This is a genomic window from Lentzea terrae (assembly GCF_003265345.1).
Classification (GTDB): Bacteria; Actinomycetota; Actinomycetes; order Mycobacteriales; family Pseudonocardiaceae; genus Lentzea; species Lentzea terrae.
Genome location: NZ_QFWW01000009.1, coordinates 1,133 through 58,803, shown reverse-complemented (window position 1 = coordinate 58,803; position 57,671 = coordinate 1,133). Strand labels below are relative to the sequence as shown.

At 68.5% G+C, this 57,671-nt stretch carries 49 protein-coding genes (1 of these 49 cut by a window edge); 22 read left to right on the top strand and 27 right to left on the bottom strand.

Going from position 1 to position 57,671, the window contains the following annotated elements:
- Positions 1 to 307, top strand: partial view of a family 78 glycoside hydrolase catalytic domain gene (locus DI276_RS17010; RefSeq protein ID WP_232836717.1) — the 3' portion only. Its footprint begins 2,807 nt before the window's first position; only the last 307 of its 3,114 coding nucleotides appear in the window; its start codon lies beyond the left edge, outside the window; the stop codon is at positions 305 to 307.
- Here DI276_RS17010 and DI276_RS17005 read toward each other — a convergent pair.
- The 3 genes from DI276_RS17005 to DI276_RS16995 all read right to left on the bottom strand — a co-directional run bounded on the left by DI276_RS17005 (position 291) and on the right by DI276_RS16995 (position 5,408).
- Positions 291 to 1,517 carry an SGNH/GDSL hydrolase family protein gene (locus tag DI276_RS17005; RefSeq protein ID WP_112264370.1) on the bottom strand — a complete coding sequence of 409 codons (1,227 nt, stop codon included), beginning with the start codon at positions 1,515 to 1,517 and terminating at the stop codon, positions 291 to 293. The two genes, DI276_RS17010 and DI276_RS17005, sit on opposite strands and share 17 nt — an antisense overlap.
- Positions 1,518 to 1,571: 54 nt before the next feature.
- Positions 1,572 to 4,229, bottom strand: a complete 2,658-nt coding sequence (locus DI276_RS17000; protein WP_112264368.1) for a carbohydrate-binding protein — start codon at positions 4,227 to 4,229, stop codon at positions 1,572 to 1,574.
- A gap of 165 nt (positions 4,230 to 4,394) precedes the next feature.
- Positions 4,395 to 5,408: a LacI family DNA-binding transcriptional regulator gene (locus DI276_RS16995; protein WP_112264366.1), complete on the bottom strand. Its 1,014-nt coding sequence runs from the start codon at positions 5,406 to 5,408 to the stop codon at positions 4,395 to 4,397.
- Between the two features lie 160 nt (positions 5,409 to 5,568).
- Here DI276_RS16995 and DI276_RS16990 point away from each other — a divergent pair, with 160 nt between their 5' ends.
- Genes DI276_RS16990 through DI276_RS16975 form a run of 4 tightly spaced genes read left to right on the top strand, consistent with a single transcriptional unit; the run spans position 5,569 to position 10,132 of the window.
- Positions 5,569 to 6,783, top strand: coding sequence for a sugar ABC transporter substrate-binding protein (locus DI276_RS16990; RefSeq protein ID WP_112264364.1), 1,215 nt, complete (start codon positions 5,569 to 5,571; stop codon positions 6,781 to 6,783).
- Entirely contained in the window at positions 6,784 to 7,662 is an 879-nt protein-coding gene (locus DI276_RS16985) for a carbohydrate ABC transporter permease (protein WP_112264362.1), read from the top strand.
- A complete protein-coding gene (locus tag DI276_RS16980; protein WP_112264360.1) occupies positions 7,659 to 8,453 on the top strand; it encodes a carbohydrate ABC transporter permease in 795 nt (264 codons plus the stop codon). The genes DI276_RS16985 and DI276_RS16980 overlap by 4 nt, the downstream gene beginning before the upstream one ends.
- Positions 8,454 to 8,464: 11 nt before the next feature.
- On the top strand, positions 8,465 to 10,132 hold the full coding sequence (locus DI276_RS16975; protein ID WP_112264358.1) for an amylo-alpha-1,6-glucosidase: 1,668 nt from the start codon (positions 8,465 to 8,467) through the stop codon (positions 10,130 to 10,132).
- Here the strand turns inward: DI276_RS16975 and DI276_RS16970 are convergent.
- Genes DI276_RS16970 through DI276_RS16935 form a run of 8 tightly spaced genes read right to left on the bottom strand, consistent with a single transcriptional unit; the run spans position 10,092 to position 19,476 of the window.
- Entirely contained in the window at positions 10,092 to 11,408 is a 1,317-nt protein-coding gene (locus DI276_RS16970; RefSeq protein WP_112264356.1) for a rhamnulokinase, read from the bottom strand. The genes DI276_RS16975 and DI276_RS16970 overlap by 41 nt on opposite strands.
- On the bottom strand, positions 11,405 to 13,429 hold the full coding sequence (locus tag DI276_RS16965; RefSeq protein ID WP_112264354.1) for a bifunctional aldolase/short-chain dehydrogenase: 2,025 nt from the start codon (positions 13,427 to 13,429) through the stop codon (positions 11,405 to 11,407). Before DI276_RS16965 ends, DI276_RS16970 begins: the two co-directional genes overlap by 4 nt.
- Position 13,430: 1 nt before the next feature.
- Positions 13,431 to 14,585 carry an L-rhamnose isomerase gene (rhaI, locus tag DI276_RS16960; protein ID WP_112264352.1) on the bottom strand — a complete coding sequence of 385 codons (1,155 nt, stop codon included), beginning with the start codon at positions 14,583 to 14,585 and terminating at the stop codon, positions 13,431 to 13,433.
- Between the two features lie 16 nt (positions 14,586 to 14,601).
- A complete protein-coding gene (locus DI276_RS16955; RefSeq protein WP_112264350.1) occupies positions 14,602 to 14,913 on the bottom strand; it encodes an L-rhamnose mutarotase in 312 nt (103 codons plus the stop codon).
- A 1-nt stretch (position 14,914) separates the two neighbouring features.
- Positions 14,915 to 15,979, bottom strand: a complete 1,065-nt coding sequence (gene rhaS / locus DI276_RS16950; protein WP_232836716.1) for a rhamnose ABC transporter substrate-binding protein — start codon at positions 15,977 to 15,979, stop codon at positions 14,915 to 14,917.
- A complete protein-coding gene (locus tag DI276_RS16945) occupies positions 15,976 to 16,935 on the bottom strand; it encodes an ABC transporter permease (RefSeq protein ID WP_112264348.1) in 960 nt (319 codons plus the stop codon). Before DI276_RS16945 ends, rhaS begins: the two co-directional genes overlap by 4 nt.
- Positions 16,928 to 17,977 carry an ABC transporter permease gene (locus DI276_RS16940; protein WP_112264346.1) on the bottom strand — a complete coding sequence of 350 codons (1,050 nt, stop codon included), beginning with the start codon at positions 17,975 to 17,977 and terminating at the stop codon, positions 16,928 to 16,930. Before DI276_RS16940 ends, DI276_RS16945 begins: the two co-directional genes overlap by 8 nt.
- A complete protein-coding gene (locus DI276_RS16935; RefSeq protein WP_112264343.1) occupies positions 17,974 to 19,476 on the bottom strand; it encodes a sugar ABC transporter ATP-binding protein in 1,503 nt (500 codons plus the stop codon). The genes DI276_RS16940 and DI276_RS16935 overlap by 4 nt, the downstream gene beginning before the upstream one ends.
- A 125-nt stretch (positions 19,477 to 19,601) precedes the next feature.
- Between DI276_RS16935 and DI276_RS16930 the strand changes: the two genes are divergently transcribed.
- A complete protein-coding gene (locus DI276_RS16930) occupies positions 19,602 to 20,609 on the top strand; it encodes a LacI family DNA-binding transcriptional regulator (protein ID WP_232836715.1) in 1,008 nt (335 codons plus the stop codon).
- A 1-nt stretch (position 20,610) separates the two neighbouring features.
- On the opposite strand, the gene DI276_RS16925 is transcribed toward DI276_RS16930, so the two are convergent.
- Both DI276_RS16925 and DI276_RS16920 read right to left on the bottom strand, forming a co-directional pair.
- Positions 20,611 to 21,024, bottom strand: a complete 414-nt coding sequence (locus DI276_RS16925; RefSeq protein WP_157984761.1) for a hypothetical protein — start codon at positions 21,022 to 21,024, stop codon at positions 20,611 to 20,613.
- A gap of 93 nt (positions 21,025 to 21,117) precedes the next feature.
- The gene (locus DI276_RS16920; RefSeq protein ID WP_332874682.1) at positions 21,118 to 21,489 is read right to left on the bottom strand and encodes a winged helix-turn-helix transcriptional regulator; all 372 of its coding nucleotides are present in this window, start codon (positions 21,487 to 21,489) and stop codon (positions 21,118 to 21,120) included.
- Between the two features lie 66 nt (positions 21,490 to 21,555).
- Between DI276_RS16920 and DI276_RS16915 the strand changes: the two genes are divergently transcribed.
- Together DI276_RS16915 and DI276_RS16910 are read left to right on the top strand one after the other, a co-directional pair.
- Positions 21,556 to 22,143, top strand: a complete 588-nt coding sequence (locus DI276_RS16915; RefSeq protein ID WP_112264339.1) for an NADPH-dependent F420 reductase — start codon at positions 21,556 to 21,558, stop codon at positions 22,141 to 22,143.
- A gap of 36 nt (positions 22,144 to 22,179) precedes the next feature.
- The gene (locus tag DI276_RS16910) at positions 22,180 to 23,256 is read left to right on the top strand and encodes a serine/threonine-protein kinase (RefSeq protein ID WP_112264337.1); all 1,077 of its coding nucleotides are present in this window, start codon (positions 22,180 to 22,182) and stop codon (positions 23,254 to 23,256) included.
- A 4-nt stretch (positions 23,257 to 23,260) separates the two neighbouring features.
- Here the strand turns inward: DI276_RS16910 and DI276_RS16905 are convergent, their stop codons facing one another.
- On the bottom strand, positions 23,261 to 23,491 hold the full coding sequence (locus DI276_RS16905; RefSeq protein WP_112264335.1) for a hypothetical protein: 231 nt from the start codon (positions 23,489 to 23,491) through the stop codon (positions 23,261 to 23,263).
- A 236-nt stretch (positions 23,492 to 23,727) separates the two neighbouring features.
- Here DI276_RS16905 and DI276_RS16900 point away from each other — a divergent pair, with 236 nt between their 5' ends.
- Entirely contained in the window at positions 23,728 to 23,934 is a 207-nt protein-coding gene (locus tag DI276_RS16900; RefSeq protein ID WP_112264333.1) for a hypothetical protein, read from the top strand.
- A complete protein-coding gene (locus DI276_RS16895) occupies positions 23,931 to 24,134 on the top strand; it encodes a cold-shock protein (RefSeq protein WP_112264331.1) in 204 nt (67 codons plus the stop codon). Before DI276_RS16900 ends, DI276_RS16895 begins: the two co-directional genes overlap by 4 nt.
- A 3-nt stretch (positions 24,135 to 24,137) precedes the next feature.
- Here DI276_RS16895 and DI276_RS16890 read toward each other — a convergent pair whose 3' ends face one another.
- From DI276_RS16890 to DI276_RS16865, 6 genes are read right to left on the bottom strand one after another with little or no spacing between them, the layout of a single operon-like run.
- Positions 24,138 to 25,700 (bottom strand): CocE/NonD family hydrolase, encoded by a 1,563-nt coding sequence (locus DI276_RS16890; RefSeq protein ID WP_112264402.1) that lies wholly within the window; start codon positions 25,698 to 25,700, stop codon positions 24,138 to 24,140.
- A gap of 20 nt (positions 25,701 to 25,720) precedes the next feature.
- On the bottom strand, positions 25,721 to 26,299 hold the full coding sequence (locus tag DI276_RS16885; RefSeq protein ID WP_112264329.1) for a TetR/AcrR family transcriptional regulator: 579 nt from the start codon (positions 26,297 to 26,299) through the stop codon (positions 25,721 to 25,723).
- 44 nt (positions 26,300 to 26,343) lie between these two features.
- Positions 26,344 to 26,943 carry a VOC family protein gene (locus DI276_RS16880; protein ID WP_112264327.1) on the bottom strand — a complete coding sequence of 200 codons (600 nt, stop codon included), beginning with the start codon at positions 26,941 to 26,943 and terminating at the stop codon, positions 26,344 to 26,346.
- Positions 26,940 to 28,370, bottom strand: coding sequence for a hypothetical protein (locus DI276_RS16875; RefSeq protein ID WP_112264325.1), 1,431 nt, complete (start codon positions 28,368 to 28,370; stop codon positions 26,940 to 26,942). The genes DI276_RS16880 and DI276_RS16875 overlap by 4 nt, the downstream gene beginning before the upstream one ends.
- Before the next feature lie 47 nt (positions 28,371 to 28,417).
- On the bottom strand, positions 28,418 to 29,419 hold the full coding sequence (locus DI276_RS16870; RefSeq protein WP_112264323.1) for a TerC/Alx family metal homeostasis membrane protein: 1,002 nt from the start codon (positions 29,417 to 29,419) through the stop codon (positions 28,418 to 28,420).
- Positions 29,420 to 29,460: 41 nt separating this feature from the next.
- Positions 29,461 to 30,360, bottom strand: coding sequence for a cellulose binding domain-containing protein (locus tag DI276_RS16865; RefSeq protein WP_112264321.1), 900 nt, complete (start codon positions 30,358 to 30,360; stop codon positions 29,461 to 29,463).
- A gap of 427 nt (positions 30,361 to 30,787) precedes the next feature.
- On the opposite strand from DI276_RS16865, the gene DI276_RS52130 reads away from it, so the two are divergent.
- The 5 genes from DI276_RS52130 to DI276_RS16840 are packed head-to-tail and all read left to right on the top strand — an operon-like array spanning position 30,788 to position 37,093.
- On the top strand, positions 30,788 to 32,920 hold the full coding sequence (locus DI276_RS52130; protein WP_232836714.1) for a pectinesterase family protein: 2,133 nt from the start codon (positions 30,788 to 30,790) through the stop codon (positions 32,918 to 32,920).
- Positions 32,917 to 33,792 carry a carbohydrate ABC transporter permease gene (locus tag DI276_RS16855; RefSeq protein WP_232836713.1) on the top strand — a complete coding sequence of 292 codons (876 nt, stop codon included), beginning with the start codon at positions 32,917 to 32,919 and terminating at the stop codon, positions 33,790 to 33,792. Before DI276_RS52130 ends, DI276_RS16855 begins: the two co-directional genes overlap by 4 nt.
- Positions 33,789 to 34,673 carry a carbohydrate ABC transporter permease gene (locus DI276_RS16850; RefSeq protein ID WP_112264319.1) on the top strand — a complete coding sequence of 295 codons (885 nt, stop codon included), beginning with the start codon at positions 33,789 to 33,791 and terminating at the stop codon, positions 34,671 to 34,673. The genes DI276_RS16855 and DI276_RS16850 overlap by 4 nt, the downstream gene beginning before the upstream one ends.
- A 9-nt stretch (positions 34,674 to 34,682) precedes the next feature.
- Positions 34,683 to 35,951 (top strand): ABC transporter substrate-binding protein, encoded by a 1,269-nt coding sequence (locus DI276_RS16845; RefSeq protein ID WP_112264317.1) that lies wholly within the window; start codon positions 34,683 to 34,685, stop codon positions 35,949 to 35,951.
- A complete protein-coding gene (locus DI276_RS16840; protein ID WP_112264315.1) occupies positions 35,948 to 37,093 on the top strand; it encodes an enolase C-terminal domain-like protein in 1,146 nt (381 codons plus the stop codon). The genes DI276_RS16845 and DI276_RS16840 overlap by 4 nt, the downstream gene beginning before the upstream one ends.
- 36 nt (positions 37,094 to 37,129) lie before the next feature.
- Here DI276_RS16840 and DI276_RS16835 read toward each other — a convergent pair whose 3' ends face one another.
- Complete coding sequence (locus DI276_RS16835; RefSeq protein WP_112264313.1) at positions 37,130 to 37,894, bottom strand: pectate lyase; 765 nt, start codon at positions 37,892 to 37,894, stop codon at positions 37,130 to 37,132.
- Between the two features lie 191 nt (positions 37,895 to 38,085).
- Between DI276_RS16835 and DI276_RS16830 the strand changes: the two genes are divergently transcribed.
- The 7 genes from DI276_RS16830 (at position 38,086) to mmuM (ending at position 48,748) form a co-directional block, all read left to right on the top strand.
- A complete protein-coding gene (locus DI276_RS16830; RefSeq protein WP_232836712.1) occupies positions 38,086 to 38,997 on the top strand; it encodes a pectate lyase family protein in 912 nt (303 codons plus the stop codon).
- A 254-nt stretch (positions 38,998 to 39,251) separates the two neighbouring features.
- Positions 39,252 to 42,128, top strand: coding sequence for a glycoside hydrolase family 48 protein (locus DI276_RS16825; protein WP_112264309.1), 2,877 nt, complete (start codon positions 39,252 to 39,254; stop codon positions 42,126 to 42,128).
- A 10-nt stretch (positions 42,129 to 42,138) separates the two neighbouring features.
- Positions 42,139 to 43,389 (top strand): lytic polysaccharide monooxygenase, encoded by a 1,251-nt coding sequence (locus DI276_RS16820; protein WP_198680700.1) that lies wholly within the window; start codon positions 42,139 to 42,141, stop codon positions 43,387 to 43,389.
- A gap of 73 nt (positions 43,390 to 43,462) precedes the next feature.
- Complete coding sequence (locus DI276_RS16815; RefSeq protein WP_112264307.1) at positions 43,463 to 45,205, top strand: glycoside hydrolase family 6 protein; 1,743 nt, start codon at positions 43,463 to 43,465, stop codon at positions 45,203 to 45,205.
- Between the two features lie 13 nt (positions 45,206 to 45,218).
- On the top strand, positions 45,219 to 46,547 hold the full coding sequence (locus DI276_RS16810; RefSeq protein ID WP_198680699.1) for an endo-1,4-beta-xylanase: 1,329 nt from the start codon (positions 45,219 to 45,221) through the stop codon (positions 46,545 to 46,547).
- A 249-nt stretch (positions 46,548 to 46,796) separates the two neighbouring features.
- Entirely contained in the window at positions 46,797 to 47,831 is a 1,035-nt protein-coding gene (locus tag DI276_RS16805) for a LacI family DNA-binding transcriptional regulator (protein ID WP_112264305.1), read from the top strand.
- Between the two features lie 35 nt (positions 47,832 to 47,866).
- The gene (mmuM, locus tag DI276_RS16800) at positions 47,867 to 48,748 is read left to right on the top strand and encodes a homocysteine S-methyltransferase (RefSeq protein WP_408610557.1); all 882 of its coding nucleotides are present in this window, start codon (positions 47,867 to 47,869) and stop codon (positions 48,746 to 48,748) included.
- 33 nt (positions 48,749 to 48,781) lie between these two features.
- Here the strand turns inward: mmuM and DI276_RS16795 are convergent, their stop codons facing one another.
- The 6 genes from DI276_RS16795 to DI276_RS16770 form a co-directional block, all read right to left on the bottom strand.
- Positions 48,782 to 49,675 carry a cellulose binding domain-containing protein gene (locus DI276_RS16795; RefSeq protein ID WP_112264303.1) on the bottom strand — a complete coding sequence of 298 codons (894 nt, stop codon included), beginning with the start codon at positions 49,673 to 49,675 and terminating at the stop codon, positions 48,782 to 48,784.
- Positions 49,676 to 49,736: 61 nt separating this feature from the next.
- A complete protein-coding gene (locus tag DI276_RS16790) occupies positions 49,737 to 52,838 on the bottom strand; it encodes a family 43 glycosylhydrolase (RefSeq protein WP_112264302.1) in 3,102 nt (1,033 codons plus the stop codon).
- A gap of 32 nt (positions 52,839 to 52,870) precedes the next feature.
- The gene (gene mmsB / locus DI276_RS16785; protein ID WP_112264300.1) at positions 52,871 to 54,088 is read right to left on the bottom strand and encodes a multiple monosaccharide ABC transporter permease; all 1,218 of its coding nucleotides are present in this window, start codon (positions 54,086 to 54,088) and stop codon (positions 52,871 to 52,873) included.
- Positions 54,085 to 55,590 carry a multiple monosaccharide ABC transporter ATP-binding protein gene (mmsA, locus tag DI276_RS16780; RefSeq protein ID WP_112264391.1) on the bottom strand — a complete coding sequence of 502 codons (1,506 nt, stop codon included), beginning with the start codon at positions 55,588 to 55,590 and terminating at the stop codon, positions 54,085 to 54,087. Before mmsA ends, mmsB begins: the two co-directional genes overlap by 4 nt.
- Before the next feature lie 26 nt (positions 55,591 to 55,616).
- Positions 55,617 to 56,702 carry a multiple monosaccharide ABC transporter substrate-binding protein gene (gene chvE / locus DI276_RS16775; RefSeq protein ID WP_112264298.1) on the bottom strand — a complete coding sequence of 362 codons (1,086 nt, stop codon included), beginning with the start codon at positions 56,700 to 56,702 and terminating at the stop codon, positions 55,617 to 55,619.
- Positions 56,703 to 56,974: 272 nt separating this feature from the next.
- The coding region (locus tag DI276_RS16770) for a LacI family DNA-binding transcriptional regulator (RefSeq protein ID WP_232836711.1) at positions 56,975 to 57,671 on the bottom strand (697 nt) is incomplete at its 5' end.

The following is a 57,671-nucleotide window of genomic DNA, read 5'->3' as shown; positions in this document are numbered from 1 at the left end:
TTCGCGCAACCACTACTTCAAAGGCACTGTCGCGCAGTGGTTGTACGAGCACGTCGCCGGACTGGTGCCGGGCGACGCGGGCTACCGGAAGTTCACCGTGCGGCCCAACGCCACCGCCGGGCTGTCGTGGGCGCGCCTCGAGTTCGATAGCGTGCGCGGACGCATCGGCGTGGCGTGGGCACGGGTCGACGGCGTGCTGCGGCTGACCGTCGACGTGCCGGTGGGCTCCACCGCTGAGGTGCACGTGCCCGGCTCGGGAGTGAAAACCGTGCCGCACGGGAGGTGGACGTTCAACGGAAGAGCTTGAGGGGAACGGCCTCGGCGAGCATGCGGTAGCCGGTCGGGTTGAGGTGCAGGTGGTCGCCGACGTCCGCGGCGGGCAGGAGCTGGCGCGGGTTGGCCGGGTCGCGGACGGCGGCGTCGAAGTCGACGACCGCGTCGAACCTGCGGCTGGTGCGGATCCAGCGGTTCACGGTCTGCCGGGACTCCTCGCGGAAGCCCTCGTCGTAGAAGCTGGCGCCGAACGGGGTGATCGTCGCGCCGTACACCTTGATGTCGTGTGCGTGGGCTCGCTCGAGGATTTGCTGGTAGGCGGCGATCAGGTCGTCTGCCAGCTGTTTCTGGGCGGCTTCGGTCGTCGCCGCCGTGCCGATGTCGTTGACGCCCTCGAACAGCAGCAGCCATTGGACGCCGCTCTGTGCCAGGAGGTCTCGGTCCAGGCGGGCCAGCACGCTGGGGCCGAGGCCGTCGTTGAGCACGCGGTTGCCGCCGGCGGCCTGGTTGAGCACCGCGACGTCGCCGCGCGTCCGGTCGAAGAACTGGTCAGGCCAGCGGTTGTTGCCGTTGGTGGTGGAACCCCGGCCGTCCGTCAGCGAGTCACCGATCAGCACCAGCGCCGGCGCGGTCGAGAGCACCTCTACGCCGCTGAGGAGGTACCAGTGGTCGGTGGGCGTGGCACCGGGCAGGTCGGCCGACTCGACGTGGTTGCCCACCAGCAGGTGTGAGGTGGTGCGGGAGCCGGGGTGCGAGGTGATCTCGTTGGACGCCTGCCCGGTCGCCAGGTAGGTCGTCACGGTGAGGTTCGTGCCCGGTGCCAGGGTGAAGTCCAGCGGGTCGGACACGACCAGCGCGCCCTTCGGAACGTCCACTGAGGACCGTCCGCTGAACGTGACGCGGCGGACAGTGCCCGGTTGGATGGCGCTGACACCCGCGTGGCCGTCCTTCGGCAGCGCGATGGTCACCGCGGTGATCGGCAGCACCGTGCCGCCGAACGCGTTGGAGAAGCGCAACCGCATCCGCCGCCCACCCGTCGTGACCCGGACGGTCTGGCGCAACGTGGCGTTGGCCAGCACCAGACCGTCCTGGGTGAACGGCGGAGGCGGCATGTTGTGCGGTTCGGTCAGCTGCGGCATCGACGTCCAGGTGTTGACCCAGCGCCGGCTCCTCGGGGCCGCTTGCGCGACGGCCGGGGTGAGCACTCCGGTGGCTGCCAGACCGAGAAATGACCGTCTCCGCATGAGATCAACGTAAAAGTGTGCGCAAAAGGCCGTCAATCACTAGGGGTTTCGAATTCATTTTCGAAAGTTTTCGGGACCCACGAGCGGTGCGACCGTCACGTAGTCGATCTCGGGAGCGAACTTCGAGCGCTGACCGTACTCGTTGTACGTCTTCCCGTCCCAGTTCGGGAGTTCCTTCGAGGTGAACTTGATCGTGTTCGCCCCGGGGTTCAGCCAGACGGGCACCGCCAGGTCGCGGAACTGGTTGGCGTGGAACGTGTTCGGGAAGTCGACGCGGTTCGCCGGCCCGCCGTTGACCGAGATGTCCGCGTGCCGGGCGACCGGATCCGGGTTGTAGTGGGTGGGAATGGACTCCTGCGGGTTGGCGTACCGGACCACGAGCACGTGCTGCCCCGGCCGGGTGGCGTTGACCTGCACCGTGAGCGCGTTGGCCGGGCCGTCGCCGACGTTGGTCGCCACACCACCGGAAGCGAACGAGAACTCGGTGCTGATCCGCGCGGCGCCGGTCACCGTGCCGCTCTCCGCCTCGACCTTCGCCGGTGTCGGTTGCAACGCGGGGGACGTGCGCACGCGGTCGAGTCGAAGACCGCCCACGGTGCCGGTGACCTTGAGCTGGTTGATGCCGGCCGACAGGAACAGCGGCACGGACTGGGTTCCGTTTTGCGCGCCGACCAGAAGCCCGTCGACGTTGCGCCCGTTCAGCTGCACCGACGCGAGGCCGCCGCCGGTGTGGTCGAAGGACACGGTCGAGTAGCCGTCGCGGTCGGAGTGGACCCAGAACGTCGCCGACTGTCCCGAGCCGATCCTGGCGACGCCGGGGCCTGATGAGCTCTGGACGTTGTACTGAATCCGGGCCTTGGCGAGGGCGGCGTACTCGGCCTCGTAGACCGACCGTCCGTCGGTGTTCGCGTCCACGGCGGTGAGGTCGATCTTGTCGATGATCGCGTCACCACGGGTCGTGCCGAGCTGCGGGTCGGACGCGGCGAGCGTGATCGTGTGCTTGCCGGCGCTCAGTTGTACGCGAGTGTCGGTGTGGTCCCACACCACCCACTGGTACGACACGGGCAGACGCAGCTCCTGCGGCCGTTCGCCGTCGATGCGCATGAAGACGTTGGTTGGGCCCTGCTGCACGACGCTGGCGTACTTGTTGTGCGTGCTGGAGAAGACGCTCAGGTCGTACACGCCGGTGCGCGGCACGTCGACGTCGAACGACAGCACGACGTTCGAACCTGTGCGCAGGCCACCGACGTTGTAGTTGCCGGAGGTGGCGAACTTGCTGACGTTCTGCGGGCTGCCTTCCGGGCCGTTGAGGCTCCAGCCGGTGCCGGTGTGGCGCGCGTTCTCGGCCTCGTAGGTCTGGCTCCACGGCACGGACACCGCGGTGGTGTTGCCGCTCGCGCCGGGGCTGAGGATCACCTGGTAGGCGGACATCTCCTTCAGCCCGGTGAAGGGCAGGGTCACGCTGCCGTCGGACGCGACCGCGAGCCTGGTGTCGAGCAACGGGCGCGGTTCGGGGGAGTCGCCGACCTGGCCGGTCCACGGGATCTCGCGGACGCTGGCGTGCACCGTGCTGCCGAACAGTTTCCGGTCCACGTTGGTGAACTTGACGTCCGCTGTTCCGTTCGCGCCACCGAAGATGGTCCGTGCCTGGCGCTTGTCCTTGTCGAGCGTGGCGATGCCCTGCAACGTGTACTGCTGACCCGGCGAGGGCGGCGTCACGCGCACCGTGTCGCCGGTCATCTGGCCGTAGGCGTTGAACAGCCACCACTGGCCGTTGCCCTTGTTGGCCTCGACCGTCGAGTCGTTGAGGTTGCCGTCGATGTTCCAGTACGCCAGGTCGGCGTCTACTTTGGACTCCTCGATCGCGGACATCCACTGGATCATCTGGCCGGGCACCGAGAGGTGGTAGCGGTAGGCGTACTCGTCGATGTTGATCGGCAGCGGGGCGATGCCGAGCTCGCGTTCCCAGCCGCGGTACTTCGCGACGCTCTTGCGCACGACGTCCGGTGACGACAGCTCGTGCCAGGTCGTCACCTCCGGCAGGCAGTTGTTCGCCTTGCAGTACTGCAGAAAGCCCTTGACCTGGTCGTAGAGCAGGGACGTGTTCGGCCCGGCGATGCGGGCCTTCGGGTCCAGGCCCTTGATCAGGTCGTGGATCTGCTTGTACTCCTCGAAGAAGTACTTCGGGTCGGTCAGCCAGCTGATGTTGTTGTAGCTGTACTGGCCCGTGCCGTACCAGTTGCCTTCCGGCTCGTTGAACGGCACGTACACGACGTTGTCGCGGTGGCCGGAGCCGAGCACCTGACGCACCTGCGACTCGACCTTGGCGCGGAAGTCGTCCCGGCCGGCCTGACCCTGCGCGCGCTGGTAGGGAAAGCCCCGGTAGATGTCCGTCATGTAGATGTAGACGTCGCCGCCGCCGTTGGCCACCCACGGCCCCGCGACCTCGAGCGCGTCGGCGCCGGGGTGCTGGGGACCGTCCTGGGCCTTGGTGGCGAGCGTCTTCGGGTAGAACCCGGCGAGCGCCGCGTTGCTCGGCACACCGGGGCCGTAGACGCCGTACAGGGAGCCGGCGGCGCCGCCGTGGAACGCCCCGGTGCTCGTGGCGAGATCGACGGTGAGCGTGCTGGTGGCAGCGGCGCTCGTGGTTGCGGGGAGGAGTGCGGCCGAGAGCATCGCGGCGAACGCGAGCGCAGTTCGTCGTTGAACCATGGAGACTCCGAACGAGACAGGGGACACGGAGGTCGAACCGGTTCGATCAGATCGAGAACGTACGCGCACACCTTCAGGAAACGCAAGGAACAACCTTGTCGAACCGGTTCGAGCTCGCGTTGGAGCGCGATGAAGGGTCCCTTCATCGCGTTCAGCGTGCCGGGGTCAGGGGCGGCGGCGCGCTCCGGTGCTGGAGCGCAGCGTGATCGACGGTGCGAACATGCGGTGGCGGGGCGTCGCGGACGGGTCGTTGATCTGCTCCAGCAGCAGGTCGACGGCCAGTTGCGCCATGTCGCCGGCGGGCACGTCGGCGGCCGTCAGCGGCGGGTGGAAGTCCTCGGCCAGCCGGTCCGCGATCACGCCGGTGAGGGAGAAGTCTCGCGGCACGTCGAGCCCGGCCCGGTGCAGACCCCGCTGCACGCCGGGCAGCGCCGCCTCGTTGATCGTCACCGCCGCCGTCACGTCCGGCCAGCGGGTCCTGATCTCGTCGACGCACGCCATGCCGGCGGCCGCCTCGTCCGCGCAGCACACCGTGCGGGCCGTGATGCCGCACTCCTCGGCGGTCTCGGCGAACGCCGTCGTGGCGCGCAGGGCCGGGCCGTAGCCCGCGGCGACCAGCTCGTCGGACCGGTTGATCAGCACGACGTCGGAGTGGCCGAGGTCGGCGAGGTGGCGGACGCAGCGGGTGATCAGCCCGGCGTAGTCGACGTCGATCCACCACGAGGCGGCCGGGTCGGCGACGTGGCCGATCGTCACGAACGGCAGTCCGGCGCTGGTCAGCCGGTCGACCCTGGGGTCCTGCAGGAGGATCTCCATCAGGATCACGCCGTCGACGCGGCGACCGGTGACGATCCGCTCGAACGACCGGTCGTGGTCGCCGCCGCTGGGGGACAGCAGCACGTCGTGGTCGTGGGTCGCGGCGGCCTCCACGACGCTCGCGACGAACGCCAGCTGGACGTCGGTGAGCCGGGTGCTCGCGGGCGGTATCACCAGCCCGAACGTGCGGGTGCGTCCTTCGGCGAGCGCGCGGGCGCTGGCGTTGGGCCGGTAGCCGAGCTCGTCGATGACGTCGTTGATCCGCTGGGCGGTCGCCGCGGACACCGGGCGCTTCCCGCTCAGCGCGTACGACACCGTGCTCCGCGACACCCCGGCCCGCTTGGCGATCTCTCCGATGTTCATCGCTGCCCCACGTGTGTTGAGAACCGGTTCGACTGCGCGCCATCGTAGAACTTTCCCTCTTGCAAGACAGCAGGGCGGCGGATTACGTTGACGCCCACTTCCACAAGTCGAACCGGTTCGACCTCTTGCCGTCAGCGCAGCCGCCAGGAAGGACCCCTCCGTGTTCCCCGCAACTCTTCCCACCAGACTGCTGGCCGCATTCGGCCTGGTCGTCTCCGTGGCCGCCTGCTCGTCCACGCCGGCCACCACGACCCCGGACACCTTCTCCGTCTGGGACCCGTACCCGCAGTTCACCGCCGAGTCCGAGTGGGCGAAGACGATCGACAAGTGTGGATCGGAGGCGGGCGTCAAGATCCAGCGCCAGGCCTACGACACCACGGACCTGACCAGCAAGGTCCTGCTCGCCGCGCAACAGGGCACCGCACCGCACGTGCTGGTGCTGGACAACCCGGTGGTGTCCACGCTCGCCGAGGGAGGGGTGCTCAAGGCGAACTCCGAAGCAGGCCTCGACGCCTCGCAGGTCTCGCCGAACCTGGCCGCCGCAGGAACCCTGAACGGCCAGACCTACGGCGTGCCGATCGGCGCGAACACCCTGGCCCTCTACTACAACAAGGCCGTGCTGTCCGCCGCGGGCGTCGACCCGGCGTCGGTGAAGGACTGGGACTCGCTGAACGCCGCGCTGGCCAAGGTGAAGGCCGCCGGCAAGAAGGGGATCACCTTCTCCGCCATCGGCACCGAGGAGGGCACCTTCCAGTTCCTGCCGTGGTTCTGGGGCGCGAACGGGTCGCTGACCGACCTGCCGTCGGGGAAGTCCGCGCTCGAGCTGTGGAAGTCGTGGCTGGACAACGGCTACGCGCCGAACTCGATCGTGAACAACACCCAGACCACCAGCTGGCAGGAGTTCGCCACGGGTGAGTACGCGTTCGCCGAGAACGGCACCTGGCAGCTCGGGAACGCGAAGAAGGCGGGCTTCGAGTACGGCGTGATCCCGATTCCCGGTCGCACCGGCGGAACCGCGCCCGCGCCGACGGGTGGTGAGTTCGTCACCGTCCCGGTGCAGAACAACAAGGACACCGAGACGAAGGCCGGCCGCATCGCCACGTGTCTCACCGCACCGGACAAGGTGCTGGCCGCCGACACCGCGCTGACCTACATCTCAGCCGTGCCTTCCGTGCAGCAGCAACAGGTTTCGGCCCAGCCGGAGCTGGCTGTGTGGGTGGAGGCGGTGAAGAGCGCCAAGGGACGTACCGGCGACAACCTCGGCACGAAGTACCCCAAGATCTCGCAGCCGCTGTGGGGTGCCGTGCAGGCCGCGCTCACCGGTGCCAAGACGCCGGAAGCGGCACTGCGGGACGCCCAGGCGGCGGTGAAGTAGGTGCGTTCGAGGCTGGCCGCGTGGGCGTTCCTGCTCCCGCTCGTGGCATATCTCGCGGTGTGCTACGCCTATCCGCTGTTCACCAACGTCGATCTGAGCATCCGCGGGTACACCGTGCGCTCGTTCGTGCACGGCGGTGCGCCGTTGGTCGGGTTCGCCAACTACGCCACTGTGTTCGGCGACCCGACCTTCCGCACGGCGTTGGTGAACACGGTCCTGTTCACCCTGGTTTCGTTGTTCTTCCAGTACACGATCGGCCTCGCCGCGGCGCTGTTCTTCGCGCGCGGGTTCCGGTTGTCGGCGACGCTGCGCGCGTTGTTCCTCGTGCCGTGGCTTTTGCCGTTGATCGTCTCGGCCTCGACGTGGGCGTGGCTGCTCAACAGCGAGTCGGGTCTCGTCAACGCGGTGCTGGAGGGCGTGGGCCTGACTCAGGTCAACTGGCTGACCTCGCCGCAGTGGTCGCTCGTGGCGGTGACGATCGCGAACATCTGGATCGGCATCCCGTTCAACCTCGTCGTGCTCTACAGCGGGCTGCAGAACATCCCTCGCGAGGTGTACGAGGCGTCCGCTTTGGACGGTGCGAACGGCTGGCAGACGTTCTGGCGCGTCACGTTCCCGTTGCTGCGGCCGGTGTCGGCGATCACGCTGTTGCTCGGGCTGGTCTACACGCTGAAGGTGTTCGACGTCATCTGGATCATGACGAAGGGCGGGCCGAGCGGCTCGTCCACCACCCTCGCCACCTGGTCGTACGAGCTGGGGTTCGGCAACATGCTGCCGCGCTTCGGGCCCAGTGCGGCCGTCGGCAACGTGCTGATCTTGATCGCCGTGGTGGCCGGATTGCTGTACATCCGGATGCAGCGCAGGCAGGAGCTCTCATGAGGACCGCGGTCGGCGTGCTGCTGACGGCACTGATGCTGTTCCCGGTCTACTGGATGATCAATGTGTCGCTCACGCCGATGAGCGACATGCGCAAGGCGCCCAGCCTGTTCCCGGTCAACCCCACGACCGAGGGCTACGAGCGGGTGCTGCGCGAGCAGCTGCCGTACCTCGGCACCAGCCTGCTCGTCGCGCTCGGGACGGTGGTGCTGACCCTCGTGCTCGCGGCACCGGCCGCGTACTCGCTCGCGAAGCTCCGCCCGGCCGGTCGGCAGACGCTCAGCTTCCTGTTGCTGGTCGCGCAGATGATTCCCGGAATCATCATGGCGCTGGGCTTCTACGGCATCTACGTCAAGCTCGGCATCACGAACACCTGGTGGGGACTGGTGCTCGCGGACTCGACCATCGCGGTGCCGTTCGCCGTGCTGGTCCTCACCTCGTTCATGGCGTCCGTGCCCGACGAGGTGCTGCAGGCGGCGAAGATCGACGGTGCCGGGCCGTGGCGGTCGTTCGTCTCGATCGTGCTGCCCGCGAGCCGCAACGGCGTGGTGACCGCCGCGCTGTTCTCGTTCCTGTGGGCGTGGTCGGACTTCCTGTTCGCCGCCACGCTCGACTCGGGCGGCCGGCTGCAACCGGTCACCCTCGGCATCTACCGCTACATCGGCAACAACAACCAGGAGTGGAACTCGATCATGGCGACCGCCGTGGTCGCGTCCGTGCCCGCGACGGTGCTCATCGTGGTGGCTCAGCGGTTCGTCGCCGCGGGTGTCACGTCCGGTGCCGTCAAGGACTGAGAGGAAACCCTGTGGCCACCGAGTTCTCCGTGCGGGAGATCCCGTTCAGCCGTGCCGGCGCGTGGTTCGGCCTCTCGCCGGTGGTGGGACTGGCCAGGTACGCGCAGGACGTGCACGTGGTGTCGCACCGCAACGGCATGCACGCCGTGCTGTCCCTGGTGCCCTCGCGGCCCACCGAGATCATTGCCGAACCCGCGGTGCTCACGTGGCGCAGCGGCGAGGCGGAGATCCGGGCCGTCTACTCGGCTCCGGACACGCTCCGGATCACCGGGCGCGGCCTGGGAATGCGGGTCGCCGCCGCCGAACGGACGCTGACTCCGTTCACCGGCACGTACTTCTTCCCCGACCCGTCCGGCGGCGCGGTCTTCACCTCGTACGAGACCGGGCACCGGTTCCGCGTCGCAGTCCTTTCCGGACAGTCGGAGCTCGTCGGCGCGGAGGAGCTCGGGACCGCGGACCGGGCGGTCGTCCTGGGCGAGGAGCCGTGGGAGCTGGTGATCGAGGAGCTCACGACAGCGCGGGTGCCGTTCCGGGACGACACGAGCTTCGACCGCGCGGTGGCTGCGGCACGTGCGGAGTTCGGGCGGTTCGCCGACGCCGTGGCACCGTCGCACGCACCTGCCGCCGAGCTGGCCTGTTACGTGATCTGGTCGGCCACCGTCGCCCCGGCGGGGTTCGTCACGCGTCCGGCGGTGCTGATGTCCAAGCACTGGATGGACAAGGTGTGGAGCTGGGACCACTGCTTCAACGCGCTGGCCCTCGCGCCCGGCGCGCCGGAGCTGGCCTGGCACCAGTTCCAGCTGGTGTTCGACCACCAGGACGCGCAGGGTGCGTTGCCGGACTCGATCACGCATTCCGAGGTGCTGCGCAACTTCGTCAAGCCGCCGGTGCACGGCTGGACCGTCAGCCGGTTGCGGTCACGGCTGCCCGGTGGATTGCCCGATCCGGAGCTCACCTACCGGCGGCTTTCGGCGTGGACGTCGTTCTGGCTCGACCACCGGCGCGCGCCGGGCCGGCGGCTCCCGTTCTACGAGCACGGCAACGACAGCGGCTGGGACAACTCCACGGTGTTCGCCCGCGAACGGCTGGTGGAGTCGGCCGACCTCGCCGCGTTCCTGGTGCTGCAGATGAAGGAACTGGCCGTGCTCGCTGCCGAGGTGGGGGACGCGACGCCGTGGGCGGAACGGGCTGACGAAATGCTGTCCGCGCTGCTGGAGGAACTGTGGGACGGCAGCAGGTTCGTCAGCCGTGGCGTGGTGTCGGGCGAATTGCGTGCCACGGCGAGCCTGCTCGACCTCATGCCCGTCGTGCTCGGCGAGCACCTGCCGCGGGAGATCTTCGACCGGCTGTGTGCCGGGGTCGCCGAGCACCTGACGTCGGTCGGTCCGGCCACCGAACTGCCCAGCTCGCCGCACTACGAGGCGGACGGCTACTGGCGGGGCCCGGTGTGGGCCCCGGCCACCGTGCTGATCGAGGACGGCCTGCGCCGGGGTGGCGCGGTGGAGCTGGCCGACGAGGTGAGCGCGCGGTTCCGGGCGACGTGCGAGAAGTCCGGGTTCGCCGAGAACTTCGACGCGCTCACCGGGCAGGGCCTGCGCGACCGCGCCTACACCTGGACGGCCAGCGCCTACCTCCTGCTCAGCGGGGGAGATAGCGCCGCAACGGCTGCGACTCCCTGACCAGCGTCCTGAGGTCGGCCAGCGTGCCGTGCACCGCGCCCACGGCACGCGCCTGCACCAGGACGTTCCCCAGCGCGGTCGCCTCGGCGGGCCCTGCGACCACGGGGAGACCGCACGCGTCGGCGGTGAGCTGGCACAGCAACTCGTTGTGCGAGCCGCCGCCGACGATGTGCACGACCTCGACCTCCTTGCCGGACAACCGCTGGGCGTCCGCGATGGCGTCGCGGTGCGCGATTGCCAGACTGTCCAGGACGGACCGGACGATCTCGGGCCTGGTCATGGTCTTCCCGCACCGCTCCTGGATCCGCGCGGGCATGTCGCCGGGCGGGAGGAACACCGGGTCGTTGGGGTCGAACACCGATCCTGTCGCGTGCGCGGCTTCCTGCAACAACGGCTCCAGGTCGGTGTCCCAGCACCGCAGGCACTCCTGCAACAGCCACAGGCCCATCACGTTGCGGAGGTAGCGGATCGTGCCGTCCACGCCGCCCTCGTTGGTGAAGTTCGCGGCCTGGCTTTCCGGGGTGAGCACGGGTTTGGTGAGCTCGACGCCCACCAACGACCACGTGCCGCAGGAGATGTAGGCGAACCGGTCGTTCTCGGCCGGCACCGCGACGACTGCGGACGCGGTGTCGTGCGAGCCGACCGCGGTGACCGGGACGCCCTCGTACGTGCCGGCCGGATCGCCCGGGTGGCGCAGGTCGGGCAGCAGGCCTGCGGGCAGATCCTTCGTCAGTTCGGCCGACCACTGTCCACTTCGGACGTCGATCAGCCCGGTCGTGGTGGCGTTGGTGTACTCGGCGCCGCGCTCGCCGGTCAGCCAGTACGAGAGCAGGTCCGGGATGAGGAGGAGCTGCTGCGCGTGGGGCAGCAGCGGTTCCGCCATCAGCTGGAACATCGTGTTGAACGGCTGGAACTGCAGTCCGTTGACCTCGTACAGGCCGTCCGGCGGGGTGATGCCCTCGGTGCGGGAGTCGCGGTAGTGCACCGGGTTGCCCAGCAGCGCACCACGTGCGTCGAGCAGGCCGTAGTCGACCGCCCAGCTGTCGATGCCGATGCTGTCGAGGCCGACGGCGTCCAGTTCCGCCGCGAGTCGCAGCCCGGTGAGCACTTCCTGGTACAGCGCCAGAACGTTCCAGTGCAGCCGGCCGAGCAGGTGCACCGGCCCGTTGGGGAACCGGTGCACCTCCTCGGTGTGCAGCTTGCCGTCGCCGACGCGGCCCAGCAGCACGCGGCCGCTGGAGGCGCCGAGGTCGACGGCCGTGACGGTTGCCGTCATCGCAGGAACGCCGCTGCGACACCGGCGTCGACCGGCACGTGCAGGCCCGTGGTCAGCGCCAGGTCGCCCGCCGTCAGCACGAACACCGCCGCCGCCACGTGCTCGGGCAGCACCTCGCGCTTGAGCAGGGTGCGCTGGGCGTAGAACTCGCCGAGCTTCTCCTCCGGCACGCCGTAGACGGCCGCGCGCTGGGCACCCCAGCCGCCCGCGAAGATGCCGGAGCCGCGGACCACGCCGTCCGGGTTGATGCCGTTCACGCGGATGCCGTCCGCGCCGAGCTCCGCCGCCAGCAACCGGACCTGGTGCGCCTGATCCGCCTTGGCCGCACCGTAGGCGACGTTGTTGGGGCCCGCGAAGACCGCGTTCTTGCTGGAGATGTAGACGATGTCGCCGCCCATCCGCTGGGCGCGCATGACCTTGGCGGCGGCCTGCGAGACCAGGAACGAGCCCTTGGCCATCACGCCGTGCTGCAGGTCCCAGTCCGCCTCGGTGGTGTCCGCGAGCGGCTTGGAGATCGACAGGCCGGCGTTGTTGACCACCAGGTCCACGCCGCCGAACGCGAGCGACGCCGCCCGGAACGCTGCGGCGATGCCCGCCGTGTCGGTCACGTCGACGGTGACGGGGATTGCGACGTCGGTGTTGCCAATGCCCTCAGCGACCTCACGCGCAGCGTCGCCGTTGCGGTCGGCAACGACCACGCACGCGCCCTCGGCGGCCAGTCGTCGCGCGATGGCCTTGCCGATGCCGGAGCCGCCACCGGTGACCAGCGCGACGCGGGTGGCGAGGGGCTTGGGCTTCGGCATTCGTTGCAGCTTGGCCTCTTCGAGCGCCCAGTACTCGATGCGGAACTTCTCGCGTTCCTCGATCGGGGCGTACCGGGAGACCGACTCGGCGCCGCGCATCACGTTGATGGCGTTGACGTAGAACTCGCCGGCCACTCGCGCGGTCTGCTTGTTCTTGCCGAAGCTGAACATGCCGACGCCCGGCACGAGCACGATGGCCGGGTTCGCTCCGCGCATCGGCGGGCTGTCCGGCTCGGCGTGCCGCTCGTAGTAGCCCTTGTAGTCGTCGCGGTAGGCGTCGTGCAGGTGTTCCAGCCGCTCGACGACGTCTGCGAGCGGTGCGGTCGGCGGCAGGTCGACGACCAGCGGCCGGACCTTGGTGCGCAGGAAGTGGTCGGGGCACGACGTGCCGAGGGCGGCGAGTTCGGGATGCCGTTCGCGGGACAGGAAGTCGAGCACCACGTCGGCGTCGGTGAAGTGGCCGACCTGCGGGGAGTCCGTGGACGCCAGGCCGCGGATCACCGGCGCGAGCTCGGCTGCGCGCACGCGGCGTTCGTCCTCGGGCAGTGGTTCGTGGACCACCGGGCCGAACGGTTCTGCCCGGCCGTGCTCGTCGAGGTAGCGCTGGGCGGTGTTGATGATGTCGAGCGAGTTGGCCTCGCACTCCTCGCTCGTCGCGCCCCACGCGGTGATGCCGTGCCCGCCCAGGATCACGCCGATGGCCTGCGGGTTGGCCTGCTTGACCGCCGCGATGTCCAGCCCGAGCTGGAAACCGGGCCGCCGCCACGGCACCCACACGACCCGATCGCCGAAGCACGCCTTCACCAGTGCCTCGCCGTCGGCGGCCGTGGCGAACGCGATGCCCGCGTCCGGGTGCAGGTGGTCGACGTGCGCCGCTTCGACGAGACCGTGCATGGCCGTGTCGATCGACGGCGCCGCGCCGCCCTTGCCGTGCAGGCAGAAGTCGAACGCGGCGACCATCTCGTCTTCGCGTTCGACACCGGGGTAGACCGACGTCAGCGCGCGCAACCGGTCCAGCCGCAGCACCGCGAGCCCGGCCTCGGTCAGCGTGCCGAGGTCACCGCCGGATCCCTTGACCCACATCAGTTCCACCGGGTGACCGGTGACCGGGTCGAGCTGTTCACCCTTGGCCGACGTGTTGCCGCCCGCGTAGTTGGTGTTGTGCGGGTCGGCTCCCAGCCGGTTGGAACGGTGGAGGAGGGCTTCCACCTCAGTCATCTCAGGCACCCCATCCGGCGGCCTCGCCGCCGACTCGTTCACGGACGATCTGCTCGGCGTACCCGGACCGCTGGTACGCGGCCATCGGGTCGGGATCGAGGCCCATCTCCTCGCGCAGCTCTTTGAGCAATGGGCGGACATCGGTGTTGTAGGCGTCCATCAAGGCGCCGTTCGCGGCGAGCACGTCACCGGCCTGTTGTGCTTGAGCTAGTGCCTCGTGGTCGACCAGAAGCGCCTTGGCCGTGGCCTCCTGGACGTTGAGCACCGAGCGGATGATCGCCGGGATCTTCGGCTCGATGTTGTGGCACTGGTCGAGCATGAACGCGATGCCCGCGGCCGGCTTCAGCGCGTCGGCCAGCACGATCTCGTGCATGATCCGGAACAGCTGGAACGGGTCGGCCGAGCCCACCATCAGGTCGTCGTCGGCGTAGAACCGCGAGTTGAAGTCGAACGCGCCGAGCTTGTCGACGCGCAACAGGAACGACACGATGAACTCGATGTTCGTGCTCGGCGCGTGGTGACCGGTGTCGATCACGACCTGCGCCTTGTCGCCCAGCTGCAGGCAGTGCGCGTACGCCGTGCCCCAGTCCGGCACGTCGGTCGCGTAGAAGGCCGGCTCGAAGAGCTTGTACTCCAGCAGCATCCGCTGGTCGGCGCCGAGCCGGTCGTAGGTCTCCCGCAACGCCTCGGCGAGCCGGTCCTGCCGGGCGCGGAGGTTGTCCTGGCCGGGGTAGTTGATGCCGTCGGCGAACCACAGCTTCAGGTCCCGCGACCCCGTCTGGTCCATGATGTCGACGCACTCGAGCAGGTGCCCGATCGCCTTGCGGCGCACGGCGGCGTCCGGGTGGCAGACGCTGCCCAGCTTGTAGTCGTCGTCCTGGAAGACGTTGGAGTTGATGGCGCCCAACGCAACGCCGCGGTCACGCGCGTAGGACGCGAGCTTGCCGTAGTCGTCGACCTTGTCCCACGGGATGTGCAGCGCGACCGTCGGTGCGACACCGGTGAGCCGGTGCACGACCGCCGCGTCGTCGATCTTCTCGTACGGCGTGCGCGGAACTCCCTGCTGCGCGAACACCTTGAACCGGGTGCCGGAGTTCGCGTACGCCCATGACGGCGTCTCGATCCGCTGCTCCCGCAACGCGTCCTTCACGCTCATCTTTTCTCCATTGTGCTCAGTCGAGGTGGAAGACCTCGTCGAGCGGCCGCATCCGTTCGTCGGCGTTTCCGTCGCCTTCGAAGAACTCCGCCATCTCGGCTTGCCAGCGGGCATTGACTTCGGTGCGTGCCATCTCGGCCAGTGCCGCGTCGAAGTCGTCGCACTCGAGGTAGCCGATCAGCAGGCCGTCCCCGGCGAGGTAGAGGCTGTAGTTGCGCCAGCCCGCGTCGCTGAGGGCGGCCCGCATCTCGGGCCACACCTCGCGGTGCCGCGCCCGGTACTCGTCGAGCCGGTCGCGGCGAACCCGCAAGGTGAAGCAGACCCGCATGTCAGAAGTCGAACTTGTCGATGTTGTCCTTGGTGAAGACCTGCGGCGGGCCGAGCACGACCTCGCCCTTGGCGCCGATCGTGTACTCGCCGAGCTCGCCGGCCTTGTACTTCTCGCCTTCCGCACCGGTGATCTGCCCGGACGCGAGCGCGGCCGCGGTGTAGGTGGCGAGGTAGCCGAGCTTGGTCGGGTCCCACAGCGCGAACGACTTCACCGTGCCGTCCTGGACGAACTTGCGCATCTGGTTCGGCGTGCCGAGGCCGGTCAGCTGGACCTTGCCCTTGTACTCCGACGAGCTGAGGTAACGAGCCGCGGCGGCGACACCGACGGTGGTCGGCGAGATGATGCCCTTGAGGTTCGGGTGCGCCTGCAGCAGACCCTGCGTCTTCTGGAACGACGTCTGGTCGTCGTCGTTGCCGTACGCGGTCTCCACCAGCTTCAGGCCCGAGTACTCGGGCTTCGCGAGCTCGGTCTTCATGACCTCGATCCACGCGTTCTGGTTGGTGGCGTTCGGGGTCGCGGACAGGATCGCGATCTCACCGCTGCCGCCGACCGCCTCGGAGATCAGCTTCACCTGGCCGGCCGCGATCTCGTTCGAGGTGGCCTGGTTGATGAAGACGTCGCGGGCGTCCGGTGCGGCGTCGGAGTCGAAGGTGACGACCTTCAGGCCCTGGCCACGCGCCGACTTGAGCGCCGGTGCGACGGCGTTGGCGTCGTTCGCGGAGATCACCAGCGCGTTCTGCTTCTGCTGCGCGGCGGTGTTGATGTAGGTGACCTGCGAGCTCGCGGCGGCGTCGGACGGGCCGGTGGCCTTGACCTCGGCCTTGATCGCGGTACCGGCCTGCTCGGCACCCTTCTGCGCCACCGTGAAGTACGGGTTGTTGACCTGCTTGGGCAGGAAGGTGATCTTGAGTCCTTCCTTCATCGGCGCGTTCGGGTCGGCCTTGGCGGCGTTGGTGGTGCCGCCGGACTGCTGGCTCGAACTGTCCTTCGTGGTGCCACCGCACGCGGTGAGCGCGACAGCCCCGGACACCACCAGGGCGAGCACTAGACGTGTGTTCTTCACGGTGTGGCCTTTCGCAGAGTTCCAACGCGACGGGTGATGGAAGGGGCGAGAACGCTCACCAGCAGCAGAAGGCCGGTGACGATGGTGAGGACCTCCGTGGAGGTGTCTTGCAGGATCAACAGGTTGCGCAGACCGCCGAGCAGCAGCACGCCCGCGAGCACGCCGAAGAGCGATCCCTTGCCGCCGAAGATGGACACGCCGCCGAGCAGCACGGCGGCGACGACGGCCAGTTCGAGCCCGAGACCGTTGTCGGCGCGGGCGCTGGAGAAGCGGAACGTGTAGACGATGCCGGCGATCGCGGCGACCGCTCCGGCGAGTACGAACAGGATCAGCTTGACGCGCTTGACCCGGATGCCGGAGAAGCGCGCGCCCTCCTCGTTGGCGCCGATCGCGTACACGGACCGGCCGAACGAGCTGGCGTGCAGCGCGACGCCGAACAGGACGGCGAGGATCGCGGCGAGCACGATCGGGTACGGGATGTTGGTTCCGGGCACCGGAGTCGTGCCGAACGCCGTGTAGCTCGCCGGGAAGTCGGCGACCGCCGTGTCGCCCAGCACCACCAGCGCGAGGCCGCGGTAGAGGGCGAGCGTGCCGATGGTGACCGCGAGGCTCGGCAGTCCGAGCTTCGTGACCAGGAATCCGTTGAACGCTCCGCAGATCGCGCCGACCACGATGACGGTCGGCAGGATCAGTTCGAGCGACCAGCCCGCGTTCCACAGCCAGCCGATCAACGCGCTGGACAACCCGAGCACCGAGGCCACGGACAGGTCGATCTCGCCCGCGACGATCACCAGCGTCAGCGGCAGGGCGATCAGCGCGATCTCGCCGATGTCCAGGCCGAGGTAGAAGAGGTTGCCGCCGGACAGGAACGACCCGTCCGTGCTGACCTGGCCGGTGAGGGCCACGACGATCAGCAGGAACACCAGTGCGGTCTCCCACCGCAGGAGGTTACGCATGGCTGGTTCCTTCCGAGGTGCGCAAGGCCTTGGCCAGTCGGAGTGCGAGCAGCCGGTCGACCGTGATGGCGCTGAGCAGCAACGCGCCCGCGATGGCCTGCTGCCAGAACGCGGGAATCTGCAGCACCACCAGGCAACTCGTGATCGTGCCGAGCAACAGCGCGCCGAGCGCGGCACCGGCCACGGTCCCGGACCCGCCGAAGATCGCCACGCCGCCGACCACCACGGCCGCCACGACCTGGAGTTCCAGCCCGGTGCCCGCCGCCGCGTCGACCGTGCCGTACCGCGCGACCCACAGCGCGCCGGCGAGTCCCGCGACCAGTCCGGAAAGGACGAACGTGGTGAGTGTGCGCTTGGCCACCGGAATGCCCGCGAGGGTGGCGGCCTCCGGGTTGGAGCCGATCGCGTACAGCTCGCGGCCGGAGCGGTAGGAGCGCAGGTAGACCGCCGCCACCGCGATCACCACGACGGTGACGAGCACCAGGATCGGGATGCCGAGGACGCGGGCGCTGCCGAGGTTCAGCAGCGCGTCCGGGAGGTTCGCGGCGTTGACCTGCCTGCCTTGGGCGAGGGCGTAGTCGATGCCGCGGAAGACGTAGAGGGTGCCGAGCGTGACCACGAGACTCGGGACGTTGCCCAGGGCCACCAGGAGTCCGTTGAGCAGACCACAGGCCAGGCCCACCGCCACGCCGAAGCCGATGCCGGCCAGCAGCGGGGTGCCGGGATGGTCGGCGAACTGCTGTGCGGTGAGGAAAGCCGCCAGGCCCAGGACCGAGCCCACGGAGAGGTCGACGTTCCGGGTGATGACGACCAGAGTTTGGCCCACTGCCAGGAGGGCGACGATCGAGGCGTTGAGGAGGAGGTCGCGGAGGCTTTGGGGCTGGATGAACCTCGGGTTCACGATCGCCGTCGGGATGACCACCAGGGCCAGGGCCACGACGATGCCCAGCTCGCGGACGCGGCCGACTCGGGTGGAGAGGCGGCGGGCCGCGGTGCGGCGTGCGGAGGGTGGGGCGGCGGCGGTGTCGAGTTGGGTGGTCATCGCGTCACCGCCTGTCCTGCGGCAGCCATCGCCACCCGTTCCTCGGTGGCCTCAGCCCGCGACAGCTCCTCGACGAGCCGGCCCTCGTGCATCACCAGCACGCGGTCGGCCATCCCGAGCACCTCCGGCAGCTCCGACGAGATCATCAGCACGGCGACGCCCTGCCCAGCCAACTCCGACAGCAACCGGTGCACCTCGGCTTTCGTCCCCACGTCGATGCCGCGCGTCGGTTCGTCCACGATCAGCACGGAAGGCTTGCGCGCCAGCCACTTCGCCAGCACGACCTTCTGCTGGTTGCCGCCGGACAGCACGCCGACCGGGTCGCTCAGCTTCGCGAACTTCAGCCGCAGCTTGACCGCCCAGTCCTGCGCCAGCGCGCGTTCGGAACTGCGCCGCAGCAAGCCGAACGTCGAGAGCCGGCCCAGCGAGGCCAGCGCGGTGTTGCGTTCGATCGACGCGTCCATCACGAGGCCCTGCTGGCGGCGGTCCTCCGGCACGAAGCCGATGCCCGCGGCCATCGCGGCGGTGGGGGAGCCGTACTTCAGCTTCCGGCCGCGCACGTGCACCGAACCTCCGTCGGGGCGGTCGATGCCGAACACCGCCCGCGCGACTTCACTGCGGCCGGCGCCGACCAACCCGGACAGCGCCACGATCTCGCCGGCCCGGACGTCGAACGACACGTCGGTGAACACGCCCTCGCGGGTGAGTCGCTGCACCGAGAGCAGGACGTCGCCGGCGGCGGTGTCCTCCTTGGGGAAGAGCTGGGAGAGTTCGCGGCCGACCATCCGGCGCACGAGGGAGTCCGGCGTCTCGTCGGTCAGCGGGCCGGACCAGACGAACTCGCCGTCGCGCAGCACGGTGGCGCGTTGACAGAGCGAGAACACCTCGTCGAGACGGTGCGACACGAAGAGCACGGCCGCGTCCTGTGCGCGCAACGCCTGCACCACACCGAAGAGCCGCTGGACCTCGTGGGCGGACAGCGCGGCCGTCGGCTCGTCCATGACGATCACACGGGCGTCGAACGACAGCGCCTTGGCGATCTCGACGAGCTGCTGGTCCGCAATGGACAGTCCGCGGGCCGGCCGGGCCGGGTCGAGCCGGACGCCCAGGCGGGAGAACAGCTCCGAGGTGCGGGCGTGCATCGCGGCTTCGTCGATGCGGCGGCCGAAGCCGAGCGGCTGGCGGCCCATGAAGACGTTCTCGGCCACCGAGAGGTCGCCGAAGAGCGTCGGCTCCTGGTAGATGATCGCGATGCCGGCGGCCAGCGCGTCGGCGGGGGTCGAAAACCTGCGTTCGGAGCCGTCGACCTCGACCCGCCCGGAGTCTGGGCGGTGCACGCCGGCCAGGGTCTTGATCAGCGTCGACTTGCCGGCGCCGTTCTCCCCGAGCAGCGCGTGGGCCTCGCCGGGCAGCAGCCGCAGCGACACCCCGGACAACGCGCGGACGGCGCCGAAGGACTTGCTCACCTCGTCCAGCGCCACCACGGGAGGTCGATCCACCGTCTCGTCTCCTCGATGTTGAAACGTTTTAACGACTGAGTTACGTGCACTCTGGGTGCGTCACGGCCACATGTCAAGGGACTCGGGGTACGATTCGTTGTCACGTTTCAACAAAGGAGCCGCCGGTGAAGCCGTCAGTGGGCATCCGCGACGTCGCGCAGCACGCCGGCGTGTCGAACGCGACCGTCTCGAACGTGCTCAACCGGCCCGACGTCGTGGCCCCGGCGACCAGGCAACGGGTGCTGGCCGCGATCGAGGAGCTGGGCTTCGTGCGCAACGAGTCCGCACGTCAGCTCAGGGCGGGCCGCAGCCGGGTGATCGCCTACGTCGTGCTCGACGCGGCGAACCCGTTCTTCACCGACGTGGCGCGCGGGGTCGAGGACGCGGCGCGCGAGGCGGGGTTCGCACTGTTCCTGTGCAACAGCGCGTCCGACGACACTCGCGAGCGCGAGTACCTGGAACTGCTGCACGAACAGCGCGTCGAGGGCATCCTGATCACCCCGGTCGACGGCGAGGCCGCGCGGTTCGCCGAACGCGGCACGCCGGTCGTGCTGGTCGATCGCGAGTCGGTGGACGGGACGCACTGCTCGGTCGCCGTCGACGACGTGCTGGGCGGTGAGCTCGCGGTGACCCACCTGATCGAGAACGGCCACACCCGCATCGCGATGGTCGGCGGCCCGCTGTCGATACAGCAGGTGCGTGACCGGTACGAGGGAGCGATGCGCGCGCTGGCGAACGCCGGTCTGCCGAAGAGCGCTTTGACGCTGTTGGAGACCAAGGGCCTGCAGGTGGCGGAAGGCAAGGGGGCGGGGGAGCGGCTCGTGGGCCTGCCGTCGTCACGCCGTCCCACGGCGGCGTTCTGCGCCAACGACCTGCTCGCGTTGGGACTGCTGCAGTCGATGACGCAGCAGGGGCTGAAGGTGCCGGACGATCTCGCGGTCGTGGGCTACGACGACATCGACTTCGCCGCGGCCGCCGCCGTGCCGCTGACGTCGGTGCGGCAGCCGCGCGACCAGCTGGGTCGCACGGCCGCCGCGCTGTTGCTGTCCGAGAACGAGCCGGACCACGAGCACCGGCACGTGAAGTTTCAGCCGGAACTCGTGGTCCGCGCGTCCAGCGCCGTCAAACGCTGAATTACCGGACGAGCACGATTTCTCGCGCTTCTTCGACCGTGGTCGAGTTGTCGGGCGGAAGATAGACGTTCAGCGAAGCGGACGTGAATGCGACGCCCTGCCGGAACGCCTTCGTGCGCGACACCACGGTCACGTCCATCTTGTGGAATTGGCCGGTGCACGGAACGCTCGGCACGTATTTGTCGCCGATCGCGAGCTCACCGCGCACGTTCTGGGTGATCTGCACCCACAGCGACCCGCTGGCGCCGTTCTCGCACATCACCCGCATCGGCAAGGTCACAGCAGCTCCACGCGCCTCCAGCCGGCCCTGCGACTGGATGGCCACCGCGGCGTCGACCTGCGGGGCGGCCGCGGCCGGCAATGCGGTGGCCACTATTGCCGCTGCCGTCAGCACGAACGTCGAAAATGCACGCATGGTTTGTCCACCTCGTTGTTGTTGGCGGTTGTTGCGGCCGCACGCCGAACATTAGCCACGGGGTGATCAACCGAGCGAGGGGCCAAATGGAATTCAACTTTCACCGAACATCGCGGTGCGCACGGTGTCGCCGTGTTCATCGGCCCACACGCCCAGCGCGAAGATCGGCACCAGCAGGTCCCGACCGGCTTTCGTCAACGAGTACTCGACGCGCGGCGGCGCCTCGGCGTACCGGCGGCGTTCCACGAGTGCCATGTTCTCCATGCGCCGCAACGTCTGCGTGAGCATCTTCTGGCTGATGTGCCCGATGGTCGCGCGCAGCTCACCGGGGCGCATCGGGCCGTCGCGCAACGTGTAGACGATCACCGTCAGCCAGGAGTTGCTGAACAGGTCGACCGCGATCCTGGCCGGGCAGTCTGCCTCGAAGTCGCCGTACGGCCCCAGGTCCATCCGTTCGGGTGTCACGGGTTTCAGCTTGCCAGCGCCGTTGCACACCTGTGGGTGCCTTTCGGACTTCCTACCGTCGACGGCATGCGAATTGGAATCATCGGTGCCGGGCAGATGGCACGAGCACTGGGCAACGGCTGGACCGCCGCGGGCCACGAGGTCCGGTGCGGCAAGCGCGGCGAGATCCGCGAAACCGCGGCGTTCGGGGACGTCGTACTGCTGGCGGTGCCCGTGTCCGCGTTGACGGAAGTGCTGGCACAGGCGGACTTCGGCCACAAGACGTTGATCGACTGCACGAACGCCTTCGAGCCGGACGAGGGCACGATGGTGCTCAGCGAGGACGCGGTCGCGGAACGGATCGCGCGACTCGCACCGAACGCGCACGTGGTGAAGGCGTTCAACCTGTGCGCCGCCGAGGTGTGGACGTCTCCGGAACGCGTGTTCGAAGGGCAGCGGCTGGTCGTGCCGCTGTGTGGTGACGACGCGGACGCACTCGGTCGCGTCGGGCAACTCGTCCGCGACCTGAAGGCGGAACCGGCCAGGGCGGGCGGTCTCCACCGCGCCCGCTACCTGGAGGCGATGTCCGTCTTGGTGGTCGGACTGTGGTTCACGGGCACGGACGCCCGTGCCGCCCTTCCGCCGCTGGCAGCGGCGTTCGCCGTCGCGGACTGAGGGGTTGAGGCGTCTGTCCGGCGGGAACCCTGGACCATGCCGGACACACGTCTTCTCGCCGACCGCTACCGGTTGGGCGAACTGCTGGGGACGGGCGGCGTGGCGGAGGTCCGCCGGGCCAGGGACGTCGTGCTGGCGCGGGACGTCGCGGTCAAGCTCTTCCGGTACGGCAGGGACGCGGCGGACGCACGGCGGTTCGACAACGAGATCCGCACCCTCGCGACGCTGTCACATCCGGGACTGGTGACCGTCTACGACGCGGACACGACCGGCGAAACTCCGTTCATGGTGCTGGAATTGGTCGAGGGCCGCACATTGCGCGACCGGATCACGAACGGGCCGATGGGTGTCAACGAGGTGCGCCGGCTGGGGGCGGCACTGGCCGACGCCCTGGCACACGTGCACGCGCACCGGTTCATCCACCGCGATGTCAAGCCCTCCAACATCCTGCTCGACGACGATGACGTGCCGCGCCTCGCCGACTTCGGTCTCGCCCGCCTGGCCGACGGCGCCCGGCTGACGCGCGCCGACCAGGTCGTCGGCACGGCGGCCTACCTGGCACCGGAACAGGTGCGCGGCGAGGAGATCACCCCGGCGGTCGACGTGTACGCGCTGGGACTGGTGCTGCTGGAGTGCCTGACCGGGCACCGCGAGTACGAGGGCGCGGAGATCGAGGCGGCCGTCGCCCGGCTGCACCGTCCGCCGGTGATCCCGGACGACCTGCCGTTCGACCTCGTGCGGTTGTTGTCGCTCATGACGTCCCTGACCCCGGCTCGGCGGCCGTCCGCGCGCAAGTGCGCCGCCGCTCTGCGGGCCGCCAATCCGCCGACCCGCGTCATGCCACTTCCTGGACGCTCGCGCGGCGTCCTGGTGGCCGCCTCCTTCGCGGTGCTGCTCGCCGCTGCCGGCACCGGGCTGGTCGTGCAGAACCGGGCCGCCCCGATGGAGTCGGCGCCGCCGGTCACGGAGCCGAGCACTGTTCAGCCTGCCCCGGTCGCCGAGCAGCCCGTGGCCGAGACCACCACCGTGCGGCAACCACCTGCTCAGCCGGACCAGAAGGACAACAGCGGCAAGGGGAAATCCGGCAAGGGCAAGGGCAAGGACAAGCCCTGAACCGTCACCGGTTGGACGACGGGAAGTGGCCGCCGCTGCTGCCCAGCGCGATCAGCTCGGTGTACTGATCCTGCCAGGACCGTTCGGTGGCCAGCAGATCCGCGAGCCGTTGCACCCACTCGGCGCTCACGGGCGGTGTGGCGCCGGTCGCGAGGTGCTGTTCCGTTTCCTCGCGGGCCTTGCGCCACTCGGACAGGGTGGGGCCGATCGCCGGGCCGGCCTGCTCTTCTGACATGCACCGACAGTACTGCGAACCGCGCAGCGCACACCTCTGCTGTACAGTCGGGCCGGTCGGGGTTCGCCAGTTGTCGGCAGCCTGCCGTCGCGGTCCCCCGATCCAGTTCGGCGCGGTGGTAATCCGGCCGAAGACAGGAGCACCGGCTTGCTGCCGGATCATCAGCTCTACCTCGTTTCACCCGAGTTCTTCCCAGCCGCTGAGTCTCGACGTTCCTCCGTGGGGCTGATGCCCGGATGACGTCGATCGAACCGCGGGTCCGCAACCGCCGCGCGGCGACCGACTTCGCCGAGGCGAGAGTCGCCGCCGAGCAGGCAGAAGCCGTTCAACAGCACGCGGCAGCCCGCAGAGTGGCTGAACACGCCCACGACGTGGGCGACTGCCGAGAACTACTTTCGATGCTCGGTCTTTCCGGCCGGCCGATGCAGGGAGCGCGCGAATGACTCGGGGCACCATCAAGTGGTTCAGCGGTAGCAAGGGGTTCGGTTTCATCGCGCCGGAAGGCGGTGGCGCCGACCTCTTCGTGCACCAGTCCGAGATCGACGGATACAACTTCCAGGGCATCCCGGACGACCAGCCCGTCGAGTTCGAGATCGGTGAGGGCCGCAAGGGGCCGCAGGCGGTTTCCGTTCGCGTCCTCTGACGTTCAGCGCACGGGCAGGATGATCGCGGACGGCCGGTCTGGTCCGAAGTGGACTGTCTGGTCGGCCGCGAGCATCGTGACGGCGGTGGCCCGTGACTCGCCGGTGCCGGGATTGCGGGCGTAGCGCGGGAAAGCGCCGCTGGAGACCTGCACGCGGATGCGGTGCCCACGCCGGAACCGGTACGCCGTCGGCCACAACCGGACGGTGGCGCACTGCGGTTGCTCGGCCCCGGTCAGGCTCACCAGGCCGTCGCAGACGTTCCACGACCGCCCCTCGGCGTCGACGTCGCAGAGACGCACGAACACGTCGGCGTGCGCAAGGCTGGACGAGAACCAGATCTCGGCGCTCACCTCACCGATCACCTCGACGTCGGAGTCCAGCACCGGCGTGGTGTAGGTGAGCACGTCCGGACGAGCCTCCAACGCGGTGTTGTCGACGCGGCCCGCGGTCCCGGACAGGCGCACCCCACCCTCCGCCGGCGTCGGATCGGCCGGGTCGTAGCGGTAGGAATCCATTGAGGACTCACCGGGCGCAGAGCCCAGCAGCCCACCGGAACCCAGGTGGAAGCGCTGCGGGGTGTACCCGGCAGGCGGCCACGACGAGAAGTCGCGCCAAGCCTCCTCACCCATCACGTACAGCCGGACCGGCGCGCGGTCGGGAGGCTGCACACCGCCGGCGTGCGCGAGCCCGAACGTGACGGCCTCGTCGATCGGCGTGGAGTCGAACTCCGTGTGCGTCCACGGGCCGACGGTCAACCGCGCGGGACGCCCGTTGCGCTGCAGCACCTGGAAGTCGCGCAGCTGACCGGGCAGGAAGATGTCGTACCAGCCACCGATCGAGCTGACCGGCACGGAGACCTCGGCGACCCGGTGGCTGTGATCGAACCCCTCCCACCGCGCGGAGCCAGCGTCGTGGTCCAGGATGTCCTGGATGTAGGCGGAGCGCTCGCCGAACGCGGCGATGTCGGCCTCGCGCAACGGAAGCGTCTGCAGCGCCTGCGCGGTCTTCTTGTCCTGGAACGGTTTGCGCAGCATCGCCAGCGGTCGTTCCTGGGTGCCGACCAGCACACCCCACCCGAACGGCGTTTCCAGCGACATGCCGTCCGGACGGAGGAACTCGAGCGTCAGCGCCGACTCGGTGACGATCGGGATCATCGCCTTGACCTGCGGCGGCAGCTGGTCGGCGACCGTCCACTGCACGTGCCCCAGGTAGCTCAGCCCGTACAGGACGATCGCGTCGCTCCACGGCTGCGCGACCAGCCAGTCGAGGGTCGCGAGCCCGTCCTCGCGCTCCTGCCGCATCGGGTCGAACGTGCCGCCGGAGCCGAAGCCGCCGCGCACGCTCTGGATCAGCACCTGGTAGCCGCGCTCGGCCAGCGGCCGCGCGAACATCTGGCCGAACATGCCCCTGCCGTAGGGGGAGCGGATCAACGCGGTCGGCAGCCCGTCGCCACCGGAACGCGGCATCCACCGGTCCGCCAGCAGTTCGACGCCGTCGCGCATCGGCACGCGGATGTTTCGCTGCACCACCACGTTCCTGGTCGGCGGCGGAGAGAGCTTCATCATGCGCTGGACGATGTGGCTGATCACTTGAGCTCCATCATGAGTGAGATGACGCCGAGCAGTCGGTCGGTGAACGCCTCCGGGTCGGGCGCGCCGTCGATCACCCAGGCCGTGACGAACGAGCCCGCGCCGCCGGTGATGAAAGCAGCGAGGTCGTCGATGGCTTGAGGGGAGAGCCGGTCGCCGTACTTGTGCGCGACGCCCTGGCGGTTGGCCGGCAGCATCAGGCTGATCAGTCCGCGGTCCAGGGCGTACGCGCAGGATCCGGTCAGCAGGGCGCGGTAGAACACCTGGTTGTCCGCGAAGTGCCGGGCCAGGACGAGCGTCTCCGCCCGACCGTCCACAGGTTCGCGAAGATCCGCCAGGCGGGGCAGCAGCTCACGCCGCGCGAGGTCGAGACCGGCCTCCAGCAGCACCGTGTCGAGGTCGCCGAAGTGCTGGTACACGACCCGGCGGCTGACGTCCGCGGCCTCGGCGATCTCGGAGACCGTGACCGCCGTGGTGCCGCGTCCGGTGACCAGGTCGAAGACGGCCTGCAGCACGGCCGCACGGGTGCGGCGCACCCGTGGATCACGCGCAGGCTCGGCCTCGTGCAGATCCATGACGACAGATCGTGCACAGCTGTTACTAAGTAGTCAAGTGTTACTTATCTGAGCTGCTGTCCGTTGATCTGGGCCACGAGCGCGGGTTTCGCAGCCTGCCGCACCCCGACGTCGGCTCCGAGGGCTCGCAGACGCGCGGTGATCAGCGTCGGATCGGGGTGCTCGACGTGCAGCGACTCCAGGACGAGGCCGGCCGGTGCGGACAGCGCCGGCGACGGGGTGTCGCCCCAGCTGATCAGGAACGGCACCACGCCGCCAACGAGTGCGTTGCTGGTGAGCCGCCACCGCAGCACGTCGCCGCCAGCCGTCCGCCGCCGGCCTTCGATCACCTCACCGGGATCGAAGCCACGCGCAGCGGCGACCTCCCGCGCCTGGTCGATGTCGTCGCACGAGACCGCCCATCCGACCAGGCCGGGCTCGGTCACACCGTCCACTCCGAACGGTCGCGGCAGCTCCGGTTCCGGCTGACGCGGGTCCGGAGCGATGATCTCCAGGTACGTCCGCGGCCCGAGCGCCAGCAACCTGTTGTGCGTGCCCAGCCCGACGTGCTGGCCACCACCCGAAGCTCGAACTCCGAACCGTTCCGCGACGGCGTCCACCGCAGCGTCCAGCTCCGGTGCGGCGTAGACGAGGTGGTCGATCACGCGCCCCGGCCCAGGTACTTCTTGATGCAGTGCACGACCCCGAGCCGGCTGGCGAACGCGTTGAAGTCGGCGAGCCGGACCACGGTGAACCCGAGACCGGTCCACAGCTGTTCCATCTCGTCGTCGATCACGGCGAGATCGGCCTGGTCGCCGTGCCCGAACGTGGGCAGGTAGACCGTGCGACCAGCGCTGGAACTGTTCTCCACCAAGCAGTTGTTCCAGGTGATGTGGTGCCACGACCGGACCTGGATCGGGGTGTCGTCCACCGCGCCCGCCGCCGCGAAGGCCGCGACCACCTCGCGCAGTTCCGCGCCGTCCGCGGTGCCGGCGAACTCCCGCAGCGCGGCGAACGAGAGCTCCTGGGTGATCTCCGGCCGGTGCACGAGCGGATTGCGCTCGACCGCGAAGCCGCGCTGTGCGAACTCGGCCGCGATCTCGTCGTACGCGCTCTGCAGGGAGAACGGCGACGTGGTGCCGAGCGTGGCGTCGGCCAGGTCCGGACTGCCCACCAGCACGCGGAACCGGCCGTCGTCGCCGGGGCCGGCCAGTGTCACGAACATGTCGATGTGGAAGATCGGCTGGAGGTCGCCGGTGCCGCCGCCGGGCAGGTCGAGGAAGTACTCGCCGTCCGTCACGGTCGCGTAGTACTTCTTGAGGCCCAGCGGGCGTTTCGTGCCGACGAGCTGGAGCTCGCGCGCGCTGTCGACGTGCCGGCTGAACAGCTCGCGCACGAACTCGACCTCCGTGCGGCCCGCCGGCACGCTGACCGGGAGCTCGCCGCTGCGGATCAGTTCGAGCGTGTCGAGGAAGTAGTCGGTGCCGAGCAGCCAGAAGTCGTCGCCGATCAGGCAGTTGCCGCCCTGGAACACCAGCGGCGCCTGGCTCGCTCGCACCGAGGTGTGCTCCTCGACGTTGTCCGCGATCAGCGAGTCGCCGGAGCGCGGGAACGACCACGGCTCCAGCAGGTAGGTGAGACTCCCGGCAGCGTCGTCAAGATCGACGAGCGCCAGGTAACCGTCCTCGGCCCAGTCGGTGAAGTCCACGTAGTCGGGCATCGGCACGTACGAAACGTTCTCCGCAGGATGCCCGCTGAACCACGCCGAGACGGTCTCCCGGTCGCTCGCGTGGTGCACCACGACGAACCGGGTGCCCGGCCGCATCGCGTCGATCACCGAGCGGTATCCCGCCGTCAGCTCGGCGCTGTGCACCCCGTAGGAGGGAAAGGAGAGCAGCAGGTGGTCGATCGACCCCGACCACGACGAGATCAGGCTCGGCCGCTGCACACCCGGCCGCGCGCGGAACACGTTCAGCGTCGCGGCACGGGTGGAGTCGAGGGCGGGGAACAGGTCCCGGTCGGTGCGCTTGTGGTGCGGCGCATCAGGGACGAGGAAGCGGTAGGCGGCGTCTCCGTACGTGCCGGCACCCAAGGTGCACCTCCGAGATCGGCGGGATCAAAGGCAGGATCCCACAGCGATCACTCCGATTCGGGGGATTCCCGATGTCCGTGCAGCGAACCGGCGTGGGCCTTCGCCGTCGGGTCGTTGCGGGTCTTGATGAGGCTCGCGACCGTCACGACCACCAGGATCGAGATGATCACGCCGAGGCTGAGCGGCGTCGGCACCTCGGGGATCGAGGCGGAGATGTCGACGTGGCCCCAGTGCAGGATCAGCTTGACGCCGATGAACGCCAGGATGATCGCGAGCCCCGCCGACAGGTACACCAGCCGGTCGAGCAGACCCTTCACGAGGAAGAACAACGCGCGCAGGCCGAGCAGCGCGAACGCGTTGGCGGTGAACACGATGTAGGGCTGTTCGGTCACACCGAACACCGCCGGGATGGAATCCAGAGCGAACAGCAGGTCGACGCCGCCGATGGCCACCAGCACCACGAACAGGGGAGTGGCCATGCGCTTGCCGTCGATCCGCGTGAAGATCTTGCCGCCCACGTAGTCGTCGGTGACCGGGAGGAGCTTGCGCGCGGTCTTCACCACGACGTTGTTCTCGACGTCCGGGTCCTCGTTGCGGTGCCGGAACAGCTGCACGGCCGTGTAGATCAGCAGCAGGCCGAACAGCAGGAACATGAACGAGAACAACGACAGCAGCGTCGCGCCCACCGCGATGAAGATGCCGCGCATGATCAGCGCCAGCACGATGCCGAACGTCAGCACCTTGTGCTGGTGCTCCTCCGGCACCAGGAACGTCGTCATGATGATCACGAAGACGAACAGGTTGTCGACCGACAGGCTCTTCTCGACGATGTACCCGGCGAAGTACTCCGCACCGAACCCGCCGCCGTGCGCGGTGGCGAACCACACACCGAACCCGATGGCGACGAGGATGTAGAACACCGACCACAGACTGGCCTCGCGGAAGCCGATCCGGTGCGGGCGCACCGCCGCGAGCACGAGGTCGACCGCCAGCAGCAGCACGATCACCCCGATCGTGACCGCCCACGTCAGTCCGCTGATCTCCAGCACGAAGCACTCCTCCGAGAAGACCGGTCCGTCTTAAAAGGACGTTACCGGATCGGGCAGGCGTGATCGTTGAGGGAGAACCCTGCCGGCGCCGGGTTGTCCATCCGGTGGGCCGCGGTGAAGCCCACGACCTGAGTGGCTCCGGCCGGAATCGTCTTCGTGTAGTCGACGTTGGTGGCGCGCACCTCCTGACCGTACTGCTGCGCCGTGGCGTTCCACATGTCCGTCACCGTCTGATCTCGGGTGAACTTCCAGCGCAGCGTCCAGCCGGAGATCGGCACGTTCCCCGTGTTGGTGATCGTGACGTCGGCGTTGAAGCCGCCGTTCCACCGGTACGTGACGCGGTAGTTGACCGCACATCCGAACACCGGCGGCGGAGCAGGAGCGGTCGTCTTCGTCGTCGGCACGGGCGAGGGCACCGTGACGACGACTGGGGGCGGTGTGGCGCTGGTGGGTGCCTTGGCCTGGCCACGGCAGGGATCGCCCCACAGACCGAGACCCGCCTTCGTCGCGGACGCCTCGGCCTCCACGAACGCGGGATCGTGCGGTGCGTCGCCGCGCAGGATCCCCTGGCCGACGGCGAGCAACGCGTACTCGGTGCCGTCCTCGAGCCACAGCGGCGCCTCGTCGACGATCGTGGGGTCGCCGGGGTCGACCTTCACCGGCTTGTCGAGCAGGAACGCCTTGGCGAACGCGGCGGCTGCCTTCGCCCAGCACTCCTCCGGCGCGGCGAGCCCGGCCATGCGGATCTTGGTGCCGTCCGACAGCAGGACGGTGCGGCCGTCCTCCACCCCGTGGACGGTCAGCGTGTTCGTGAGCGTCGGCGGCGCGATGGGCCGGTGCGAGGTCGGCGGACCGGACGACGCGAGCGGAACGGGTGCTGCCGTGCATCCGGTGGCGAGAAATATCGCGGTTATCGCCAGGACGGCAGGTCTGAGTCTCATTCTTCCCCCGGTACTGCGGTGGTACGAGTGGAGCTGGGCAATGGCGGGAAACTAGAGGCCGTTCGGCCTACGGTCAATACGAGACTGATCAGTCTCGTTCGATGATCAGGGCGTCGAATGTCGTCGAACGAGCAGGTGGCGGCGTCGAAAAGTGGTTCGACCGCGTCTCAAATCGTGATGCGCACGTCACCTGACATGTACACCGAGGCCTCGGATGTAAATTCGAATTGGTTCGATTCGAATTTCTGTCGAATTCCGCGTCGAATTGTCGAAGGCATTCATTTGATTGACGCCTGCCGCACGCGTTCGTAATATCCGGTTCACGCTCGTGGACGGCGTTCATGAATATGAACAACCTCTCGAAGGGTAATGCGCCATGCGGTTATTCGTACGTGCGCTAGTGCTGGCCTGTGCCTGCACAGGACTGGTGAGCGCGCCCGCACACGCCGGCCACGACCCGGCCAGACAGGTGTTGCCCGCTGGAGACGGATGGGCCTCGAGCGGACAGGGGACCACCGGTGGCTCGGCCGCGCCCGCCGATCACGTGCACACCGTGCGCACCCGCGCCGAGCTCGTCGCCGCACTGGCCGCGCCCGCGCCGCGGATCATCCGGGTCAAAGGCGTGATCGAGGCGAACACCGGCCCTGACGGAAAACCGTTGAGCTGCAACGACTACGCGACCGGTGGCTACACGCTGCCCGCATACCTCGCCGCCTACGACCCCGCCGTCTGGGGACGTGACCGCAAGCCGCAGGGACCCCTCGAAGACGCACGGGCGGCCTCCGCGCGCAACCAGCTGGCGGTGATCGGATTCCCGGTCGGCTCGGACACGACGATCATCGGCGCCACGCCCGGCGCCGGTATCACCGGCGGCAGCCTGCGCATTCACGGCGCGCGCAACGTGATCGTGCGCAACCTGACTTTCCGCGACACCCGTGACTGCTTCCCCGCCTGGGATCCGACCGACAACAGCCCCGGCGCCCCGCCCGGCAACTGGAACTCGCTCTGGGACTCGGTCTCGATCCAGCAGTCCGAGCACGTCTGGGTCGACCACAACACGTTCACCGACGAACCGAACCCCGACAGCACCCAGCCGCTCTACTTCGAGCGGCCCTACCAGGTGCACGACGGCCAGCTCGACATCACCGCGGCCGCCGACCTGGTCACCGTGTCGCGCAACGTCTTCGCCGAGCACGGCAAGACCATGCTGATCGGCGGGTCCAACACCTCGACGACCGACCCCGGCAAGCTGCGGGTCTCGGTGCACCACAACGTCTTCCGCAACACCCAGGAACGCGCGCCGCGGGTCCGGTTCGGCCAGGTGCACGTCTACAACAACCTGTACGAGGGCGCGCAGGTGTACAGCTGGGGCGTCGGCGTGAAGTCCCAGATCTACGCCCAGAACAACCACATCCGCGGCATCACGCCGGAGAAGGTCGTCTACAACTGGGGCGGCACGGCGATCACGGACACCGGCAACCTGGTCGACGGCAAACCCATGAGCCTCGTCGAAGCGTTCAACACCGCGTTCCCGGACAAGAAACTCGGCACGGACGCGGGCTGGACGCCGACGCTGAACCGCGGTCTCGAACCCGCGTACCGGATCAAGCACCTGAAGGCGGGCGCTCAACCAGCAGGCCGGCACCTCGTGGTGGGCCACGGCTTCGCGACCGTGCAGTCCGCGATCGACGCCGCCCAGGCCGGTGCCGTGATCACGTTGCCCAAGGGCGTGTACCGCGAGGTCATCAAGATCCCCGCGAGCAAGAAGGGCCTGACCCTGCGTGGTGCCACCGGACGCGCGCAGGACGTCGTGATCGACTACGACAACGCCAACGGCACCAAAAAACCCGACGGCACCACGTACGGCACTTCCGGCAGCGCCACCGCGACCATCGCCGCGGACGACTTCGAGGCGCGCGACCTCACGTTCCGCAACTCGTTCGACCGCAGGAAACATCCGGAGATCACGAACACCCAGGCCGTGGCGGTGAAGACCACCGGCGACCGGATGTTCTTCGACCGCGTCCACTTCGAGGGCCACCAGGACACCTTGTACGCGGACAGCCCCAACGTGACCACGCGGTCCCGGCAGTACTACCGCGACTGCGCGATCACCGGTGACGTCGACTTCATCTTCGGCCGCGCCACCGCCGTGTTCGACCGCGCCACGATCACCGCGCTCACTCGAGGCAGTGACCCGAACGGCTACGTCACCGCCGCCAGCACCCAGCGCGCCAACCCGTACGGCTTCTTGATCGTGAACTCGCAGATCCGCAGCGACGCACCGGCGGGCACCTACTTCCTCGGCCGGCCGTGGCACCCCGGCGGTGACCCGGAAGCGATCGCGCAGGTGGTCATCCGCAACACCTCGCTGCCCGCCGCGATCAAGGCCGCGCCGTGGACGGACATGTCCGGCTTCCCGTGGCGTGGCGCCAGGTTCGCGGAGTACCGCAACACCGGTCCGGGCGCGGGGCAGGGCGCCGACCGGCCGCAGCTGACCGACGAGCAGGCGCAGCGGTTCACCAGGAGCGCCTACCTGGGCGGGTGGAACCCCGCGTGAGGACCCGCACTTGGGCGCCGTACGCGCTCATCGCCCCGACGCTGCTGCTGATGGCGGTGTTCCTGGTCTACCCGATCGCGTCGGTCGGGTGGTTCAGCCTCCGTCAGCACACCGTCACCCAGCCCTGGAAGAACGGCTTCATCGGGTTCGAGAACTTCCGCCGGATGTTGTTCGAGGACCAGCTGTTCTGGCAGAGCCTCGCGTTCAGCGCGAAGTGGGTCGTGGTCGAGGTCGGGCTGCAGCTCGTGCTGGGCCTGGTCCTCGCGCTGATCGTCAACGAGACGTTCGTCGGCCGCGCGCTGGCCCGGTCGCTGGTGTTCTCGCCGTGGGCGGTGTCCGGTGTGCTCACCACCGGCATCTGGATCCTGCTCTACAACCCGTCCACGGGCATCTTCCAACAGCTCGCGCAGTGGGGCATCGGCGATCCCGGCACGTCGGTGCTCGGTGACCCGGCGACGGTCTTCCCCGCCACCGTGGTCACCGAACTGTGGCGCGGCGTGCCGTTCTTCGCGATCCTGCTGCTCGCCGATCTGCAGACCATCCCCAACGACCTGTACGAGGCCGCGTCGGTCGACGGTGCCGGACGGTGGCGCCGGTTCATCAGCGTCACCCTGCCGCACCTGCGCGACGCGATCGTGCTGTCGACGCTGCTGCGCGCGGTGTGGGAGTTCAACAACGTCGACCTGATCTACACGCTGACCGGTGGCGGTCCGGCGAACCAGACCACGACGTTGCCGCTGTACGTGGCGCGCAAAGCCGTGGACTCGCACGACTTCGGTTATGGCTCGGCGCTGACGATGGCCGGCTTCGTGATCCTGCTGTTCTTCTCGATCCTCTACCTGAGGCTGTCCAAGTTCGGGAGCCGAGCGTGACCCAGACCCTCACCCGCCCGGAAACCCCGGTGTCACCGCCACCTCCAGCGCCACCGCGGCGCAAGAAGCACCGCGATCCCAGCCGGTTCTTCCGCCTGCACCTGCCGCTGGCGTTCTACCTGCTGTTCACGCTGATCCCGTTCTACTGGATGCTCGTCTTCGCGCTCCGGCCGGCCGGGGAGACCGCGCTGGTGCCGTGGCCGATCACGTTCGAGCACTTCGACACCGTGTGGAACGGCATCGGCTTCGGGTTGTTCTTCCAGAACAGCCTGATCATCGGCGTCGGCACGCTCGTCGTCGTCACCGTGTTCGCGCTCATGGGCGGCTACGCGCTGGCGCGCTTCAAGTTCCGCGGTCAGCGGGTGTTCCTGCTGGCGTTGTTGTGCACGCAGTTCATCCCCGGCGCGATGATGCTGATCCCGCTGTTCGTGATCTTCAAGAGCGCCGGGCTGCTGAACAGCCTCACGGGCCTGATCATCGCGGACACCGCGTTCCAGCTGCCGCTCGCACTGATCCTGATGAGCGGGTTCGTCCGCAACGTGCCGGTCGAGCTGGAAGAAGCCGCGATGGTCGACGGCTGCTCACGGCTGCGCGCGTTCTTCGCGGTGACTTTGCCCCAGCTTCGGCCGGCACTGGTGGCCGTCGGGTCGTTCGCATTCATCGGAGCGTGGAACAACTTCCTGTTCGCGCTGATGTTCGCGAGCAAGCAGGACAAGTTCACTTTGCCCGTCGGGCTGAGCTACGCGCTGGGCGAGTTCAACACCGACTTCGGGGCGCTCGCGGCGGGCGGAGTCGTCGCCGCGGTGCCGGTCGTGCTGGTTTTCGCCGTGGTGCAGCGGTTCCTGGTGCAGGGACTGAGCGCCGGTGCCGTGAAGGGATAGGGGAGTCGCATGAAGAGACTGCTGGTCGCGCTCGCGCTCGTGGTGAGCGCTTGTTCCGCCGGGCAGGACGGTCCCACCACGATCACGTTCTGGGACAACAACGGCGGCCCCGGCCGCACGCCCATCTACGAAGAGCTGATCAAGCGCTTCGAGGCGGCGAACCCGACCATCAAGGTCGAGTACGTCGGCATCCCGAGCTCGTCCGTCCAGCAGAAGTACGACACGGCCATCGCGGGCGGGTCGACGCCGGACGTCGGCGGCGTGACGACCTCCTACCTCGCGCACCTCGTCGGACAGGACGCGCTGGAACCGCTGGACGAGCGGGTGGAGTCGGGCCCGTTGAAGGGGAAGTTGTTGCCCGGCCTGCTGGAGACCGTGCGGCAGACCGCGATGGACGGCAAGCTCTACGCCGCGCCGGCGTCGGGCAACCTCGACGTGATCTGGTACCGCTCCGACCTGTTCGCCGAGCAGAAGATCGCCGTTCCGTCCACCTGGGACCAACTGGTCGACGCGGCCGCCAAACTGACCAAACCCGCCGAGAACAAGTACGGGTTCACCATTCGCGGTGGGGCCGGCTCGGTCTTCCAGCTGCTCGCCGAGGCCTACTCCTACTCCGGCGTCGACAAGTTCTACGACGGCGGCAAGAGCACGGTCGCCGACCCGCGCAACGCCGAGCTGGTCAGCAAGATCGCGGGCATCTACAAGAAGTCCACGCCGGAAGCGGACGTCAACAACAGCTACACGCAGATGGTCGCCCAGTTCACCGGTGGCACGGTGGCGATGATGCACCACAACCTGGGCTCCACCGGCGACGTCATGAAGGCGCTCGGTGCGCAGAAGGTCAGCGCCATGCCGTTGCCGGTCGGCCCGTCCGGCAAGCGCACCGTGGTGCCGAACCCCACCGACGGTTTCGCGGTGTTCAAGGGCAGCAAGAACTCCGACGCGGCCTGGAAGTTCGTCGAGTTCCTGACCTCGGCCGAGAGCAACGGGTACTGGAACGAGAAGGTCGGCCAGATCCCCGCCAACACCGACGTCCGCAGCGCCGAGTGGATCCAGAAGAACCCGGCCGTGAAGATGGCCCTGGGGGTGCTGGAGGACCCGGCGACGGTGCTCGTGCCCGCGCCGGTCTACCTGCCGGAGTACTCGTCGATCACGAAGACCGACACCGAGCCGCTGTACCAGAAGGTGTTGCTGGGCCAGCTGTCCGCGCAGGAGTTCCTGAACCAGCTCGCGGCCAAGCTCACGACCGCCCAGCAGGAGTGGGAGAAGCGGAAGTGATCGAACGGGTGGCCGTGCGGACGTTCACCACGACCGCGTGCACGGCCGTGGACCCCGAGGGACACCGGCATCCCGCGCCGGAGCACGAGGTGACCGAGGCGCTGCTGGAGATCACCGACACCGACGGCGTCACCGGGTACTGCCAGATCCAGCCCGACCACCTCCGGCCCGCCGTGCTGGACAAGCACGTGCGGCCGGTGCTGCACGGCCAGGACCCGTGGGACCGCGAACGGTTGTGGCGGTTGCTGGGCCGGCGGCAACGGGGCTCGGGCGGCGGGTTCACCGACCGCGCGCTCGGGTTCGTCGACACGGCGCTGTGGGACCTCGTCGCCCGCAAGGCCGGACTGCCCGCGTGGAAGCTCGCGGGTGGTGCGCGCGACCGGATCCCGGCCTACGCCAGCACGATGTGCGGTGACACCGACGGTCTGGCGACGCCGGGGGACTACGCGGACTTCGCGAAGCAGCTGGTGTCGCTGGGATATCGGGCGATCAAGCTGCACACCTGGATGCCGCCGGTACCGGGCGCGCCGAGCGTCTCCCGTGACATCGAGGCGTGCCAGGCCGTGCGGGAGGCGGTGGGACCGGACGTCGAGCTGATGCTGGACGCGAGCCACTGGTACTCCAGGATGGAGGCGCTGCGCCTCGGCAGGGCGTTGGAGGAGCTGGGTTTCTACTGGTTCGAGGAACCGATGGAGGAGGCGTCGATCAGCTCCTACCGGTGGCTCGCCGAGCAGCTGGCGATCCCGGTGATCGGCCCGGAGGTGGCGTGGGGCAAGCACATGACCCGCGCCGAGTGGGTTGCGGTGGGCGCGTGCGACATCCTGCGGGCGGGCCCGGCCGGCACCGGTGGCATCACGCCGGTGCTCAAGACCGTGCACCTCGCGGAGTCGTTCAACGTCGAGTGCGAGATCCACGGCAACGGCACGGCCAGCCTCACGGTGCTCGGCGCCACCGACGCGGGCCGGTGGTACGAACGGGGCTTGCTGCACCCGCACGTCGACTTCGACCGGGTGCCGCCGCACCGCAACACCATCGCCGACCCGCTCGACGAAAACGGCAACGTCGCGTTTTCGCTGCAACCTGGAATCGGTGACGACTGGAATTTCGATCACATCGGTTCGCACGTCGTCGAATCCTGGTGAGAAAAGGCCCCGGACCGCTGTCCCGGGGCCTTTTCGCTAGCGGTAGGTGACGTCCGATGTTTTGTACAGGCAGTGCGTGCCGTCCGGGCCGCTGCCGATCTTCGACGGCTCACCGCTGGTGACACCGCGGTACTTTTCGCAGGCGACGATCTTCTTGTTCTGGTCGCCGACGATCGTGATTTTCGACAGCCGCGCGGTGTCCCCGTAGTTGGTGTTGATGCCCACCAGGGACTTGCCGGGGGAGAACGCGGTGATGTTCTCCAGGACGACGTGCCGTTTGTGCTGGGTCTTGCAGTTGCCGCAGGACCGGTAGAGCTTGCCGAAGTCGTCCACCTGGAAGTTGCGGATGATCATCGTGCCCGGCCCGTTGTGCTGGAACACCTTGTCCGACGCCTTCCGCGCGCCACCACCGTTGACGGTCATGGTCTGCGAAGACGACTTGCCCTTGAACGTGGCCGCGTCCTCGCCGACGTCCTCCCACCACACGTTGGTGAGCGTGCAGGTGCCCAGGCAGTGGACGCCGTCCGCGGCCGGAGCGCCGAGCACCACGTTCTTCAGCGTCGCGCCGTCGGCGAGCTGGAAGATCGGGTCCTGGCCCTCGTTCTGACCGCCGGAACCGAGGTTGCCGGTGCCGTAGAACCGTTTCATGCCACCGTCGTAGACGCCCGCGGGCACCTTGATCGTCGCGCCGACGGGCTTGGGGCCGGTCGGTGTCGGGAAGGTGCTGCCCGCGGCCTGGGCCTGGGGTGCGAGAAACGCGGCCAAAGCCACGGCCAACACCGTTGTTGCCAGTTTCTTCATGTGCGCTCCGCATGCAGAGGATGCGCGGCGGTAATTTGATCGTAGGGCGGAGATGTTTTCTGTCAACTATCGTCGACGGTTCGATTCGAATATCTTCGAATTGGTTGACCGGTTTGTTCGGAACTCGCTACCTTCGATGCACCGCCGCTTCACAACTTGGAAGGCATGGAATGATTCCAAAACGTGCAGCATTGATTTCCGCAGTGGCGCTGGTAGCCGGTGCCGTTTCTGTTCCGCAGGCCTCCGCCGCACCGTTCGGGCTGGTCGGCTGGGCCACTCAGGGTGGCGGAACGACGGGTGGTGGCGGCGCTGCGCCGGTCACGGTCACCACGGCCTCCGCGTTCGTCGCGGCCGCGAAGGCCTCTGGCGCGGCGGTGATCCGGGTCTCCGGCACGATCTCGTTGCCGAGCATGACGAAGGTCGCCTCGAACAAGACCATCGAGGGTGTCGGCTCGTCCGCGACGATCACCGGGCAGGGTCTCAACATCGCCAACGCCTCGAACGTGATCGTGCGCAACCTCAACTTCCGCAACTGGGGTGACGACGCGATCAACGTCCAGTACTCCACCCGCGTGTGGGTCGACCACAACAGCTTCTCGAGTGGCAACGACGGCGCCGTCGACGTCAAGCGCGCGTCCGACTACGTCACGGTGTCGTGGAACAAGTTCTCCAGCCACGACAAGACGATGTTGTTGGGTCACAGCGACGACAACGGGTCGGAGGACCGGGGCAAGCTCCGGGTTACCTACCACCACAACTGGTTTGCGGGCACCAAGCAGCGGCACCCGCGAGTGCGGTTCGGCAACCCGGTGCACGTCTACAACAACTACTACGGCGGCGTCACCTCGTACGGCGTCGCCTCCACGATGGAAGCCGGTGTCCTGGTCGAGGGCAACTACTTCGAGAACACCTCGGACACCTTCCACCGCGGTGAGGGCAGCTCGCCCGCCGGCGCACTGGTGGCGCGCAACAACCACTTCGTGAACTCCGGTTCGGGTCAGCAGGGCGGCTCGGTCAAGAGCATCCCGTACTCCTACCCGCTCGACGGCGCGAGCAGCGTGAAGAGCGTGGTCACGGCCGGTGCGGGCGCCGGTCGGGGCTGACGAGACCAGGGGGCGCTCCCGGTGGCGAGGGGCGCCCTCCTCTCTTTCTGGGAGCGTTCCCAAGATTCCACCTGAACGGAGCAGCAAGACGGTGGTAAGAGCGACAAGCGGATGAGCGCTCGCTGCCCTTCGTGGCCTAGTTCCCAGCCCTGAGTGGCGGAGCGACTACGGAGCGTGCCTCCAGTTGGCCCACGTGACCCACGTTACAGTGCGGTGAAATCTGGGAGCGCTCCCAGTTGTCGAGAGGCGGCGGCATGACTCGGCGAACTGTGGCATTGACGGCTGCGGCCGTGATGATGATCGGCGGAGTGCCCGCGGTGGCGGCACCCGCGGCGGTCGCCTGCACCGTCACGTACCAGGTCACCAGGGAGTGGAACACCGGCTTCGGCGCGACCGCGTCGATCCGCAACGACGGTGACGCACTCGACGGCTGGCGGCTCACCTGGACGTTCCCCGACGGGCAACGTGTCACACAGGGCTGGAACGGCGTCTTCAGCCAGAGCGGCGACGTGGTGACGGTGACCAACCCGGACTGGGGGCGCACGATCCCGGCGGGTGGCACCGCGCAGGTCGGTTTCAACGGCAGCAAGGGTTCTGCCAACCGGCCGCCGACCGACTTCGCGGTCAACGGCGTGGCGTGCACCGGCCCGAACCAGCCGCCGTCCGTGGCGCTGACCGCGCCGGCCACGGGCGCCACCTACACCCTGCCCGCCCAGATCCCGCTCGCGGCGGCCGCGCAGGACACCGACGGCACCATCGCGAAGGTCGAGTTCTACGCGGGCGACCAGTTGATCGCGACGGACAGCTCCGCGCCGTTCAGCGGCAGCTGGACCACGGCACCGGCCGGTGATCACCGGATCACCGCGCGGGCGTACGACAACCGTGGCGCCACCACCACCTCAGGGCCCGCGATGGTCAAGGTGCTCGCCGGACCAGCCGTGCTCGCAACGCCGAGCACGCTCACCGTCCGGCAGGGCCAGACCGCGACGTTCGACGTCGCGCTGGCCAACGCGCCGGCCCAGCCCGTCACCGTGACGATCGGTCGCAGCGGCAGCGCCGATCTCACGGTGACCCCCAGCACGCTGACGTTCGGCAGCGCGGCCAAGCAGACCGTCACGGTCACGTCCGCCGACAACGGCGGTGACCTGGCGACGGCGACCTTCACCGCGAGCGCGACCGGCCACACCCCTGCCCCGGTCGCGGTCCGGGAGATCTCCCAGTCCACTTCGGACTTCGCGAAGGCGTTCCTCGACCAGTACGACAAGATCAAGAGTCCGTCGAGCGGCTACTTCCGCAACTTCGGCGGTCTGCTGGTGCCGTACCACTCGGTCGAGACGCTCATGGTCGAGGCGCCGGACCACGGTCACCAGACCACGTCGGAGGCGTTCAGCTACTACCTGTGGCTGGAGGCGAGCTACGGCCGTCACACCGGTGACTGGGCGCCGTTCAAGTCCGCGTGGGCGTCGATGGAGAAGTTCATCATCCCGGCCAAGGCCGACCAGCCCACCAATGACAAGTACAACGCTTCGAAGCCCGCGACCTATGCGCCGGAACACCCGCGGATGGACCGCTACCCGGCGGTGCTGGACGCGAACATCCCGGTCGGCTCCGACCCGATCGCGGCCGAGCTGAAGTCCGCGTACGGCACGGATGACATCTACGGCATGCACTGGCTGCTCGACGTCGACAACACCTACGGCTTCGGCCGGTGCGGTGACGGCACCACAGCACCGTCGTACATCAACACCTATCAGCGCGGTTCGTCGGAGTCGGTGTGGGAGACGATCCCGCAGCCGTCGTGCGACACGTTCAAGCACGGTGGCCCCAACGGCTTCCTGGACCTGTTCACCAAGGACGCCTCCTACGCCAGGCAGTGGAAGTACACCAACGCGCCGGACGCGGACGCCCGCGTGGTGCAGGTGGCGCTGCTGGCTCAGCAGTGGGCCACGGCGCAGGGCAACGCGGGGCAGATCTCCAGCGAGCTCGGCAAGGCCGCGAAGATGGGCGACTACCTGCGGTACGCCATGTTCGACAAGTACTTCAAACGCATCGGCAACTGCACGAGCCCGAGTGCCTGCCCCGGCGGCACGGGCAAGAGCAGCGAGCACTACCTGATGTCCTGGTACTACGCGTGGGGCGGTGCGACCGACACGAGCGCCGGCTGGGCGTGGCGGATCGGTGACGGAGCCTCGCACCAGGGCTACCAGAACCCGTTGGCAGCACACGCTCTCGCCAACGTGCCCGCGCTCAAGCCGTTGTCCGCCACCGGGCAGCAGGACTGGGCGACGAGCCTGAACAGGCAGCTGGAACTGCTGCAGTGGCTGCAGTCCGCCGACGGTGCGCTCGCCGGCGGTGTCACGAACAGCTGGGACGGCCAGTACGGCACGCCTCCCGCAGGGACACCGACGTTCTACGGCATGTTCTACGACGCCCACCCGGTGTGGCGCGACCCGCCGTCGAACCGCTGGTTCGGCTTCCAGGTGTGGGGATTGGAGAGGACTGCTGCTCTCTACCGGATGACCGGGGATGCCCGCGCGAAGAAGATCCTCGACAAGTGGGTGCCGTGGGCGCTCGCGAACACCACGACCGGCACGAACTTCCAGATCCCCGACCAGCTCGAATGGACGGGCGCCCCGGACACGTGGAACCCGTCGAGCCCAGGCGCGAACGCGAACCTCCGGGTCCGCGTGGCGACGAAGAACCAGGACGTCGGCATCGCCGCTTCGTACGCGAAGGTGCTGCTGAACTACGCGTCGAAGTCCGGGCACGCGGCGGCGAAGACGACCGGCGAAGCGCTTCTCACGGCTTTGCTGGCGCACCAGGACAGCCTCGGCATCGCGGTTCCGGAGACCCGTGCGGACTACAACCGCTTCGACGACGTCTACAACGCGTCGAACGGTGAGGGTCCGTACGTGCCGCCGGGCTGGACCGGCCGGATGCCCAACGGCGACCAGATCGCCCAGGGCGCGTCGTTCCTGTCGATCCGGTCGATGTTCCGCAACGACCCGCAGTGGCCCAAGGTCCAGTCCTATTTGAACGGTGGCCCGGTGCCGACGTTCACCTACCACCGGTTCTGGGCCCAGGCCGAGATCGCCACCGCCTTCTCCCTGCACACCGAGCTCTTCGGCTGAGGAGTACGAGATGAGGAAACGACTAGCGCTGTTCACCGTGGTCGCCTGCACGGCCGCGGTCCTGGTGCACACCGGCGGCACGGCCCTTGCGCACGGTTCGATGGTGTGGCCCGGCAGCCGCACGTACCTCTGCTACGAGGACGGCCGTGCCGGTAGCGGCGGCGGCGACCTGCAGCCCACCAACCCCGCGTGCGTCGCGGCGGTCGCACAGGGCGGGAAGCAGCCGTTGTGGGACTGGTTCGGCAACCTGATCAGCAACGCGGCCGGCCGGCACCGGGAGATCGTCGCGGACGGGAAGCTCTGCGGCCCCACCACGAAGTACGACGCCTACAACCTCGCCCGCGCCGACTGGCCCGTGACGCGCGTGACGGCCAACCAGACGGTCACGTTGCGGTACAACGCATGGGCGCCGCACCCCGGCACCTGGGAGCAGTACGTCACCAAGGACGGCTTCGACGTCACCAAGCCGTTGAAGTGGTCCGACCTGGAGCCCGTGCCGTTCGACAAGATCACCAACCCGCCGCTGGCGAACGGTGAGTACAGCTGGCAGGCCAGGCTGCCCAACAAGTCCGGCCGGCACATCATCTACTCGCTCTGGCAGCGCTCCGACAGCCCGGAAGCCTTCTACAGCTGCTCCGACGTGATGTTCGGCGGCGGCGTGCCGGACACCCAGCCGCCCACCGCGCCCGGCACGCCGGTCGCGTCCGCCATCACCGGCAACTCGGTGCAGCTCGACTGGCCGGCGGCCACGGACAACCTGGGCGTGACGAGCTACCGCGTGCAGAACGGCAGCCAGGTGGTGGCGACCTCGGGCACCAACTCCGCCACGGTCACCGGGCTCACCCCGAACACCGACTACAGCCTCGCCGTGGTCGCGCTGGACGCGGCGGGCAACGCCTCACCGGCCTCGCCGAGCGTCGCGGTCAGAACCGGCAGCGTCGGGACGTGTTCGGTGGCGTACACGAAACCGAGCACGTGGAACAGCGGCTTCACGGCGAACGTGAAGATCACCAACTCCGGGACGTCCGCGATCTCCGCCTGGCAGCTCGTCTGGGACTTCCCCGCCGGGCAGACGCTCGCACAGGCCTGGTCGTCCACGATCTCCGTGGTGGACGGGAAGGCGACCGCCAAGGGCGCGTCCTACAACGCCGACGTGCCGGCCGGTGGCTCGGTCAACTTCGGCTTCAACGCCAACACGACCGGAGCGGTGGCGGACCCGACGTCCTTCACGCTCAACGGTTCCGCCTGCGCCACCGGGTGAACAGAGCTCTCCTCGCGGACACGTGTTCGTCGTGCGGATCGAACACCTTTGATGAGAAGGAGACCGAAGAACAATGTCGTTCTTTGCGAAGTTCCACGGACGAAGGCGGTGGGCCTCGGCGGGAGTCGTGGCCGCCACCGCCGTCGCCACGGCGGGGATCGCGCTGAGCGCGCCTCCCGCGGGCGCCGCACCCGGTTGCCGGGTCGACTACACCGCGAGCAACTGGGGTGGTGGTGGCTTCGGCGGCAAGGTGAAGATCACCAACCTGGGTGACGCCACGTCCTCCTGGACGTTGAAGTTCACGTTCCCCGGCACCCAGAGAGTCACCCAGGGCTGGAGCGCGACCTGGTCGCAGTCGGGCGCGGACGTGACCGCGGCGAGCATGTCGTGGAACGGCAGCCTGGGCACCGGTGCGTCGACCGAGATCGGTTTCAACGGCAGCTACACCGGTTCGAGCAACGTTGATCCGTCGTCGTTCTCCTTGAACGGCACGGTGTGCACCGGCCAGCAGCCGCCGACCTCCACGACGACCACCACGACCTCGGGCAACCCGAACCCCGGCAACCGCGTCGACAACCCGTACGTGGGCGCGAAGCAGTACGTCAACCCGGACTGGGCGGCCAAGGCGAACGCCGAGCCCGGCGGCAGCAGGATCGCGAACCAGCCGACCGCGGTGTGGATCGACCGCATCGCGGCGATCAACGGGACCGGCGGTGCCCGTGGCGTCGCGGCACACCTGGACGAGGCGGTGCGCCAGGCGGCGGGCGCTCAGCTGACCATCCAGTTCGTGATCTACAACCTGCCCGGCAGGGACTGCTCGGCACTCGCCTCCAACGGTGAGCTCAAAGCGGATGAGATCAACCGCTACAAGACGGACTACATCGACCCGATCGCGAGCATTCTCGCCAGGCCCGCGTACGCCAACCTGCGGATCGTCACAGTGGTCGAGATCGACTCGCTGCCGAACCTGATCACCAACGTCACGCCGCGGCCGACGTTCACACCGCAGTGCGACACGATGAAGGACAACGGCAACTACGTGAAGGGTGTCGGCTACGCGCTCGCGAAACTCGGCGCGGTGCCGAACGTCTACAACTACGTCGACATCGGCCACCACGGCTGGCTGGGCTGGGACGACAACTTCGGCCCGACGGCGGAGCTGCTGTACCAGGCGGCGAACGCCGAGGGCAGCACCAAGGCGAACGTGCACGGCTTCATCGCCAACACGGCGAACTACGGCATCTTGAAGGAGCCGTACTTCAAGATCGACGACAACATCAACGGCGAAGTGGTGCGCGAGAAGTCCAAGTGGGTCGACTGGAACCGGTACATCGACGAGGTCGGTTACGCCCAGGCGTTCCGCCAGCGTGCCGTGCAGGCCGGCTTCGACGCCGGTGTGGGCGTTCTCGTCGACACGAGTCGCAACGGCTGGGGAGGCGCGGCCCGTCCCACCGGACCCGGCCCGCGCACGACCGCCGACGCCTACGTCAACGGCGGCAGGCTCGACCGCCGCATCCACCTCGGCAACTGGTGCAACCAGTCCGGTGCCGGCATCGGCGAGCGTCCGAAGGCGGCGCCGGAATCGGGCATCGACGCCTACGTGTGGATCAAGCCGCCGGGCGAGTCCGACGGTGCCAGCAAGGAGATCCCGAACACCGAAGGCAAGGGCTTCGACCGGATGTGCGATCCGACGTACCCCGGCAACCCGCGCAACGGCAACAACATGTCCGGTGCGCTCGGCGACGCCCCGCTGTCCGGCCACTGGTTCTCCGCGCAGTTCCAAGAGCTCATGCGCAACGCCTACCCGGCACTGTGAGGAAGAGAGCGTCATGAAACTCCTGCACGTGCTGTTGCTCGTGCTGGCGTCGACCGTCGCCGTCGCAGCTCCCACTGCGACGGCGGCCGGCGATGCCTGCAAGGTTGCCTACACCGTGCCGAACGACTGGGGTTCCGGGTTCGTCGGCGCTCTGTCCATCACGAACACCGGTGGTGTGCCGATCGACGGGTGGACGTTGACGTTCTCGTTCCCCGGCAACCAGAGGATCTCGCACGGCTGGGGTGCGACGTGGACCCGGACGTCCGCGACCGCGATGAGCTGGAACCGGACCATCGCGCCCGGCGCGACGTTGTCCGGGCTCGGGTTCGTCGCGAGCTACAGCGGGTCGAACAGCCCGATGGGGGAGTTCCGGCTCAACGGGCAGCTGTGCAACGCGCCCGTCACTGCTCCGTTGCGGGATCTGGCTGCTGCCAAGGGGAAGTACTTCGGCAGCGCGCTGACCGTGACGGAGCTCGAGGACACGCAGAACCGTGAGTTGACCGCACGCGAGGCGGGTGTCATCACCGTCGGCAACGAGCTGAAGTGGGATGCCACCGAGCCCTCTCGCGGCCAGTTCACGTTCACCGGCGGCGACCGGATCTGGGCGGGTGCGGTCGCCGCCGGCCAACGCGTGCGCGGGCACACCCTGGTGTGGCACAACCAGACACCGCAGTGGGTGCAGGACCTGCCGGCCGCGGAGTTGCGGCAGGCGATGCTCGACCACATCCGCGTGGTCGCCGGGCACTACCGGGGCAAGGTGTTCGCCTGGGACGTCGTGAACGAGGCGTTCGAGGAGAACGGCACGCGCCGGCAGTCGTTCTGGCAGCAGAAGCTCGGTGACGGCTACCTCGCGGAGGCCTTCCGCGCGGCCCGTGCCGCCGACCCGGACGCCAAGCTCTACTACAACGACTACAACATCGACGGGCTCGGCGCGAAGAGCGACGCCGTGTACGAGCTGGTGCGGTCGTTCAAGCAGCAGGGCGTGCCGATCGACGGGGTCGGGTTGCAGGCGCACTTGCTGCTGGGCGGCGTGCCCTCGTCGATGCAGCAGAACCTGCAGCGGTTCGCCGACCTCGGCGTGGACGTCGCGATCACCGAGCTGGACGTGCGCATGAACCTGCCGGCGGACTCGGCGAAGCTCGCGACCCAGGCCGCGGACTACGGCGCGGTGGCCAGGGCGTGCCTCGCGGTGACCCGATGCGTCGGGATCACCACGTGGGCGCTGTCCGACAAGTACTCGTGGATCCCGTCGGTCTTTCCGGGCGAGGGCGCGGCACTGCCGTTCGACGAGGCCTTCGCGCCGAAACCCGCGTACGAGGCACTGGTGACAGCATTCAGATGACGAGTTGAGATGACGCAGAGATGTGAACGTGCCCACGCTCCGTGCATGGCTCATGTTTAACGCGGAGCGCGGGCGCGAACCCTCTGAGCTGCAGCAAGCTTTCGTTGTGGAACTTTCCAGACGACTCAATTCGTCTGGACCACATCCCACAGGCAATGTTAACGCGAACATAACCCTTGAGTTCACCTGATCGTGCTCCTTATCGTGTCGGGACACATCGGGTGAAGTGGGTTCGCGAGAGGGGTCGGTGTGGTCACCATCGCGGACGTCGCACGACACGCTGGTGTCGCCCCGAGCACTGTTTCCTACGTGCTCACGGGCAAGCGGTCGATCTCGGCGGACACCAAGTCGAGGGTCCGGGAGAGCATCAGGGCGCTCGGCTACCACCCGCACGCGGGTGAGCCCGCTTCGGGCACCGGCCGGGCCAACGTGATCGGGCTGGTCCTGCCGTTGCGCGCAGGCCTGCACCTGCCGGTGATGATGCGATTCGTCACCGCCGCCGTGACCGCCGCGCGCAGACACGAGAAGGACGTGCTCCTGATGACCGCGGAGGACGGTGCCGCCGCCCTGCGCAGGGCCGCGGACACGTCCCAGGTCGACGGTTTCCTGGTGATGGACGTCGAGATGGACGACGACCGGGTGCCGTTGCTGCGCGAGCTGGCGAAGCCGTCCGTCCTCATCGGACACCCGGCGGCGACGCGCGGACTGACCTGTGTGGACCTCGACTTCGAGGCCGCGGGAGCCAAGTGCGTCGACCACCTGGCCGACCTCGGCCACCGCTCGATCGGGTTTCTGGGCGCGCCGAGCGCCGTGTACCGCCGCAACACCGGCTTCGCCCACCGCGCGATGGCCGGGTTCAGCGCGGCGGCCATGCGCCGCGGCATCGCCACGACGGCCATGCCCGCGGAAGAGGACTACGAGTCGGTGCTCAGGTCCGTCCAGGCACTGATCCGCGCGCACCCGGCGATGACCGCGCTGGTGGTGCACAACGACGCTGCTCTGGGCTGGGTGACCGCCTGCCTGCGCGCCTCGGGCCGCAAGGTGCCCGGCGACGTCGCCGTGGTCGCCATCTGCCCCGACGAGCTCGCCGAACAGGTGTCGCCACCGCTGACGTCGGTGCGGCTGCCGGTGGACGAGCTGGGCCGGCACGCGGTGGAGCTGCTGGCCGGCAAGCTGGACGGCCGGGCGGTGCCACCGCTGCTGTTGCTGCCGCCACGCCTGTCCCGCCGGGTGAGCACTCCGGAGCTGGCCTCGGCCAGGTTCGGGGCGGCCTCGTCGGGCTGACCCCGTCGGGGCGGACGTAGGATCGCTCCGTGGACCTGACAAATGCCTTGGCGCAGCGGGTGGTCGTGCTCGACGGCGGGATGTCGACGGCTCTGGAACTGGCCGGGCACGACCTGTCCGACTCGCTGTGGTCGGGCAGGCTCCTGCTGACCGATCCCGACGCCGTCCGCGACGCGCACCTGGCCTTCTACCGCGCGGGCGCCGAGGTCGCGATCACCGCGAGTTACCAGGTGACCTACCCCGGTTTCGCCCGTGCCGGCATCAGCGCGGACGAGACCGCGCGCTTGTTGAAGGCGAGCGTCGGTCTGGCCCGTTCCGCGGCCTCCGAAGTGGACGGACCGCGCTGGGTCGCCGCCTCGGTCGGGCCCTACGGCGCCATGCTCGCGGACGGCTCCGAGTACCGCGGCCGCTACGGCCTGAGCCAGCAGGAGCTCGTGGACTTCCACCGCCCGCGCATCGAGACTCTGGCGGAGGCATCGCCGGACGTGCTCGCCGTGGAGACGATCCCGGACGTCGACGAGGCCACGGCCGTGCTCGAGGTCGTGCGCGGCAGCGGCGTGCCGGTGTGGCTGTCGTACAGCATCCGGGGCGATCGCACGTGCGCGGGCCAGTCGCTGGAGGAGGCGTTCGCGGTCGCCGAGGGCATCGACGAGGTGATCGCCGTCGGGGTGAACTGCTGTCCGCCGGAGGACGTCGCGCACGCGGTGGACGTCGCCGGGAAGACCGGGCTGCCCGTCGTGGTCTACCCGAACAGCGGTGAGGAGTGGGACGCGGGAGAGCGTGCCTGGACCGGAGATGGCACGGGGTTCGCGGCGCTGGCGGGGGAGTGGACCGGGCGTGGCGCCAGGCTGGTCGGCGGGTGCTGCCGGACCGGCCCGGACGCCATCGAGGTGCTCGCGAAGGCCTTGGCCGCTTGAGCAGAGCGCGGCGTCGGGATCGGCTGTGGTGCTCTATCCGAGTGAGCAGGCCATCCCACTGAGCGTGAACGCGGTCGGCTGCACGTTGGGCCCAGTCGTGACGGCGTTGAACCGCAACGAAACCTGCCCACCCGCGCCGATCGAGCCGTTCGGATCCTGGCTCACCGCGAAGACGTCAGCCCCGTACTGCCGGGCCGTCATACCCCAGGTCTCCCGGATCTGCTGACCGCTCGGGAACCGCCACTGCAGCTTCCACTGCGCGAACGGCTTGTCGGTGTTGTTGCGGACGATCAGCTCGGTGTGGAAGCCACCGGCCCACTCCCTGGCCACGCGATACGTGAGCGAGCAATCCGGCCGCGGGGCCGGCGGCGCGGTAGTGGTCGGCGCCGGTGCAGGCGCAGGTGGTGGAGGCGGTGGAGGAGCTGGCGCCGGCGTGGTGTCCTGCCCCTTGCACGGCGATCCCCACAGGCCGAGACCCGCCTTCTGCGCCACCTTCTCCGGTTCGGCCAGCACGGGGTCGTCCTTCTCCGCCCGCATGGCACCGGCACTCACCGCGAGCGAGGCGTAGTCGCTGCTGTTGAGCAGCCGCAAGGTGATCGCGGACTCCGAGGCACGGCTGTAGCGCACCTGCTGCCCGGCCAACGTGTCCTTGGCGAACTTCAGCGCGCCTGCCGACCAGCACTCACCCGGCGCGGCGAGGCCGAGCACGCGTGCCCGCAACCCGTTGGACAGCAACACGGTCCGGCCGTCCACGACCTCCTCCACCACCTCGGGAGGAGCAGGCAGCACGCTGACGCTCGGCGGTGTCGACGGCGACACAGGCGCGGCGACGGGCGAAGGCGTGGTCTCCGTGGTCGCCGCGGTGGCACACGCGGCGGCGACGACGATCAGCACTGCGGCGGGGGTGTAGAGGTGCAGCGGTCTCACGAGACTCCCAAGAGGCGCGGTTCGACCCCGAGGCGGCGGAACGGGGTCGAACCGCGCGGGTTCAGTTGGCCAACGCCCGGCAGTGCTGCGGCCGGATCTTTTGCGGAGCAACGCTTTCCAGCGTGGGTACGACCGGTGCGATGGTACCGTCGCGGTTGAAGCGCATCCGGTCGATCGTGGTCTCCCGGTGCGTCCCGTCCCCGCCGGGAATGGCGAAGCGGTGGTACACCAGGTACCAGTCGTCCGTGCCGGGCACCTGCAGCATCGAGCTGTGGCCGGTGCCGAGCACGCCGAGCTTCGGGTCCTTCTGGAGGATCAGGCCTCGGTTGGTGAACGGCCCGAGCGGGCTCGAAGCCGTCGCGTACCCGACGCGGTAGTCCTCGCTGCGGGTGTCGTCGATCGACCAGCTCAGGTAGTAGGTGCCCTTGCGCTCCACCATGAACAGGCCCTCGCGGAACCCGTCGAGCCCGGTCAGCCGCGTGATGCGAGCCGGGTCGTACGAGACCATGTCGGCGTTCAGCGGCACGACGAAGGCCTCGCCGTTGCCCCAGTACAGGTACGGCTGGCCGGACTTGTCGACGAACACCGCCGGGTCGATCGCCTGGCCACCGCCGCCCGGGTTGGCGGCGATCAGCGGCTTGCCGGAGTCGACGAACGGACCGGTCGGCGAGTCGGACACCGCGACACCGATCTTGGCGTCCGCGCAGAAGTAGAAGTAGTACTTGCCGTTCCGCTCGACGATCGTCGGCGCCCACGCCCGGCTGTCCGCCCAGCTGACGTCCGGGCCGAGGTCGAGGATGACGCCCTCGTCCTTCCAGTCGACGAGGTTCTTCGACGACCAGGTGGAGAACTTGGTGCCGCTCCAGCCGTCGAACCCGTCCGTGGTCGCGTAGATGTAGTAGGTGTCCCCGAACGCGATGATGTTCGGGTCGGCGTTCAGACCGGGCAGCACCGGGCTGCGCATCTCGTGCGCCTCGACCGTCCACTCCCGACGGTCGCCGGACGCGTTGGTGACGGTGAACTTCTTCGGCTTGCGCAGGTCGACGGTCCCGGTCGGAGTGATCCGGGCGCCGGGCGCCAGAACGAACTCCGGGGCGAGCCGGCGCAGGTCGGTACCGGGCTTGACCGGCAGCACCACGGTGTTCGCCGCGGAGTCGATCACGGCGGGAACCTTCAGCGACGCCAGCGAAACCGACCTGATCACCGTGCTGTTCGACGGCAGCCCGGCGACCTCCGCACCCGACAGGGCGCGGTTGTAGAGCCGGACGTCCTTCATCCTGCCCGTGAGGGTGCGGTCGCCGGAGTAGACCGATCGGCCGAGGTAGTTCGCTGCCGTGACGCCGCCGCCGATGTCAGACGGCTTGATCGTGACGTTGGTGTTGCGGCCCGCCTCGACGCCGTCCAGGTACAGCACCTCGACGCCGTTGCCGACGGTCAGCGTGACGTTCTTCCAAACACCGCGCGGCAAGGCTCTGCCGGAGTCGACGCCCTGTTCGGTCGCCCAGTTCCCGGTCGCGATCGCACCGCGGTAGTTGTTGCCGGTGCTGAAGAGGTAGCCGTTGCCCCAGCCGTTCGTCCCGGTGTTGCCGAAGCCGTAGAGGAAGTAGGGCGTCTGCTGGCTCGGGTCGACCAGGACGTCCGCGGACATCGTGACCGCGGAGGCGCCGGTCAGCATGTTGTTGGGCAGCTGGACGTGCCCGGTGCGGCCGCCGAACGACAGCGCACCGCCGGACCAGCTCACGTCACCCGCGAGCGCGCCGTCGTAGCCGTGTCCGGTGGCGTCCGCGGCGACCCGCCCGGACGTGGCGTTGAGCGGCCAGTGCGCGACGAGACCCTTGCTGTCCGCCTTGACCGGGGCAGGGGGAGCGGTCAAGCGGCTCAGCTCGGCCTGCGTCACCGGCAGCACCGTGCCGTGGCGCGGGGAAGCAGGCAGCCGCGCGCCGGTCGACATCGTCCACTTGCCGGACGCGAGGTCGGTGGTCTCGAACGGCACGTAGCCGCGGCCGCCGAACTCGTCGATGAACAGGTACCACTTGTTCTCGGTGTTGGACTTGAAACCAGTCGGCCCCTCACCCGCGGAGAGCCCGGGGCTCGTCGGGGTGGCCTTGCCGATGCACTCCGCGACGAAGTCGTACTTCGGGTTGAGCACGTCGGTCGACTTCTCCGCGGTGATGAACTTGCTGCACGGCGTGGTCGACGTGTTGTTCCGCTCGTCCTTGGTGTACCGGTAGTAGGTGCCCTTGTCCTCGATGATCGTCGAGTCGATCACCGAGTAACCGGGGTCGATCCACACCTTGGGCGCGCTGAACGTCACGAAGTCGCGCGTCGTCGCGTACATCATGCGGTTGTAGCTGTCGCCCTTGTGGTCCGGGTCGTTCTCCGCGTACAGCTTCGAGGCCCAGTAGACGACGTACGTGCCGCGCTTGGTGTCCCAGAACGCTTCCGGGGCCCACGTGTTGCCCGCGGTCGGCGGCGACACCTCGACACTGCGCTGGCGCGACCAGTGCGCGAGGTCGGTCGACTCCCACACCATGATCGATCGGCTGCCGGTGCGCTGCGCCGCGTCCCAGCCGTTGCCGCCGTTGATCTTCAGGTCGGTGGCGAGCAGGAAGAACTTGTCACCCTCGGGGGAACGGAGGATGAACGGGTCGCGCACGCCCAGCTCACCGAGGCTCGACTTGAGGATCGGCTGGCCGTTGTTCAGCTCGGTCCAGTCCAGCGGGTTGTTGCCCTTGCTGGCGGCGGCGTAGATCTGCTCGCCGTTCGGGCTGCCCTCGCCGGTGAAGTAGAAGAAGCTGTAGCCCGCCAAGGGTTCCTTGGCGGGCTGTGGGACGACGGTGGCCGTCAGCTTCCTGGTCGTGCTCTGGAACCCGCGGCTCACCTTGGCCGTCAGCACGACCTTGGTCGGCTTGGCCCCGGTGGCCGGACGGGTGACCTCGCCGGTCGGCGTGATCACCGACCGGTTCGACGACGTCCACGAGACCTTGGTGTCGTTGAACCCGTTCGTGGGCAACGTCAGATGCCCGCGGACATCGTCGAGATTCGGTACGGACAGCGCCTCGGCGGCGGTCTTGACCACCGACTCGGCCGCGTTTGCAGGGACGGGCACGAGAGCGGCCGCGACCGCGACCACGACGCCGAGGCGACGCAGGGATAACAACATCGTTGTTGTCTGCCTTCCGAAATGAAAAGGGGTCAGGAAGCCCTTCGCTTGGTCCACACGTCATAGGCGACAGCCGCGAGCAGGACCAAACCCTTCACGAGCATCACGCGCTCACTGGGGGCACCGATCAGAGACATGCCGTTGTTGATCACGCCCATGATCAGGCCGCCGGTGATCGCGCCGACGACCTTGCCGACACCGCCCTGCACCGCCGCGCCGCCGATGAACGCCGCCGCGATGGCGTCGAGCTCGAACGCGACGCCCGCGGTCGGACCGGCCTGGTTGAGCCGGCCCGCGAAGATGACGCCGGCGAGCGCGGCCAGCGCGCCCATGTTCACGAACACCCAGAACGTGACGGCCTTGACCTTCACGCCGGACAGAGTGGCGGCCTGCAGGTTGCCGCCGATCGAGTAGATGTGCCGTCCGAACACGGAGTTGTTGGCCATCAACGAGTAACCGAGCGCCAGCGCAGCGAGCAGCACCAGCACCCACGGCAGGTTGCGGAACCGTGCGAGCTGCACGACCACCGCCATCACGACGACCGCGACACCCACCAGCTTGAGCACGAACAACGGCATCGGGTCGACGGTCTGGCCGTAACCGAGCCGCGCGGCCCGCTTGCGCCACTGCGACAACGCGAACCCGGCCACGCACGCCACACCCGCGAGCAGGCTCACGAGGTCGGCGCCGCCGAGCGGGCCGAGACCGATGTTGCCGAGGTAGCCGCCGGTGAAGCCGTTGGACAGCGACCGGATCTCGTTCGGGAACGGCCCGATGCCCTGGTTGCCGAGCGTGGTGAGGGTCAACGCGCGGAACACCAGCATGCCGGCCAGCGTCACGATGAACGCGGGGATGCCGAAGTACGCGATCCAATAGCCTTGTGCCGCACCGATGATCGCGCCGGACAGCAACGTCAGCAGCACGGCGACCGGCCACGGGAGTCCCCATTGGACGGTCAGCACCGCGCAGATCGCACCCGTCAGCGCCACCGTCGAGCCGACCGAGAGGTCGATGTGCCCGCCGATGATCACCAGGATCATGCCGATCGCGAGGATCAGCACGTACGAGTTCTGCACGATGATGTTCGAGATGTTCTGCGGCTGCAGCAGGGCACCGTCGGTCAGGACCGCGAACAGCACGACGATCAGCGCGAACGCGACGTAGATCCCGGACTGCCGCAGGTTGATCGAGAGGCGGCTGGACGGCGCCGCCGGTGCGGCGACCGTCTGAGGCGCGGTCTTCGTGGTCATGAGTTCTGTCCTCGTGTCATGTACTGCATCAGGCGCTCCTGCGTGGCCTCTGCGCGGTCGAGCTCACCGGTGATCCGGCCTTCGGAGAGCGCGTAGACCCGGTCGCACAGGCCCAGCAGCTCCGGTAGTTCGGACGAGATCACCAGCACGGCCTTGCCCTGCGCGGCGAGGTCGTTGATGATCGAGTAGATCTCGTACTTCGCGCCGACGTCGATGCCGCGCGTGGGCTCGTCGAGGATCAGCACGTCCGGGTCGGTGAACATCCACTTGGCCAGCACGACCTTCTGCTGGTTGCCGCCGGAGAGCGTGCCGACCTGGGTCGACACCGCGGGTGTCCGGATGCCCATCGAACGGCGGAACCGTTCCGCGACCGAGAACTCCTCGTTCTCGTTCACCCAGCCGCGCTTGGCCAGCTTGTCCAGCGCCGCGGCGGAGACGTTGCGCTGCACGCCCTCGATCAGGTTGAGGCCGTACCGCTTGCGGTCCTCGCTGACGTACGCGAGGCCGTTGCGGATGGCGGCCTGCACGGTGCGGGTGTCGATCTCCGCGCCGTCCTTGACCACGCGGCCTGAGATGCCGGTGCCGTACGAGCGGCCGAACACGCTCATCGCGAGCTCGGTGCGGCCGGCGCCCATCAGCCCGGCGAGACCGACGATCTCACCGCGCCGCACGGACAGCGTCGCGTTGTCGACGACCACCCGGTCCGGCTGGGCGGGGCTGTGCACCGTCCAGTCCTCGATGCGCAGCACCTCGTCGCCGATGTCGGGCGTGCGCGGCGGGAACCGGTGCTCGAGGTCGCGGCCGACCATGCCCGCGATGATCCGCTCTTCGCTGAGGCCCTTGGCCGGCAGGGTTTCGATGGTCTTGCCGTCGCGCAGCACCGTGACGGTGTCGGCGATCCTGGTGACCTCGTTGAGCTTGTGCGAGATGATCACCGAGGTGATGCCCTCGTCGCGCAGGCCGTCCAGCAGGTCCAGCAGGTGCTGCGAGTCGTCGTCGTTCAACGCCGCCGTCGGCTCGTCCAGGATCAGCAGACTGACCTCTTTGGACAGTGCCTTGGCGATCTCGACCAGCTGCTGCTTGCCGACACCCAGGTCGTTGACCTGCGTCGTGGGGTTCTCCCGGAGCCCCACGCGGTCGAGCAACGCCTGTGCGTCGTGGTTGGTGCGGTTCCAGTCGATGAACCCGCGCCGCGCTCTTTCGTTGCCCAGGAACAGGTTCTCCGCCACGGAGAGCTGGCCGCACAGGGCCAGCTCCTGGTGGATGATCACGATGCCGCGCCGCTCGCTGTCGCGCACACCGTTGAACGCACACGGCTCGCCGGCGAAGACGATCTCGCCGTCGTAGGTGCCGTGGGGATGCACCCCGGACAGCACCTTCATCAGCGTGGACTTGCCGGCGCCGTTCTCTCCGCAGATCGCGTGGATCTCACCGCGCCGCACGCTCAACGAGACGTCGTGCAGCGCGGTGACCCCTGCGAACCTCTTGGTGATGCCGCGCATCACCAGGATTTCGTCAGACACGATGATTACCTGAGCTGGTCGGCGGTGTAGTAGCCGCTGTCGATCAGTTCCTTCTTGTAGTTGGCCTTGTCGACGGTGACCGGCTGCAGGAGGTACGACGGCACGACCTTGTTGCCGTTGTCGTAGTCCTTGGTGTTGTTGACCTCGGGCTTGCTGCCCTTGAGCACCGCGTCCGCCATGGTCACGGTGACCTCGGCGAGCTTGCGGGTGTCCTTGTGGATCGTCGAGTACTGCTCACCAGCGATGATCGACTTCACCGAGGCGACCTCGGCGTCCTGGCCGGTGACGATCGGGTACGCCTGCGCGGGCGTGCCGTAGCCGCTGCTCTTGAGCGCCGACAGGATGCCGATCGACAGACCGTCGTAGGGCGAGAGCACGCCGTCGACCTTGGCGCCGCCGTAGGTCGAGGTGAGCAGGTCCTCCATGCGCCGCTGCGCGGTGGCCGGTTCCCAGCGCAGGATCGCGACGGTCTTGAAGTCCTTCTGGCCGGACTTGACCACGAGCTTGCCCTGGTCGATCAGCGGCTGCAGCACGGACATCGCGCCGTTGAAGAAGAACGTGGCGTTGTTGTCGTCCGGCGAGCCCGCGAACAGCTCGATGTTGAACGGACCCTCACCGCGCGTCTTCAGGCCGGCCAGCAGCGAGTTCGCCTGCTCCACGCCGACCTTGAAGTTGTCGAACGTCGCGTAGTAGTCGACGTTCGGGCTCTTGCGGATCAGCCGGTCGTAGGCGATCACCGGGATCTTGGCGTCCGCGGCCTGCTGCAGCTGCGACGTGATCGCGGTGCCGTCGATCGAGGCCACGATCAGGAGCTTGGCCTTCTTGGTGATCTGGTTCTCGATCTGGTTCGCCTGCGTGGGGATGTCGTTCTCGGCGTACTGCAGGTCGACCTTGTAACCCTTGGCTTCCAAGGCCTTCTTGATGTTGTCGCCGTCGTGGATCCAACGTTCCGACGACCGGGTCGGCATGGTGACCCCGACCAGCGCGTCCTCGCTCGACGTGCTCTGCTGGTCGCCCGTCTTCTGGGTCGAGCCGCAGGCTGCGAGGGTGACGGTCAGCGCGGTGGCGGCCGCGATTCGGACAAGCCTCATTGGTTCTCCTCGATGTCACCGACAGGCAACAGTGCTGTAGGCGGCGAGTGTTATCGCTAACAATGGACCAGTCAAGTGACAGGTAGATAACGCCAGGCCAGCCTTGTTAGCGCTCACAGGTCGTTCGCCAGGCGAACCGAACCTGCGGATTTCGGTGGTCGAGGTTGGTTCAGTTCCGTCTCCTGAGCGCAGGCAGGATGCGGGCGAGGAGTGAACAGCGGTGAACGACGCACAACCAGCTGCCGCGACGGTGCGGACGGCGCAGGCAGGGCTCAGGCGCTCGCCCGGCGCACCAGCGAGGTCGGCAGCAGCATCGACAGCGGCAGCTTGTCGTCGCCGGCGAGCTCGGCCAGCAGCCGCCAGGTCATGGTGCGGCCGAACTTCTCCACGTCCTGCCGCACCGTGGTGAGCGGCGGCACCGCGGTGGAGGCGAGCACGGAGTCGTCGAAGCCGACCACGGCCACGTCCTCGGGAATCCGGTAGCCGCGCGCCTGCAGCACCCGCAGTGCGCCGAGCGCCATGATGTCGGCGGCGACGAAGACCGCGTCGAGGTCGGGTGCTCTGCGGAGCAGTTCCTCCATCGCGTGCGCGCCGGCCTCGGGGGTGAAGTCGCTGTGGACCACGCGTTCCACGGACATGCCGTGTTCGGCCAGGCCGGACCGCCACCCGCTGAGACGGTCCATGCCCACGGCCATGTCGCGCGGGCCCGCGATCGTGGCGATCCGCTGGCGGCCCAGCGACACCAGGTGGCGCACCGCTTCCAGGGCGCCGCTGAAGTTGTCCGCGTCGACGAACGGGACGGTGCCGCCCGCGAGCGGACGGCCGCCCACCACGATGGGCAGGCCGGCCTCGTGCAGCATGCGGGGGAGCGGGTCCTCGCCGTGCAGGCTCACGACGAGCGCGCCGTCGACGTGGCCGCCGGTCAGGTAGGCGACCTGGTCCTGGCCGTCCAGCGGCTGGTTCATCATC

Bases quoted from the DNA above. Each gene is read 5' to 3' on its own strand.
- DI276_RS16825 (WP_112264309.1), top strand. From the start codon at position 39,252: ATGACTCGGCGAACTGTGGCATTGACGGCTGCGGCCGTGATGATGATC.
- DI276_RS16945 (WP_112264348.1), bottom strand. From the start codon at position 16,935: ATGCGTAACCTCCTGCGGTGGGAGACCGCACTGGTGTTCCTGCTGATC.
- mmsB (WP_112264300.1), bottom strand. From the start codon at position 54,088: ATGACCACGAAGACCGCGCCTCAGACGGTCGCCGCACCGGCGGCGCCG.
- DI276_RS16910 (WP_112264337.1), top strand. From the start codon at position 22,180: ATGCCGGACACACGTCTTCTCGCCGACCGCTACCGGTTGGGCGAACTG.
- chvE (WP_112264298.1), bottom strand. From the start codon at position 56,702: ATGAGGCTTGTCCGAATCGCGGCCGCCACCGCGCTGACCGTCACCCTC.
- DI276_RS16925 (WP_157984761.1), bottom strand. From the start codon at position 21,024: ATGCGTGCATTTTCGACGTTCGTGCTGACGGCAGCGGCAATAGTGGCC.
- DI276_RS16940 (WP_112264346.1), bottom strand. From the start codon at position 17,977: ATGACCACCCAACTCGACACCGCCGCCGCCCCACCCTCCGCACGCCGC.
- DI276_RS16995 (WP_112264366.1), bottom strand. From the start codon at position 5,408: ATGAACATCGGAGAGATCGCCAAGCGGGCCGGGGTGTCGCGGAGCACG.
- DI276_RS17000 (WP_112264368.1), bottom strand. From the start codon at position 4,229: ATGGTTCAACGACGAACTGCGCTCGCGTTCGCCGCGATGCTCTCGGCC.
- mmsA (WP_112264391.1), bottom strand. From the start codon at position 55,590: ATGCGCGGCATCACCAAGAGGTTCGCAGGGGTCACCGCGCTGCACGAC.
- DI276_RS16890 (WP_112264402.1), bottom strand. From the start codon at position 25,700: ATGATGAAGCTCTCTCCGCCGCCGACCAGGAACGTGGTGGTGCAGCGA.
- DI276_RS16820 (WP_198680700.1), top strand. From the start codon at position 42,139: ATGAGGAAACGACTAGCGCTGTTCACCGTGGTCGCCTGCACGGCCGCG.
- DI276_RS16835 (WP_112264313.1), bottom strand. From the start codon at position 37,894: ATGAAGAAACTGGCAACAACGGTGTTGGCCGTGGCTTTGGCCGCGTTT.
- DI276_RS17005 (WP_112264370.1), bottom strand. From the start codon at position 1,517: ATGCGGAGACGGTCATTTCTCGGTCTGGCAGCCACCGGAGTGCTCACC.
- DI276_RS16955 (WP_112264350.1), bottom strand. From the start codon at position 14,913: ATGCGGGTCTGCTTCACCTTGCGGGTTCGCCGCGACCGGCTCGACGAG.
- DI276_RS16895 (WP_112264331.1), top strand. From the start codon at position 23,931: ATGACTCGGGGCACCATCAAGTGGTTCAGCGGTAGCAAGGGGTTCGGT.
- DI276_RS16845 (WP_112264317.1), top strand. From the start codon at position 34,683: ATGAAGAGACTGCTGGTCGCGCTCGCGCTCGTGGTGAGCGCTTGTTCC.
- DI276_RS16900 (WP_112264333.1), top strand. From the start codon at position 23,728: ATGACGTCGATCGAACCGCGGGTCCGCAACCGCCGCGCGGCGACCGAC.
- DI276_RS16915 (WP_112264339.1), top strand. From the start codon at position 21,556: ATGCGAATTGGAATCATCGGTGCCGGGCAGATGGCACGAGCACTGGGC.
- DI276_RS16815 (WP_112264307.1), top strand. From the start codon at position 43,463: ATGTCGTTCTTTGCGAAGTTCCACGGACGAAGGCGGTGGGCCTCGGCG.
- DI276_RS16810 (WP_198680699.1), top strand. From the start codon at position 45,219: ATGAAACTCCTGCACGTGCTGTTGCTCGTGCTGGCGTCGACCGTCGCC.
- DI276_RS16885 (WP_112264329.1), bottom strand. From the start codon at position 26,299: ATGGATCTGCACGAGGCCGAGCCTGCGCGTGATCCACGGGTGCGCCGC.
- rhaI (WP_112264352.1), bottom strand. From the start codon at position 14,585: ATGAGCGTGAAGGACGCGTTGCGGGAGCAGCGGATCGAGACGCCGTCA.
- DI276_RS16980 (WP_112264360.1), top strand. From the start codon at position 7,659: ATGAGGACCGCGGTCGGCGTGCTGCTGACGGCACTGATGCTGTTCCCG.
- DI276_RS16790 (WP_112264302.1), bottom strand. From the start codon at position 52,838: ATGTTGTTATCCCTGCGTCGCCTCGGCGTCGTGGTCGCGGTCGCGGCC.
- DI276_RS16970 (WP_112264356.1), bottom strand. From the start codon at position 11,408: ATGACGGCAACCGTCACGGCCGTCGACCTCGGCGCCTCCAGCGGCCGC.
- DI276_RS16865 (WP_112264321.1), bottom strand. From the start codon at position 30,360: ATGAGACTCAGACCTGCCGTCCTGGCGATAACCGCGATATTTCTCGCC.
- DI276_RS16965 (WP_112264354.1), bottom strand. From the start codon at position 13,429: ATGACTGAGGTGGAAGCCCTCCTCCACCGTTCCAACCGGCTGGGAGCC.
- DI276_RS16905 (WP_112264335.1), bottom strand. From the start codon at position 23,491: ATGTCAGAAGAGCAGGCCGGCCCGGCGATCGGCCCCACCCTGTCCGAG.